Source organism: Arthrobacter sp. CAN_A2, assembly GCF_015752045.1.
Classification (GTDB): Bacteria; Actinomycetota; Actinomycetes; order Actinomycetales; family Micrococcaceae; genus Arthrobacter_D.
The window spans coordinates 225,615-282,590 of the sequence record NZ_JADOUS010000005.1 but is presented as its reverse complement, the minus strand read 5'-3'; the positions used below and the strand labels follow the sequence as shown (position 1 = coordinate 282,590).

General features: G+C 70.8%; 55 protein-coding genes and 1 tRNA gene. 41 read left to right on the top strand and 15 right to left on the bottom strand.

Annotated features, from left to right (window positions below; translation table 11 throughout):
- Positions 1-12: 12 nt before the first annotated feature.
- Positions 13-867, top strand: a complete 855-nt coding sequence (locus IWX63_RS08725; RefSeq protein ID WP_199277754.1) for an SDR family NAD(P)-dependent oxidoreductase — start codon at positions 13-15, stop codon at positions 865-867.
- The gene (locus IWX63_RS08720) at positions 864-2,270 is read left to right on the top strand and encodes an aldehyde dehydrogenase family protein (RefSeq protein ID WP_199277753.1); all 1,407 of its coding nucleotides are present in this window, start codon (positions 864-866) and stop codon (positions 2,268-2,270) included. The genes IWX63_RS08725 and IWX63_RS08720 overlap by 4 nt, the downstream gene beginning before the upstream one ends.
- A gap of 18 nt (positions 2,271-2,288) precedes the next feature.
- Here IWX63_RS08720 and pgm read toward each other — a convergent pair whose 3' ends face one another.
- On the bottom strand, positions 2,289-3,920 hold the full coding sequence (gene pgm, locus IWX63_RS08715; protein WP_199277752.1) for a phosphoglucomutase (alpha-D-glucose-1,6-bisphosphate-dependent): 1,632 nt from the start codon (positions 3,918-3,920) through the stop codon (positions 2,289-2,291).
- A gap of 158 nt (positions 3,921-4,078) precedes the next feature.
- Here pgm and IWX63_RS08710 point away from each other — a divergent pair, with 158 nt between their 5' ends.
- Together IWX63_RS08710 and IWX63_RS08705 are read left to right on the top strand one after the other, a co-directional pair.
- A complete protein-coding gene (locus tag IWX63_RS08710; RefSeq protein WP_199277751.1) occupies positions 4,079-4,246 on the top strand; it encodes a hypothetical protein in 168 nt (55 codons plus the stop codon).
- Between the two features lie 47 nt (positions 4,247-4,293).
- Entirely contained in the window at positions 4,294-5,499 is a 1,206-nt protein-coding gene (locus IWX63_RS08705; RefSeq protein ID WP_199277750.1) for a glycerate kinase, read from the top strand.
- Here the strand turns inward: IWX63_RS08705 and IWX63_RS08700 are convergent.
- The 3 genes from IWX63_RS08700 to IWX63_RS08690 form a co-directional block, all read right to left on the bottom strand.
- Complete coding sequence (locus tag IWX63_RS08700; protein WP_199277749.1) at positions 5,496-7,019, bottom strand: long-chain-fatty-acid--CoA ligase; 1,524 nt, start codon at positions 7,017-7,019, stop codon at positions 5,496-5,498. The two genes, IWX63_RS08705 and IWX63_RS08700, sit on opposite strands and share 4 nt — an antisense overlap.
- 155 nt (positions 7,020-7,174) lie before the next feature.
- Complete coding sequence (locus IWX63_RS08695) at positions 7,175-8,638, bottom strand: peptide MFS transporter (RefSeq protein ID WP_199277748.1); 1,464 nt, start codon at positions 8,636-8,638, stop codon at positions 7,175-7,177.
- Between the two features lie 46 nt (positions 8,639-8,684).
- Entirely contained in the window at positions 8,685-10,079 is a 1,395-nt protein-coding gene (locus IWX63_RS08690) for an amidase (protein WP_199277747.1), read from the bottom strand.
- A gap of 84 nt (positions 10,080-10,163) precedes the next feature.
- Between IWX63_RS08690 and IWX63_RS08685 the strand changes: the two genes are divergently transcribed.
- From IWX63_RS08685 to IWX63_RS08670, 4 genes are all read left to right on the top strand, one after another.
- Positions 10,164-10,490 carry a rhodanese-like domain-containing protein gene (locus IWX63_RS08685; protein ID WP_199277746.1) on the top strand — a complete coding sequence of 109 codons (327 nt, stop codon included), beginning with the start codon at positions 10,164-10,166 and terminating at the stop codon, positions 10,488-10,490.
- Positions 10,487-11,461: a prephenate dehydratase gene (gene pheA / locus IWX63_RS08680; RefSeq protein ID WP_199277745.1), complete on the top strand. Its 975-nt coding sequence runs from the start codon at positions 10,487-10,489 to the stop codon at positions 11,459-11,461. Before IWX63_RS08685 ends, pheA begins: the two co-directional genes overlap by 4 nt.
- A 54-nt stretch (positions 11,462-11,515) precedes the next feature.
- Entirely contained in the window at positions 11,516-12,490 is a 975-nt protein-coding gene (locus tag IWX63_RS08675; RefSeq protein WP_199277744.1) for a DNA topoisomerase IB, read from the top strand.
- Between the two features lie 87 nt (positions 12,491-12,577).
- A complete protein-coding gene (locus IWX63_RS08670) occupies positions 12,578-12,895 on the top strand; it encodes a hypothetical protein (protein WP_199277743.1) in 318 nt (105 codons plus the stop codon).
- Here IWX63_RS08670 and IWX63_RS08665 read toward each other — a convergent pair.
- On the bottom strand, positions 12,892-14,037 hold the full coding sequence (locus IWX63_RS08665) for a diacylglycerol/lipid kinase family protein (RefSeq protein ID WP_199277742.1): 1,146 nt from the start codon (positions 14,035-14,037) through the stop codon (positions 12,892-12,894). The two genes, IWX63_RS08670 and IWX63_RS08665, sit on opposite strands and share 4 nt — an antisense overlap.
- Positions 14,038-14,104: 67 nt before the next feature.
- On the opposite strand from IWX63_RS08665, the gene serS reads away from it, so the two are divergent.
- A complete protein-coding gene (serS, locus tag IWX63_RS08660; protein WP_199277741.1) occupies positions 14,105-15,385 on the top strand; it encodes a serine--tRNA ligase in 1,281 nt (426 codons plus the stop codon).
- A gap of 46 nt (positions 15,386-15,431) precedes the next feature.
- Positions 15,432-16,268 (top strand): HAD family hydrolase, encoded by an 837-nt coding sequence (locus IWX63_RS08655; RefSeq protein ID WP_199277740.1) that lies wholly within the window; start codon positions 15,432-15,434, stop codon positions 16,266-16,268.
- Positions 16,269-16,322: 54 nt separating this feature from the next.
- Here IWX63_RS08655 and IWX63_RS08650 read toward each other — a convergent pair whose 3' ends face one another.
- Positions 16,323-16,952 carry a hypothetical protein gene (locus tag IWX63_RS08650; RefSeq protein ID WP_199277739.1) on the bottom strand — a complete coding sequence of 210 codons (630 nt, stop codon included), beginning with the start codon at positions 16,950-16,952 and terminating at the stop codon, positions 16,323-16,325.
- A 145-nt stretch (positions 16,953-17,097) separates the two neighbouring features.
- Positions 17,098-17,664 carry an inorganic diphosphatase gene (locus tag IWX63_RS08645; protein ID WP_199277738.1) on the bottom strand — a complete coding sequence of 189 codons (567 nt, stop codon included), beginning with the start codon at positions 17,662-17,664 and terminating at the stop codon, positions 17,098-17,100.
- A 172-nt stretch (positions 17,665-17,836) separates the two neighbouring features.
- On the opposite strand from IWX63_RS08645, the gene dacB reads away from it, so the two are divergent.
- The 25 genes from dacB to dhaM all read left to right on the top strand — a co-directional run bounded on the left by dacB (position 17,837) and on the right by dhaM (position 43,174).
- Positions 17,837-19,276, top strand: a complete 1,440-nt coding sequence (gene dacB, locus IWX63_RS08640; protein ID WP_199277737.1) for a D-alanyl-D-alanine carboxypeptidase/D-alanyl-D-alanine endopeptidase — start codon at positions 17,837-17,839, stop codon at positions 19,274-19,276.
- A 66-nt stretch (positions 19,277-19,342) separates the two neighbouring features.
- On the top strand, positions 19,343-20,497 hold the full coding sequence (locus IWX63_RS08635) for a zinc-dependent metalloprotease (RefSeq protein WP_199277736.1): 1,155 nt from the start codon (positions 19,343-19,345) through the stop codon (positions 20,495-20,497).
- Entirely contained in the window at positions 20,490-21,626 is a 1,137-nt protein-coding gene (tilS, locus tag IWX63_RS08630; protein WP_199277735.1) for a tRNA lysidine(34) synthetase TilS, read from the top strand. The genes IWX63_RS08635 and tilS overlap by 8 nt, the downstream gene beginning before the upstream one ends.
- Before the next feature lie 3 nt (positions 21,627-21,629).
- Positions 21,630-22,181, top strand: coding sequence for a hypoxanthine phosphoribosyltransferase (hpt, locus tag IWX63_RS08625; RefSeq protein ID WP_199277734.1), 552 nt, complete (start codon positions 21,630-21,632; stop codon positions 22,179-22,181).
- Between the two features lie 178 nt (positions 22,182-22,359).
- A complete protein-coding gene (gene ftsH / locus IWX63_RS08620; RefSeq protein WP_199277733.1) occupies positions 22,360-24,438 on the top strand; it encodes an ATP-dependent zinc metalloprotease FtsH in 2,079 nt (692 codons plus the stop codon).
- Between the two features lie 75 nt (positions 24,439-24,513).
- Positions 24,514-25,131 carry a GTP cyclohydrolase I FolE gene (gene folE, locus IWX63_RS08615; protein WP_199277732.1) on the top strand — a complete coding sequence of 206 codons (618 nt, stop codon included), beginning with the start codon at positions 24,514-24,516 and terminating at the stop codon, positions 25,129-25,131.
- Positions 25,132-25,141: 10 nt separating this feature from the next.
- Entirely contained in the window at positions 25,142-26,053 is a 912-nt protein-coding gene (gene folP, locus IWX63_RS08610) for a dihydropteroate synthase (protein ID WP_199277731.1), read from the top strand.
- Entirely contained in the window at positions 26,050-26,469 is a 420-nt protein-coding gene (gene folB / locus IWX63_RS08605) for a dihydroneopterin aldolase (protein WP_199277730.1), read from the top strand. Before folP ends, folB begins: the two co-directional genes overlap by 4 nt.
- Positions 26,466-26,960, top strand: a complete 495-nt coding sequence (gene folK / locus IWX63_RS08600) for a 2-amino-4-hydroxy-6-hydroxymethyldihydropteridine diphosphokinase (protein ID WP_199277729.1) — start codon at positions 26,466-26,468, stop codon at positions 26,958-26,960. The genes folB and folK overlap by 4 nt, the downstream gene beginning before the upstream one ends.
- 6 nt (positions 26,961-26,966) lie before the next feature.
- On the top strand, positions 26,967-27,455 hold the full coding sequence (locus tag IWX63_RS08595) for a DUF3180 domain-containing protein (RefSeq protein ID WP_199277728.1): 489 nt from the start codon (positions 26,967-26,969) through the stop codon (positions 27,453-27,455).
- Positions 27,448-27,963 (top strand): PH domain-containing protein, encoded by a 516-nt coding sequence (locus IWX63_RS08590; protein WP_199277727.1) that lies wholly within the window; start codon positions 27,448-27,450, stop codon positions 27,961-27,963. Before IWX63_RS08595 ends, IWX63_RS08590 begins: the two co-directional genes overlap by 8 nt.
- Positions 27,960-29,600 (top strand): PH domain-containing protein, encoded by a 1,641-nt coding sequence (locus IWX63_RS08585; RefSeq protein ID WP_199277726.1) that lies wholly within the window; start codon positions 27,960-27,962, stop codon positions 29,598-29,600. Before IWX63_RS08590 ends, IWX63_RS08585 begins: the two co-directional genes overlap by 4 nt.
- Positions 29,587-30,552: a Rossmann-like and DUF2520 domain-containing protein gene (locus tag IWX63_RS08580; RefSeq protein WP_199277725.1), complete on the top strand. Its 966-nt coding sequence runs from the start codon at positions 29,587-29,589 to the stop codon at positions 30,550-30,552. Before IWX63_RS08585 ends, IWX63_RS08580 begins: the two co-directional genes overlap by 14 nt.
- A gap of 65 nt (positions 30,553-30,617) precedes the next feature.
- Positions 30,618-31,559 carry a pantoate--beta-alanine ligase gene (gene panC / locus IWX63_RS08575; RefSeq protein ID WP_334685744.1) on the top strand — a complete coding sequence of 314 codons (942 nt, stop codon included), beginning with the start codon at positions 30,618-30,620 and terminating at the stop codon, positions 31,557-31,559.
- A 47-nt stretch (positions 31,560-31,606) separates the two neighbouring features.
- Complete coding sequence (gene lysS / locus IWX63_RS08570; protein WP_334685743.1) at positions 31,607-33,109, top strand: lysine--tRNA ligase; 1,503 nt, start codon at positions 31,607-31,609, stop codon at positions 33,107-33,109.
- 38 nt (positions 33,110-33,147) lie between these two features.
- Complete coding sequence (locus tag IWX63_RS08565; RefSeq protein ID WP_334685752.1) at positions 33,148-33,300, top strand: hypothetical protein; 153 nt, start codon at positions 33,148-33,150, stop codon at positions 33,298-33,300.
- Between the two features lie 92 nt (positions 33,301-33,392).
- Positions 33,393-33,728, top strand: coding sequence for a histone-like nucleoid-structuring protein Lsr2 (locus tag IWX63_RS08560; RefSeq protein WP_199277723.1), 336 nt, complete (start codon positions 33,393-33,395; stop codon positions 33,726-33,728).
- Between the two features lie 123 nt (positions 33,729-33,851).
- Positions 33,852-36,359 (top strand): ATP-dependent Clp protease ATP-binding subunit, encoded by a 2,508-nt coding sequence (locus tag IWX63_RS08555; protein WP_199277722.1) that lies wholly within the window; start codon positions 33,852-33,854, stop codon positions 36,357-36,359.
- Between the two features lie 163 nt (positions 36,360-36,522).
- Positions 36,523-38,541 carry a S9 family peptidase gene (locus tag IWX63_RS08550; protein ID WP_199277721.1) on the top strand — a complete coding sequence of 673 codons (2,019 nt, stop codon included), beginning with the start codon at positions 36,523-36,525 and terminating at the stop codon, positions 38,539-38,541.
- 238 nt (positions 38,542-38,779) lie between these two features.
- The gene (locus IWX63_RS08545; protein WP_199277720.1) at positions 38,780-39,667 is read left to right on the top strand and encodes a bacteriorhodopsin-like; all 888 of its coding nucleotides are present in this window, start codon (positions 38,780-38,782) and stop codon (positions 39,665-39,667) included.
- A gap of 84 nt (positions 39,668-39,751) precedes the next feature.
- Positions 39,752-40,261, top strand: a complete 510-nt coding sequence (locus IWX63_RS08540) for an amino-acid N-acetyltransferase (RefSeq protein ID WP_199277719.1) — start codon at positions 39,752-39,754, stop codon at positions 40,259-40,261.
- 129 nt (positions 40,262-40,390) lie between these two features.
- The gene (locus tag IWX63_RS08535; protein WP_199277718.1) at positions 40,391-40,567 is read left to right on the top strand and encodes a CsbD family protein; all 177 of its coding nucleotides are present in this window, start codon (positions 40,391-40,393) and stop codon (positions 40,565-40,567) included.
- Between the two features lie 212 nt (positions 40,568-40,779).
- A complete protein-coding gene (gene dhaK, locus IWX63_RS08530; RefSeq protein ID WP_199277717.1) occupies positions 40,780-41,781 on the top strand; it encodes a dihydroxyacetone kinase subunit DhaK in 1,002 nt (333 codons plus the stop codon).
- Between the two features lie 2 nt (positions 41,782-41,783).
- Positions 41,784-42,434, top strand: coding sequence for a dihydroxyacetone kinase subunit DhaL (dhaL, locus tag IWX63_RS08525; RefSeq protein ID WP_199277716.1), 651 nt, complete (start codon positions 41,784-41,786; stop codon positions 42,432-42,434).
- The gene (gene dhaM / locus IWX63_RS08520; protein WP_199277715.1) at positions 42,431-43,174 is read left to right on the top strand and encodes a dihydroxyacetone kinase phosphoryl donor subunit DhaM; all 744 of its coding nucleotides are present in this window, start codon (positions 42,431-42,433) and stop codon (positions 43,172-43,174) included. Before dhaL ends, dhaM begins: the two co-directional genes overlap by 4 nt.
- Positions 43,175-43,224: 50 nt before the next feature.
- On the opposite strand, the gene IWX63_RS08515 is transcribed toward dhaM, so the two are convergent.
- On the bottom strand, positions 43,225-44,247 hold the full coding sequence (locus IWX63_RS08515) for an A/G-specific adenine glycosylase (RefSeq protein ID WP_199277714.1): 1,023 nt from the start codon (positions 44,245-44,247) through the stop codon (positions 43,225-43,227).
- Positions 44,248-44,329: 82 nt separating this feature from the next.
- On the opposite strand from IWX63_RS08515, the gene IWX63_RS08510 reads away from it, so the two are divergent.
- Positions 44,330-45,052 (top strand): hypothetical protein, encoded by a 723-nt coding sequence (locus IWX63_RS08510; RefSeq protein WP_199277713.1) that lies wholly within the window; start codon positions 44,330-44,332, stop codon positions 45,050-45,052.
- A 33-nt stretch (positions 45,053-45,085) separates the two neighbouring features.
- Here the strand turns inward: IWX63_RS08510 and disA are convergent, their stop codons facing one another.
- The 3 genes from disA to IWX63_RS08495 all read right to left on the bottom strand — a co-directional run bounded on the left by disA (position 45,086) and on the right by IWX63_RS08495 (position 48,928).
- Complete coding sequence (disA, locus tag IWX63_RS08505) at positions 45,086-46,162, bottom strand: DNA integrity scanning diadenylate cyclase DisA (RefSeq protein WP_199277712.1); 1,077 nt, start codon at positions 46,160-46,162, stop codon at positions 45,086-45,088.
- Between the two features lie 202 nt (positions 46,163-46,364).
- Positions 46,365-47,750, bottom strand: a complete 1,386-nt coding sequence (radA, locus tag IWX63_RS08500; protein WP_199277711.1) for a DNA repair protein RadA — start codon at positions 47,748-47,750, stop codon at positions 46,365-46,367.
- A gap of 50 nt (positions 47,751-47,800) precedes the next feature.
- Positions 47,801-48,928 (bottom strand): FUSC family protein, encoded by a 1,128-nt coding sequence (locus tag IWX63_RS08495; protein ID WP_334685742.1) that lies wholly within the window; start codon positions 48,926-48,928, stop codon positions 47,801-47,803.
- Positions 48,929-49,151: 223 nt separating this feature from the next.
- On the opposite strand from IWX63_RS08495, the gene IWX63_RS08490 reads away from it, so the two are divergent.
- The 4 genes from IWX63_RS08490 to pstB all read left to right on the top strand — a co-directional run bounded on the left by IWX63_RS08490 (position 49,152) and on the right by pstB (position 53,264).
- Entirely contained in the window at positions 49,152-50,270 is a 1,119-nt protein-coding gene (locus IWX63_RS08490) for a phosphate ABC transporter substrate-binding protein PstS (RefSeq protein WP_199277710.1), read from the top strand.
- A gap of 144 nt (positions 50,271-50,414) precedes the next feature.
- Positions 50,415-51,347, top strand: a complete 933-nt coding sequence (gene pstC, locus IWX63_RS08485; RefSeq protein ID WP_199277709.1) for a phosphate ABC transporter permease subunit PstC — start codon at positions 50,415-50,417, stop codon at positions 51,345-51,347.
- Positions 51,348-52,454 carry a phosphate ABC transporter permease PstA gene (pstA, locus tag IWX63_RS08480; RefSeq protein WP_199277708.1) on the top strand — a complete coding sequence of 369 codons (1,107 nt, stop codon included), beginning with the start codon at positions 51,348-51,350 and terminating at the stop codon, positions 52,452-52,454.
- A 30-nt stretch (positions 52,455-52,484) separates the two neighbouring features.
- A complete protein-coding gene (gene pstB, locus IWX63_RS08475) occupies positions 52,485-53,264 on the top strand; it encodes a phosphate ABC transporter ATP-binding protein PstB (RefSeq protein ID WP_199277707.1) in 780 nt (259 codons plus the stop codon).
- 89 nt (positions 53,265-53,353) lie between these two features.
- Here pstB and IWX63_RS08470 read toward each other — a convergent pair whose 3' ends face one another.
- The 3 genes from IWX63_RS08470 to IWX63_RS08460 form a co-directional block, all read right to left on the bottom strand.
- Positions 53,354-54,364 (bottom strand): inorganic phosphate transporter, encoded by a 1,011-nt coding sequence (locus tag IWX63_RS08470; RefSeq protein ID WP_199277706.1) that lies wholly within the window; start codon positions 54,362-54,364, stop codon positions 53,354-53,356.
- Entirely contained in the window at positions 54,365-54,982 is a 618-nt protein-coding gene (locus IWX63_RS08465; protein WP_199277705.1) for a DUF47 domain-containing protein, read from the bottom strand.
- A 215-nt stretch (positions 54,983-55,197) separates the two neighbouring features.
- On the bottom strand, positions 55,198-55,845 hold the full coding sequence (locus IWX63_RS08460) for a hypothetical protein (protein ID WP_199277704.1): 648 nt from the start codon (positions 55,843-55,845) through the stop codon (positions 55,198-55,200).
- A gap of 142 nt (positions 55,846-55,987) precedes the next feature.
- On the opposite strand from IWX63_RS08460, the gene IWX63_RS08455 reads away from it, so the two are divergent.
- Positions 55,988-56,064: transfer RNA gene (locus IWX63_RS08455), tRNA-Lys, on the top strand.
- A gap of 68 nt (positions 56,065-56,132) precedes the next feature.
- Here IWX63_RS08455 and IWX63_RS08450 read toward each other — a convergent pair.
- Positions 56,133-56,888, bottom strand: a complete 756-nt coding sequence (locus tag IWX63_RS08450; RefSeq protein WP_199277703.1) for a ZIP family metal transporter — start codon at positions 56,886-56,888, stop codon at positions 56,133-56,135.
- Positions 56,889-56,976: the final 88 nt, after the last annotated feature.

Sequence of the window (56,976 nt, the reverse complement as noted above, 5' to 3'; positions counted from 1 at the left end):
AAGAGGTCACACATGGGATTCACGGTTCAGGGGCGCATCGTCCTCGTCACGGGCGCCGGCATGGGCATGGGCAGGTTGTACGCCGAACGCGCGGCGAGGGAGGGCGCGGCCGCCGTCGTGCTGTGGGACGTGGACGGACGCGCCCTCGAGGACGTGGTCGCGGGCCTCGCCTCGAGCGCTGCCTCCGTGCACAGCTACGTGGTCGACGTGGCGTCCGTGGAGTCCATCCAGGCGGCCGCGGGCGCCGTCCTCGACGAGGTCGGCGTACCGGACGTGCTGGTGAACAACGCCGGGATCGTGCGCGGGAAGTACTTCTGGGAGCACGACCACCACGCGGACATCGACCTCACGCTGCGCATCAACACGGGCGGACCCATGCACGTCACGCGCGCGTTCCTGCCCGCGATGATGGAGCGCGGCACGCCCGCGCGGATCCTCAATGTGGCCTCCGCGTCCGGCACGCTGGCCGTGCCCCGCATGAGCGTCTACGCGGCCTCGAAGTGGGCCGTCATCGGCTGGAGCGACTCGCTGCGCCTCGAACTGGCGTCCACCGGCCACCCGATCGGCGTCACCACGCTCATCCCGAGCTATATCAGGACCGGCATGTTCGAGGGCGCCCGCGGACCGCTCCTGACACCCCTGATGGAGCCGGAGGACGTCATCGACAAGGCATGGCGCGGCATGCTGGCGGGCCGCGCCCGTGTGCAGCTGCCCTGGACGGTGCAGCTCGGCAGCACCCTCCGCAACCTCCTGCCGCAGCCGGTCTGGGACGTCGTCGCCGGGCGGGTCTTCAGGGTGTACAGCTCCATGGACCGTTTCACCGGGCGCCCGAGCGGCGCCCCCACCGATCAGAAGGACGCCCGATGAGCACCGACAGCGACACCGACACCGACAATCAATCGCGGGATGCCGCGGACCTGCTGGCGGACCGGCGACGGTACTTCGACACGGGCGCCACCCGCCCCGCGGCCTGGCGGCGCGGACAGCTGCGCGCGCTGCGCCGCCTGCTCGCCGACCGGTCCGACGAGCTCACCGCGGCGCTGGAGGAGGATCTCGGCAAGAGCCGCACGGAGGCGTTCCTCTCCGAGATCGCCGTCGTGCGCGCCGAGCTCGACTACGCTCTGAAGCACCTCGACCGGTGGATGGCGCCCGAGAAGATCGGCGTGCCCGCCGGGTTGCTCCCCGCGCGGGCGTGGACCCAGGCGCGCCCGCTCGGCGTCGTCCTGATCATCGGACCGTGGAACTACCCGCTGCAGCTGGTCCTGGCACCGCTCGTCGGGGCGCTCGCCGCGGGCAACACCGCCGTCCTTAAGCCCAGCGAGCTCGCCGTCGCGACGTCCCGCACGCTCGCCCGGCTCGTGCCGGAGTACCTGGACCCGGAGGCGGTGTCGGTCGTCGAGGGCGGCGTCGAGGCCAGCACGGCGCTGCTCGGGCAGCCGTTCGACCACGTCTTCTACACGGGGGGTGAACGCGTCGGGAAGATCGTCATGAAGGCGGCGGCCGAACATCTGACCCCGGTGACGCTGGAGCTGGGCGGGAAGTCGCCGGCCGTCGTCATGGGCGGGGACCTCCGCGCCGCGGCCCGCCGGATCGCGCTCGGCAAGTTCATGAACGCGGCGCAGACGTGTGTGGCGCCCGACTACATCCTGACGACGCCGGCCGCCGCGCCGGTGCTCGCGGCAGCCCTGGCGGACGCCGTCCGGGACTTCTACGGCAGCGACCCCAGGACCTCCGGCGACTACGGGCGCATCATCAACGAGCACCACTTCGACCGCCTCGTGGGCCTGCTCGGGGACGGCACCGTCGTCTCGGGTGGACGGCACGAGCGCGCGGAGCGGTACATCGAGCCGACCATCCTGCGGGCCGTCGACCCTTCGTCCGCACTCATGCAGGAGGAGATCTTCGGGCCGCTGCTGCCGATCCTCGAGGTCGAGGACCTGGATGCCGCCATCCGCTTCATCGGTGCCCGCCCCCACCCGCTCGCCGCCTACCTGTTCAGCGACCGCGCGGAGCACCTGGCCGCGTTCACGGAGCGCGTCCAGGCCGGCGGGATAGCCCACAACGTGTGCACCATCCAGCTCGCGGTCCCCGGCCTGCCCTTCGGCGGCGTCGGCGCGAGCGGGACGGGCAGCTACCACGGGCGGCAGTCCTTCCGGACGTTCAGCCACCTGCAGCCGGTGTTCTCCAAGCCCACGGGGCCGGACACGCTGCGGCTCGCCTACCCGCCCTTCGGGCCGATCAAGCGGAAACTGCTGAGCAAGCTCCTGTAGGCGTCCGGGCGGACCGGGTCAGCTGATGACGCCGTCCACCAGGGCCTTCGCCTCGGCCTGCACCTGCTTCAGGTGCTCCTCGCCCTTGAAGGACTCGGCGTAGATCTTGTAGACGTCCTCGGTACCCGACGGCCGTGCCGCGAACCATGCGTTCTCGGTCGTGACCTTCAGGCCGCCCACGGGGGCGCCGTTGCCGGGGGCCTCGGTCAGGCGGGCGGTGATCTCCTCACCCGCGAGGGTCGTCGCGGTGACGTCCGACGGCGAGAGCCTGCCGAGCGCGGCCTTCTGCTCACGCGTGGCCGCGGCGTCGATCCGCGCGTAGACCGGTGCGCCGAAGCGGTCGGTCAGTCCGGCGTAGTGCTGGGAGGGCGTCCTGCCGGTCACGGCGGTGATCTCCGAGGCGAGCAGCGCCAGGAGGATGCCGTCCTTGTCGGTGCTCCACGGCTTCCCGTCGAGGCGCAGGAAGGACGCGCCGGCGGACTCCTCCCCGCCGAAGGCCAGTTCGCCGCTCAGCAGGCCGGGCACGAACCACTTGAAGCCCACCGGGACCTCCTGCAGCACGCGACCGAGGTCCGCGGCGACGCGGTCGATGATCGACGACGAGACGAGGGTCTTGCCGATCACCGCGTCCGGGCGCCAGTGGGGCCGGTTCGCGTACAGGTACTGGATGGCGACGGCGAGGTAGTGGTTCGGGTTCATGAGGCCGCCGTCGGGCGTGACGATCCCGTGCCGGTCGGCGTCGGCGTCGTTGCCCGTGGCGATGTCGAACTCCGTGGCCCGCGTGATCAGGGAGGCCATGGCGAACGGGGAGGAGCAGTCCATCCGGATCTTCTCGTCCCAGTCCAGCGTCATGAACGCCCACTGCGGATCCACGGTCGGGTTCACGACGGTCAGGTTCAGGTTGTGGCGTTCCCCGATCGCACCCCAGTAGTCCACGGCGGCGCCGCCCATGGGGTCCGCGCCGATGTGCACGCCCGCGGTGCGGATGGCGTCGAGGTCGAGCACGGAGGGCAGGTCGTCCACGTAGTGCTGCAGGAAGTCGTAGCTGCCGATCCCGTCCGCCGTCCGGGCCTGGGTGATCGGCATGCGCTTCACCTCGCGCAGCCCGCCCTCGAGCAGGGCGTTGGCGCGGTCGGCGATCCAGTTCGTGGCATCCGAGTCGGCGGGGCCGCCGTGCGGGGGGTTGTACTTGAAGCCGCCGTCGCCCGGAGGGTTGTGCGAGGGCGTGATGACGATGCCGTCGGCCTGCTCGGTGCGCGTCGCGTTGTGGGTGAGGATCGCGTGGGACACGGCGGGGGTGGGGGTGTAGGCACCGCGGGCGTCGACCAGGACGGTCACCCGGTTGGCCGCGAGGACCTCCAGCGCGGTGTTCTGCGCCGGTTCGGAGAGTGCGTGGGTGTCCTTGCCCACGAACAGGGGCCCGGTGATGCCCTGTCCCGCGCGGTACTCGACGATCGCCTGGGTGATCGCGGCGATGTGCACCTCGTTGAAGGAGGACTTCAGGGACGAGCCGCGGTGACCCGACGTCCCGAAGGCCACGCGCTGGGCGGGATCGGAGAGATCGGGTTCGACGTCGAAGTACGCGTCGAGCAGTCTGGTCACGTCGACGAGGTCGCTGGGGAGGGCCACTGTGCCCGCTCGGTTAGCCATGGCCCCAGCATGTCAAAGAACGCGCCCGATTACACCAGCGCAGCGCGGGTTACGCGGGAGTTCCGCTGGTGGGGGGCCGGGTTGCCCGCGGACCGATCATCAGTAAGCTGAGTATCAGCGCCCGACCAGGGAGCAGACGCATCACGGAAGGCAGCACCATGAGCGAGAATCCCGACGACACCCCCACGGCCGATCCCGACGAGCAGGGCGCCGACCAGGCCGGGAAGCCGGAGGAGCAGGACGCCGGCGGCTACGGCGGACCCGGCACCGAGGAAGAGGTGGCCCCCGGCTTCGAGGCGCACAACGGCGGCGAGACCGGAGCCTGACCCGGCCGGACCCCGAAGCGGGCCGGACGCACCGCTAGGGTGGACGCGTGACCACGCCCGCGCAGCAGCGCCCGCTCAGGATCGTCCTCGCCCCCGACTCCCTCAAGGGCAGCCTCCCCGCAGTGGAGGCTGCCCTCGCCATGGCCGCGGGGGTGACGGCGGCCGCCGCCCGCCTCGGCCACCCTGCGCCCGACGTCGTCCTGGCCCCCCTCGCGGACGGTGGCGAGGGGACGCTGGAGGCCCTCCTCGCGGCCTGGCACGTCGAGGCGCGGACCACCACCTGCCATGACGCGGCCGGCCGCGCGCGGACCGCGCGCTACGGCATCTCCGAAGAGCACGGCGCGCCCGGCTCGCCGGTCCGGGGGGTCCTCGAGGCCGCGGAGGCCAACGGGCTGCCCCTCGTCGCCGACCGTCCCCTCGACGCCCTCTCCGCCACCAGCTACGGTGTCGGCGAGATCGCGGGCCGCCTCCTCGACGACGGCGCGGACGAGATCCTGCTGTGCATCGGGGGATCGGCCACGACCGACGGCGGCACCGGCCTCCTGTCAGCGCTCGGAGCCCGCTTCCTCGACGCCGACGGGGAACCCCTCGCACCGGGCGGCGGTACGCTGGGCGCCCTCGCGACGATCGACACGACGCGCCTCCACCCCCGCGCCCGCGACGTCCGCTGGCGCATCGCCGTCGACGTCGACAACCCCGTGTGCGGACCGCGCGGCGCCGCGACGGTCTTCGGTCCGCAGAAGGGTGCGACGCCGGACGACGTCGTCGTCCTCGAGGCCGGGCTCGCCCGGCTGGCGCGGGTGGTCGCCGGGTCCACCGGCGTCGACATGCTGGAGGTGCCGGGGGCGGGCGCGGCCGGCGGACTCCCCGCCGTGCTCGTCCCGTTCCTCGGGGCGGAGATCGTCCAGGGCTCCGCCCTGGTGGCCGACGCCGTCGGACTCGCCGGTGCGCTCGCCGAAGCGGATCTCGTGCTCACCGGGGAGGGCTCCTTCGACTCCCAGTCGCTGGGCGGGAAAGTGGTCCACGCCGTCCTGGCGAACGCGCCCGCCGCGTGCGCCGTCGTCGTGATCGCCGGACGCGTCCAGCTCTCGGCCGCCCAGGTGCAGGACGCCGGACTGGCGGCGGCATTCTCCCTCGCCACCGGACCGATGTCCCTCGACGAGCTGATCGAGGGGGCCGGGGCCCTGATGGAGGATGCCGCCGCGCAGGTCTACGGCGTCTTCGGTGCACGCCCGCGCTGGATGTACAGCTAGACCGTGATCTCGCGCTTGAGGATCTTGCCCGTGGGACCCTTGGGCAGCGCCTCGACCAGCACCACGCGGCGCGGATACTTGTAGGCGGCCACGCGCTCCTTCGCGAAGGCGGTGATCTCCGCCGCGAGGGCCTCGCGGGCGGCGTCGTCGGCCGGTGCGTGCTCCGCCCGGACGCCGATGACCGCGACGATCTCCTCGCCGTGCAGGTCGTCCGGCACGCCGATCACCGCGGCTTCCGCCACCGCGGGGTGCTCGTAGAGGACCTCCTCGACCTCCCGGGGGTACACGTTGTAGCCGCCGCGGAGGATCACGTCCTTCTTGCGGTCCACGATGAAGATGAGGCCGTCCTCGTCCACGCGCGCGAGATCGCCCGTACGGAACCAGCCGTCAGGGATGGCGGCCTCGGTCGCGTCGGCGTTCTCCCAGTAGCCCTTCATCACGCAGTGGCCGCGCACGGCGAGTTCGCCCACCTCGCCCTGCGGCACCTCGGTGCCCTCCGGGTCGAGCATCCGTACCTCGACGCCGTCCACCGGGGTGCCGATGGAGCCGGGCTTGCGGAGTTGTCCCACGCGGTTGAAGCTCACGATCGGCGAGGTCTCGGACAGGCCGTAGCCCTCCAGCAGGTCGGCCTTGAACACGCGCTCGAACTCGTGCAGCACCTCGACCGGCAGTGCGGACCCGCCGGACACGGCCACGCGGACCGAGGAGAGGTCCGTGGTGGAGACGCTGGGGTGGCGCAGCATTGCGACGTACATCGTGGGGACACCCTCGAAGACCGTGACGCGGTCACGCTGGATGATCTCGAGCGCCTTGCCCGGCTCGAAGCGGGGGAGCAGGGTCACGGTGGCACCCGTCAGCACCGCGGCGTTCAGCGCGCAGGTCTGTCCGAAGATGTGGAAGAACGGCAGGCCCCCGAAGAGGACCTCGCCCTCCTTCGTGCCCATGAGGTCGCGGGAGATCTCCGTGTTGCGGGAGAGGTTGGTGTGGGAGAGGGTGGCACCCTTGGGCCGTCCGGTGGTCCCGGAGGTGTACAGCACGACGGCGGTGTCCTCGCCGTCGAGGTCGACGACGCCCGGGGTCGGCTCGGCCGCGGAGACACGCTGCATGAAGGCGCCGCCGTCGACCGTCACCACGGCGACCTCGCTGCCCGTCTCGGCACCGGAGGCCTCGGCGCCGGCCTGCGCCTCGGCGATGATGCCCTCCCAGGCGAACACGAGCTTCGCCCCCGAGTTCGTGAGGTGGTAGGCCACCTCGCGTCCCTTGAGGAGGGGGTTCAGCGGGACGACGACCGCGCCGGCCCGGAGGACCCCGTAGTAGACGAATGCCATCTGTGGAATATTCGGCATGATGAGGGCGACGCGGTCCCCGCGCTGCACCCCGTGCTCCGCGAGGAGGGTGGCGACCTTCTGGCTGAGCACCTCGAGGGCGCCGAAGGTGAGTTCGACGTCGTCGAGCTTGATGGCCACCGCCGAGGGGCTCCTCGTCGCAGTGGCCACGAGGTTGTTGGCGAGGTTCGGCACGCGATCTCCTTTGATCTCTCAATGCTTCGTCGCAGGGATCCTGCAACTGCCGGTACGGATGTTACCGGTGGGTAGAAGTCTGTGGGATCGGGGGCGTCCACGCAACAGGACCCTCCCCGGTGGCCGGAGAGGGTCCTGTCGCGTATGGCCCGGCGCTACTTGACGCCGCTCATGCCCTTGCGGATCGCGGGAGCCGCCGCGAGCAGTGCCGCGCCCAGGATGATCGCCGTGACACCGCTGAACGCGAAGTACGGCACCTCCGTCTCCTCGGAGTAAAGGCCGGCGAGCAGGCCGGACACCGTGGTGCCGAGCGAGATCGACAGGAAGAACAGGGCGAGCATCTGGGTGCGGAACGCCTCGGGCGCCAGCTTGGTGGTCACGGACAGGCCGATGGGGGAGATGAACAGCTCGGCGAAGGTGAACAGCAGCAGGATCGCGGCGAGGCCGACCAGCGGTGTGCTGTTGGGTCCGCCACCGGCGAAGGGGATGAAGGCCAGGAATGCGATACCCATGACGATCAGGCCGAAGGAGAACTTCACGGGCGAGGACGGCTGGCGGCTGCCGAGCCGCGTCCACAGGGTGGCGAAGACCCCGGCGAAGATGATGATGAAGACGGGGTTGATGGACTGCACCATGCCCGGGGGCATCTCCCACCCGAACAGGTTCCTGTCCAGGCGGCTCTCCGAGTACAGCGCCACCACGGTGAACTGCTGCTGGAAGAGGGACCAGAAGGCGGCGCTGGCGACGAAGAGGGGCATGAAGGAGTACACGCGGCGCCGCTCCACGGCGGAGACCTTGCTGCTCGAGAGGATCACCGCGAAGTAGGCGATGGTCGCCGCGATCGCCGTGTACGCCATGACGTCGGCCAGGTTGCCGGCGTTGAGGAGTCCGGTGGCCAGCGCCGCGCCGAGGAGCGCGACGGCTGCGGCCGCGATGCCGATCCAGCGCGGGTACTCGGTCCGGGGCAGGGGATTCTCGACCTCGTGCGCTGCCGCGGGGAGATCCCTGCGGGCGAGGGAGTACTGGATCAGGCCTGCGGCCATGCCGACCGCGGCCAGGCCGAAGCCCACGTGGAAGCCGTAGGCGGCCCAGGCCAGGTTCGTCAGCAGGGGGCCCACGAGGGCACCGATGTTGATGCCCATGTAGAAGATGGAGAATCCGGCGTCACGCCGATCGTCGCCGGACCGGTAGAGCGTGCCGACGAGCGAGGAGGCGTTGGCCTTGAGTCCGCCCGAGCCCACACCCACCAGCACCAGGCCGGCCGCGAGGCCCGTCACGCCGGGCAGCAGGGCCAGGGCCACGTGCCCGCACATGATGACGATGGCCGAGGCGAACAGCACCCGCTCCGAGCCGAACACGCGGTCGGCGAGCCACGCGCCGAGGATCGTCGACAGGTAGACGCCGCCGCCGTACGCGCCCACGAGTCCCGCCGCCAGCCCCGGATCGAAGCCGAGGCCGCCCTCGGCCTGGGAGTACGTCATGTAGTAGAGGAGCAGCGCCTGCATCCCGTAGAACGAGAACCGCTCCCACAGCTCGACGCTGAAGAGGTTCGCCAGCATGCGGGGGTGGCCGAGGAATGTCTTCCCGCCGGTGTCGACGGGGCGCTGCGTAGTACTCATTCTCTCCATGGTGCCGCGCGGCACCAGGCGATGCAAAGTCGCGAAACTACTGCCGATGTGCCTCGATGTGTGCAGTCGCGGCGAGGAGCTGCGCCTCCTCGCCGGGCCGGCCGATGAGCTGCACGCTCATCGACAGGCCGTCGGACAGGCGAAGGGTCGGCACGGTCACGGCGGGCAGGCCGCAGACATTCACCATCGAGGTGTAGGGCGAGTACTGGCACTGCCGCACGTAGTCGGTGTCGCCGTCGGCGTCCGTGTACCAGCCGATCGGCCGCGGCGTCATGGCGAGCGCCGGTGTGAGGATCATGTCGTAGCGCGAGTACTGCTCGATCGTGTCGTGCTCGAACTGCCGCAGGACGTCGATGGCTCCCGCGAGGTCCGCCGCGCTGCGTCCCAGGGCGCGGCGCCGCAGCACCCGCGTGATGTCCGTCAGGCGGTCCTCGCGGTCGTCGGGGATCGGGGCGGTGGCCAGCCCGGCCGTCCAGACGAGCTGGAACGCGTCGTGGTAACGCGGGTCGTAGGTCAGGTCGGCGTCGACGACGTCGTGGCCGGCACGCTGCAGCGTCCGGATACCCGCGTGGAACGCGTCACCGGCGGCGCTGTCGAGGCCAAGGTCCATGGCACCGGCGAAGGGCGACGCCGTGCTGACGCCGATGCGGAAGCGGCCCTCCGCACGCAGGGCCGCGTCGGTGAAGGAGCCCGGGTAGCGGGAGGCCGCGCTCGTGGGCCGGTAGTTCGGTTCCCGCACCAGCGCGTCGAGCAGCAGTCCGGCGTCCACCGCGGAGTGCGCCAGCGGGCCGGCGACGACGAGCTGCCCGAGGTCGGCCTGCCCTGACCCCGACGGCACGCGGCCGCGGTTGGGCTTGAGTCCCACGAGGCCGGTGGCGGCCGCGGGGATGCGGACGGATCCGCCGCCGTCGGTCCCGGGTGCGAAGGGGATCATCCGTGCCGCCACCGCCGCGGCGCTGCCGCCGGAGGAACCGCCCGGGCTGAGCCGGAGGTCGAGGGGGTTGCGGGCCGGCGGGGCGATGCGGTTCTCGCTGTAGCAGCTCAGCCCGAACTCGGGCACCTGGGTCTTGCCGAGGCTGACGGCCCCGGCCCGGCGCAGCACCGCGGCCAGCGGGGCGTCCTGCTCAGCGACCGCGTGGTCGAGGGCGGCCGTGCCCAGGGTGGTCCGCACGCCGGCCACGTCGGTGAGGTCCTTGTGCGCGAGGGGCATGCCGTGCAGGGGCCCGAGGGCCACACCGGAGGCGCGGACGCGATCGGCGTTGTCGGCCGCACGGAGGGCGTCGTCGTGCGTGACCGTGATGAACGCTCCGAGCTCCGGGTCCAGGGCGTCGATCCGACGGAGGAAGTGTTCGGTGACCTCCCGTGCGCTGGCGGCGCCGCGCGCCAGCGCGTCCCGGAGGGTGAGTGCGGAGAGTTCGTGGAGTTCGCTCATCAAGGACCACTATAGGAGCCGCCGGTGGGCCGGGACGGACCGTAGCAATGGCGACGGGGCGCCGGCCCGTGAAAAGGTAGGCGCATGAGCGAAACCCAGAACGTACCGGTGACGGCAGTACCCGACGACGCGCGCATCCTCGACGTCCGCGAGCACGACGAGTGGGAGGCCGGGCACGTGGCCGGCGCCCTGCACGTGCCCCTCGGGGAGCTGCCGGCCCGGCTCGGGGAACTGGATCCCGACGAGGACCTGCATGTGATCTGCCGCAGCGGCGGACGGTCGCAGCGCGCCGCCGACTGGCTGGAGGGGAACGGCTACACGGCCGTCAACGTGAGCGGGGGCATGGGCGCCTGGCTCGAGGCCGGGAAGCCGATGGTCTCCGAGGTGGGCGGCGAGCCCACGGTCCTGTGACCGCCCCCGCCTTCCGGAAGGACAGTCCCTCCTACGCGTATCTGGGCCCCGAGGGGACGTTCACCGAGGCCGCCCTGCTCCAGGTGCCGGGCGCCGGTACCGCGCGACGCGTCCCTGCCGCGACGGTGGGGGCCGCGCTCGACGCCGTCCGTGCGCGTTCCGTCGACGCCGCCATGGTACCCATCGAGAACTCGGTCGAGGGCGGGGTGAGCGCGACCCTGGACGCCATCGCGGTGGGCGAGCCGCTGCGCATCCTGCGCGAGGAGCTCGTGCCCATCACGTTCGTCCTCGCCGCCCGGCCGGGCACCGCCCTGGCCGGGGTCCGGCGCATCGCGACGCACGGGCACGCCTGGGCGCAGTGCCGGGACTGGGTCGACGCGCACGTGCGCGAGGCGGAGTACTTCCCGTCGTCGTCGACCGCGGCGGCCGCCTTCGGACTCACCGGGGACGACCACGCGTACGACGCCGCGATCTGCTCGCCCCTCGTGGCCGAACGCCTCGGCCTCGCCGTCCTCGGCTCGGACATCGGGGACGTCGCCGACGCCGTCACCCGCTTCATCCTGGTGGGCACCCCGGATGCCCTGCCCCCGCGCACGGGAGCGGACAAGACCACCCTCGTGATCCCCCTGCCGGACGACCATCCCGGCGCCCTCATGCAGATCCTGGACCAGTTCGCCGCGCGGGGCGTGAACCTGAGTCGCATCGAGTCGCGGCCCACGGGACAGTTCCTCGGCGACTACTTCTTCAGCGTGGACGCCGACGGCCATGTCGAGGACGCCCGGGTGGCCGACGCCCTCCAGGGCCTGCACCGCATCAGCCCCGGCCTGAGGTTCCTGGGCTCCTACGCCCGCGCCGACCGCCGCTCCCCGGCCGTGGAGCGCCACACCTCCGACGACGCCTTCGCGGCCGCCCACGCCTGGCTCGAGGACATCGTCCGGGGCAGGGAGGGCGGCTCGGCGAGGAGGGCCTGAAACACAGTAGGCTTAGTATCGAAGGTCCTCCACCCACCGAAGGCTGGTTCCACGATGGCTCGATTGCGGCGCAGCAATACGCGCAGGCCCGGTATCACCCGCCGCCGGCACGGCAAGGGCTTCAGCTATCGCGCACCCGACGGTGCCCTGCTCCAGGACCGCGACGAGGTCGAGCGCATCAGGGAGCTGGTGATCCCGCCGGCGTGGAAGGACGTGTGGATCGCGCCCTACCCCAACGGCCACGTCCAGGCCATCGGGACGGACGACGCCGGCCGGCGGCAGTACATGTACCACCCGGCGTGGCGGGAGCAGAAGGACCGCGAGAAGTTCGACCGCGCGCTGGCCTTCGGCGCGAAACTGCCCAGCGCGCGCCGCGCCATCACCCAGCACCTGCGCAGCGACGGGACGCCCAGGGACCGCGCCTTCGCCGCCGCGCTGCGGATCGTCGACGCCGGGGCCCTCAGGATCGGTTCCGCCCAGTACGCGGAGGCCAACGGGTCCTTCGGCGTCACGACGCTGCTGGTGGAGCACTGCACCGTCCAGGGGGACATCATCCTGTTCGACTTCCCGGGCAAGAGCGGCCAGCAGTGGGACACCCGCCTGGAGGACGCGGACCTCGCCGGGGCGCTGCGGCCCATGCTGGAGCGCGAGGACCCCGACACCGTCCTCGCCTATCGGACGGAGGACGGCGCGTGGCACCACGTGGACGGCTCCCAGCTCAACGAGTTCCTGCGGCAGGTCACCGGCGGTCCGTTCACCGCGAAGGACTTCCGGACCTGGCAGGCCACCGTCGTCGCAGCGATGGCCCTCGCCAGGGAGGACCTCGGCGCCACGACCCGCACCGCCCGGCAGAAGGCCGTCAGTGCCACCATGCGCGCCGTCGCCGACCACCTCGGCAACACCCCCGCCGTGGCCAGGAGCTCCTACGTGGACCCGCGGCTCGTGGATCGCTTCATGAGCGGCGAGGTCGTCCCCATCACCTCCTACTCGGCCTCGGAGAAGGCCGTGCAGGAATTGCTGCGCGACTGACGCCGAGCATTTCCAACCATCCCGTTCCTCAGTACGCTGGCAGCGGGCGCCCAACGAGGAGCGCATCCTCCGATGAAAGGCAGCATCATGAGCGAGAACTCCCACGACGGACACATCGTGAACCCCAACAAGGGCGACGGCTCGACGTCGGATCCCAACTGGCACGGCGACGCCGGCGACCAGGGCAACGACCTCCGCTTCGCCGAGGAGCAGGCCCTGATCAACGAGCAGGCCGACCGCCCGTCCGAGGACGAGGGCCACTACACCAGTGCAGCTCCCGCAGGGGAGTCGGGCGGCTACACCTCCGCCGAGCACCCGGCCGAGGAGGGCGAGTACACCGACAAGGACAAGCAGCTCGTGGACGAGCCCGAGGGTGAGGGCGGGTACACCGACCGCGACCGCTAGGAACGGCCGCGGGACCCCTGCCCCGCAGGTCGCACCTGCCGCCAGGTGGGGAGCGACCGCGTCGGGGCGGACCCCGGTGGTCCGGGGACCGGAGGCGGTACCCGGACCACCAGCGCGCCCGGATCGGCGCGGGCGGTCATCGATGTGATCGTCCCGGACGCATCGCCGTCGAGCTGGGTGGCGATCGGCTCGCCGGACCACACCGTGACCTCCCGGGCGCGGTAGTAGCTGATGACCGGGATGACGCCGCGGTGCCGGAGGAGGATCTTCGCGGCCATGAACGTCCAGCCGAGCAGGCTGCGCGGGCTGAGCACCACGACGTCGAGGTAGCCGTCGTCGATCCGCGCGTCGGGCACGAAGTCCACGCCCGCCGGCAGCTTCCCGCAGTTGGCCACCAGCAGGCTGCGTACCTTCCGGGTCTGCGGAGGCTGCCCGTCCAGGCTGATGGAGATCCGCCGCCGCCTGCCGGGCAGGTGCCGTACGCCGGCCTCGCTGTAGGCGAGCCAGCCGTACTTCTCCTTGAGGTCGTCCTTGGTGGCGGCCATGACACTGGCGTCGAAGCCGATCCCGCCCATCACGAGGAAGTGATACTCGGACGCCGTCATCGTGTGCTCGTTGCGGAGCGTGATCCGCGCCATGTCGATCCGCCGCTCGTAGCCGTGCAGGGCGAGGCGCAGGCATCCGGCGACGTCGTTGTACGGCAGGCCGAGGTTGCGCACCAGCAGGTTGCCGGTCCCCAGCGGCAGCAGGCCCAGCGCCGCGGGCTGATGCGCGAGGGCCTGGGCGACGGCGCGCACCGTCCCGTCACCGCCTGCGGCGACCACCAGGTCCGCCCCGGCCGCCAGCGCGCGCTCCGCCTGGCCCGTGCCGGGGTCCCCGAGCGTGGTCTCCAGAATGAGCGGAGGGGTCCAGCCGGCGTCGGAGCACGCCTGCTCCACGAGCGCCCGCGCAGCATCGGCGCGCGGCTTGGTGGGATTCAGGACGAGGGCCACGCGCTGCGGTCCGGTGCCCACGGGTGTGGGTTCATGGACGGACGCGGCGGGCGTCCGGGTCTGCTGGAGGCGCCGCACGGACCAGAACGACTGGAGGGATGCGACGGCGGCGGACGCCGCGGCGGTCCCGGCGAGCAGTTTGCGGCGCATGCTCACCCACAATAGCGGCCCTCCCCGCCGGGCCGGGCGGTCACCGGACGTTGGGTAGTCTTAGCGGGTGATCGACGTCAACGACCTCCGCCTGAATCCCGAGCAGTTCCGAGCATCGCAGCGTGCCCGCCGGGCGGACGAGTCGCTGGTCGACGCCGTCCTCGCCGCCGACACGCGCCGCCGGGAGTCCGTGACGGCCTACGAGACGCTCCGCGCCGAGCAGAACGCCTTCGGCAAGCGGGTCGCCCAGGCCAGGGGCGAGGAGAAGCAGGCGCTGCTCGCCGAGGTCAAGGAGCTCGCAGCCGCCGTGAAGACGGCCGCCGCGACCTCCGAGGAGGCCAAGGCGGAGCAGGAGGCGCTGCTGCGGAAGCTCCCCAACCTCGTGCAGGACGGCGTGCCGGAGGGCGGCGAGGCCGACTACGTGGTCGTCAGGAAGGTCGGGACCCCCCGCGACTTCACGGCCGAGGGCTTCGAGCCCCGCGACCACCTCGAGATCGGCGAGCTCATCGGGGCCATCGACATGGAGCGGGGCGCCAAGGTCTCCGGATCGCGCTTCTACTTCCTGAAGGGTGTCGGCGCGCGCCTCGAGCTCGCCCTGCTGCAGATGGCGCTGGACCAGGCGATCGAGGCGGGCTTCACGCCCATGATCACCCCTACCCTCGTACGCCCCGAGACCATGCAGGGCACCGGGTTCGACATCGCCCACGACGCCGAGATCTACCGGCTCGAGGAGGACAACCTCTACCTCGTGGGCACCTCCGAGGTGGCACTCGCCGGGTACCACTCCGACGAGATCCTGGATCTCGGCGCGGGTCCCCTGCGCTATGCGGGCTGGTCGTCCTGCTACCGCCGGGAGGCGGGCTCGCACGGCAAGGACACCCGCGGGATCATCCGCGTGCACCAGTTCAACAAGGTGGAGATGTTCACCTACACCACGGTGGAGGACGCCCCGGCCGAGCACGCGCGCATGCTGGCCTGGGAGGAGGAGATGCTCGCGAAGGTGGAGCTGCCCTACCGGGTCATCGACACCGCGGCCGGCGACCTCGGGATGTCCGCTTCCCGCAAGTTCGACTGCGAGGCGTGGGTCCCCACGCAGGGCGACTACCGCGAACTGACCTCGACGTCGAACTGCACCACCTTCCAGTCCCGCCGCCTGAACATCCGCGAACGCCAGGAGGGGGAGGGCCAGAAGGGCACGCGCGCCGTCGCGACCCTCAACGGGACCCTCGCCACCACACGCTGGATCGTCGCGATCCTCGAGCACCACCAGAATCCGGACGGCTCGGTGACGGTCCCCGCCGCCCTGCGCCCGTACCTCAAGGGACTGGAAATCCTCCCGGTACTGTGAGCCCTGCCCTACCCTGGGGTCGGCGGCGTCTGCTTCACTGGGACGTATGAGTACCTTGAGCAACGCCGGCATCGATGACCGGCAGGAGAATCGCACACAGCATCTGGTGGCCCTCGACGTCGATGGCACCCTCGTGGACCACGAGGGGAACATGACCGACGAGGTCCGCGACGCCGCACAGGCCGTCATCGAAGCCGGACACGACGTCATCATCGCCACGGGGCGCTCCCTCGGGGCCACGCTGCCCGTGATCGGGCACCTCGGCATCACGCGGGGCTACGCCGTGTGCTCCAACGGGGGCGTCACCCTGAGGGTCGACCCCGCCCTCCCCGCGGGGTTCGAGGTCATCGACCGCGTGACCTTCGACCCGAGGCCGGCCCTCAGCGCCCTGCGGGAACGCCTGCCGTCCGCGAAGTACGCGCTCGAGGACGACCGCGGCAGGTTCCTCTCGACCGAGAGCTTCCAGGATGCGAGCTTCGGCTCGGAGGCGGAGAGCGTCGGGTTCGAGGAGATGCTCGAGTCCCGCGCCGTGCGCGTCGTGGTCTTCAGCACCGACAGCTCGGCCGAGGAGTTCGGTGAGGCCGTCGCCTCGATCGGCCTGCACGGCGTCACCTACTCGGTGGGCTGGACCGCCTGGCTCGATATCGCCGCGGCCGGGGTCACGAAGGCCAGCGCCCTCGAGGTGCTCAGGGACCGCCTCGGCACCGCCCGGGCGCTCACGGTCGCCGTGGGTGACGGCCGCAACGACATCGAGATGCTCCAGTGGGCCGGTCGCGGCGTCGCCATGGGGCAGGCGCCTGACGAGGTCCGTGCCGCCGCCTCGGAGGTCACGGGCAGCGTGTACGACGACGGCGCGGCGAAGGTCCTCCGCTCCCTCGTCTGACCGGCGGAGATCAGCGGCCGCTCCCGTGGATCACCGGGTGGTCCTGCAGGTGGTTCAGTAGGCCAGGGACGCTGCAGGGAGGGATGCGGGTCCGTGCGTGAGGTCCAGCAGCCGGGCTGCGGCGGGCCGGGTGGCCCACTCCTCCGTCCAGTGCGAGCGGACGACGGCGCGGCTGACGGCCTGCGTGGTGATCCCCAGCTCCTGCGCGACGTACTTCTGCTGTCCCCGCGCCCCCGGCGTCATGAGGTCCAGGACGGCCCATTCGGCGTCCGTCCGCGTGGCGACGATCTGGCCCAGCAGTCGCAGCACGGCCTCCGCCTCGGCCGCGACGTCGCCGTCCGGCCCCTCGACCGCGAGCGGGATCCGTTCACCGGTCCTCCGCGCCCTGTCGACCGCGCGGCGCGCGTACACGAGGCCGTAGCCCTCCGCATCCACGAGGCGTTCGGGGACAGGGGGCGTGAGGCCGCCGACGCCGATGCCCACGTGCCAGCGCCGGTGGCGGAGGGCGCGGAGCGCCGCATCCACGGCCGTGGTCGCCGACTCCACCACGCCCTGCACCTCGTCGCCGACCGACCGCTGGAACGGCACCGCAGCGGGCACGTGGCGCAGCGCCTTCAGCAGGTCCGCCGTGAGGTCCCCGACCTCACGCGAGTCACGCTGGTTGATCGTCAGGACGTAGTGCATTGCCTCAGTATGGAGTCCCAGCTGCACGAATCAACGCAAGTACGTTGATTTCGCGCCGGCGGCGGCGTCCGTGGCCCGGACAGGAGAGAGCCCCCGCCGTCCTGCCCCGAGGGGCGGACGGCGGGGGCCCCGTTCCTGCTCCCGGCTAGTGTCCCTCGGGCGTCTCCGTGGCGTTCTTCGCCTCGACGTCGACGGAGCGGCCCTGCGGCTCGTCCTGCGCGCTCGCATCGCCGAGGTCCTTGAAGCGCTGGAGCGAGGCCTCGACCTCCGCCTCGGCCTCCTCGCGGCCCGCCCAGTCCGCGGCCTCCACCCACTTGCCCGGCTCGAGGTCCTTGTACTTCGTGAAGAAGTGCTTGATCTCGTCGAGCAGGAAGTCCGAGACGTCGGACAGCTCCTGGATGTGGTCGAAGCGCGGGTCCACGGGCACGCAGAGCACCTTGGCGTCCCCGCCACCGTCATCGGTCATGTTGAAGACGCCGATGGGGCGCGATTCGACGAGGACGCCCGGGATGAGGTCGAAGTCCTGCAGCATGACCAGCGCGTCCAGCGGGTCGCCGTCCTCGCCGAGGGTGTTCTCGAAGTAGCCGTAGTGCGTGGGGTACTGCATGGCCGTGAACAGGACGCGGTCGAGGCGCAGCCGGTGGGTCTCGTGGTCGATCTCGTACTTGACGCGCGAGCCCTTCGGGATCTCGATGGTGACGTCGAGCTTCATGGCAACTCCTGGGGTAGGTCGATGGGTTCAGCCGGCAGCCGTGCCCTCGGGGAAAGAGGGCTCCGCCGGTCTACTGTTTGATCGTCAGCCCTAACATATCGGTCGGCCGCCGGTACCCGGGCATTTCCCGTACCTGCGATGCTCCTCCCGACACCCCGCGAAAGGACACCCCGTGCGCCCGCTCCGCCTGCTGACCGGTCTCCTGCTGGTCCTGGTCATGGCAGCGCTCGCCGTCCCCGTGGCCACCCAGCTCGGGCCCGGCGTGCTGGCGGTGCTGGCCCCGCAGCCGGTGGTGGCCCCGCCGGTCACGCCGGCAGCCCAGGTCCCGCCGACGGTCGTCACGGTGCCCGACGTCGTCACCCCGCTCTCGCCGTCGGCACCGGTACCGGACCCGGCGGTCCTGGGACCCGAGCTCGACGCGGCCCTCCAGCTCCCGGGAACGGGCACCTTCGCCGGGACCGTCGTCGACTCCACGGACGGGACCGTCCTCTACGCGCGGGACGCCGCACGCCTGCAGGCGCCGGCCTCCAACATCAAGCTCCTCACCGCGGTGGCCGCCATGACGTTCGGGCAGCCGGGGCAGGTCCTGACGACGTCGGTCCTCGCTGCGGAATCGACGCCGGGAGCCCTCTACCTCCACGGCGGCGGCGACGTCCTCCTCGGCTCCGGCCCGTCCGATCCGGATGCCGTCGTGGGGCATGCCGGCCTCGGGACCCTCGCCGCGGAGGCGGCCGCCGCCCTGCCGGGTCCGGGCACCTACACCGTGTACCTCGACGACACCCTGTTCGTCGGCGCGACCCTCAACCCCACCTGGGCGGAGGGGGACGTGGCGGCCGGCGAGATCGCACCGGTCCACTCCCTGGCCGTCAACTCCGCCTGGCTCGAGGAGGGGCGCGGCGGCGGCCCGCGCTCACAGGACGCGGCCCTCGATGCAGCCCGCGGGTTCAGTGCGGCCCTCGTGGCGTCGGCCGCGGACCGCGGGATCACCGTGGTCCCGGACGTGCAGCGCAGGGCGGCCCCCGAGGACGCCGAACGGCTCGCGGCCGTCGACTCGGCACCCCTGGAGGACCAGGTCCGGCACATGCTGGAGACCTCCGACAACTACCTCGCGGAGGCCCTGGCCCGGATCGCGGCGCACGGGAGCGGACGCCCGGCCTCGTCAGGCGGCGGCACGGAGGCGATCGCGGCCGCCGCGGTGAGGACGGGGGTCCCCGGGGAGGGGCTGCTGGTCGGGGACGCCGCCGGCCTGTCCGCCCGGAACGCCGTCTCACCCGCGCAGCTGGCCGCGCTGATGCGCGGGATCACGACGTCGGAGCGGCCGGGCGTCGCCGCCGTCGCCGGGTCGCTGCCCATCGCGGGCCTCACCGGGACGCTCGCCACCCGGTTCACGGCGGCGGACGGACCCGCCGCCGCCGGTGCGGGCACTGTCCGCGCCAAGACGGGGACGCTGAACGCGGTCACCGGGCTCACGGGGCACGTGGTCACCGCCGACGGCCGCCTGCTCGTGTTCTCCTTCCTCGCGGCCGGGCTCGACGGCACCACGGTCGAGGCGAGGGCGGCCGCCGACCGCGCGGCCGCGATCCTCGCCGGCTGCGGCTGCCGCCGGCCGTGACGTCCAGGCCGGGCCCGGCCCCCACCCCTGGGAGTCGCCGCCGGCGGGATGTGATCGAATAGGCGCATGTCCAGGAACGAGTCAGCCACGCCCCGCCCGCAGCTGGTCAACTGGGATGTCGCGGCCTCCACGGCCGCGTCCCTGACCCCCGCAGGGCCCACCATGACACCGGCCGACATCAACCGTGCCGTCGAGAACATGCGCCACCTCGCGGGCGTGTCCGTGAGCCACGTCCACACGATCTCGCGGCTCGACGCGGCCCGCGACCTCAGGGACTCCGAACTGCTGGTCGTGGACCGCGCGTCCTGGTCCCGGGCCAATTCGCAGAGCTTCCGCGCCCTCATGGAACCTGCGCTGGAGCAGCTCGCCGTGACGAGGCCGGAGGTCCTGAAGTCGGCGTCCCTGACGCTCGGCGGGACCGTGACGGGGGCCCAGCTCGGCGCGATCCTTGCGTTCCTCTCCAGCAAGGTGCTCGGGCAGTACGACCCGTTCGTGCCGTCGCGCAACGGGCCGGGCGGCCGGCTCATGCTCGTGGCGCCGAACATCATCTCGGTGGAACGGGAACTGAACGTCGACCCCTCCGACTTCCGGCTCTGGGTCTGCCTCCACGAGCAGACGCACCGGGTGCAGTTCGCGGCAGCGCCGTGGCTGAAGGACCACATGACCAGCCACATCGGGCAGCTGACCTCGGGCCTCATGGATCAGGCGGACACGCTCTCCGAACGGCTCGGCGCCGCCGTCAGGAACATCGCCGCGGCCAAGGCGCGCTCCCGTGGCGGGGCCACCGCGTCGGCGGGCACGGCGGCCGAGGGCGTGCCCGCGCGGCCCGCCGGCGTGCTCTCGATCCTGCAGGCCCCGGAGGACAAGGCACTGCTGTCCCACCTCACCGCCGTCATGAGCCTGCTCGAGGGCCACGCGAACGTCGTGATGGACGGCGTGGACGGCAGCATCGTCCCGTCCGTCAAGACCATCCGCCGGCGCTTCAACGCCCGCGGCAAGTCCCGCGGCCCCCTCGAGAAGGTCATCCGGCAGCTGATGGGGCTGGACGCGAAGATGCGCCAGTACAGCGACGGCTCGAAATTCGTGCGGAGGGTCGTCAGCCAGACCGGGATGGACGGCTTCAACGCGGTGTGGGAAGCGGCGTCGCACCTGCCCACCGAGCGGGAGATCCACGCGCCCGACGAGTGGATCGACAGGATGAGCCTGCGCCGTCATGGCTAGGCGCCCGCGCCTGCTCCCCGCGGTCGGCACCGCACGCAACCTGCTCGCCGCGAGCCTCGAGGGACTCCTCGCAGATCCCGCGCGGCCGGGCGGGCGTGAGGCCGGCCGTCCGCAGCCGGCCCCCGCGGACCTGCCGCTCGTCCTCGTCGCCTGCAGCGGCGGCCCGGATTCGCTGGCCCTCGCGGCGGTCGCGGCGCACTTCGCGCACATCGGCCGCTGCCGCGTGGGCGCCGTCGTCGTCGACCACGGACTGCAGGCCGGCAGCGCCGGGACGGCCGGGCGGGCCGCCGACGCGGCCCGGGCCCTCGGACTCGACCCGGTCGAGGTGTATCGCGTCACCGTGGAGCGCGACGGCGTGGGCCCGGAGGCCGCCGCCCGCGGCGCGCGCTACGCCGCGCTCGACGACGCCGCCTCCCGGCTGGGTGCCGTGGCCGTGCTGCTCGGCCACACGCTCGACGACCAGGCGGAGCAGGTGCTGCTGGGCCTCGCCCGCGGTTCCGGCACGCGGTCCCTGGCCGGCATGCCGGAGCGCCGCGGACCGTACCTCCGGCCGTTCCTCGAGCTGCGGTGGGCCGACACCGAGGCGATCTGCGGGTTCTACGGCCTCGACCCGTGGCACGACCCCACCAACCTCGACCCGGCCTACGCGCGCTCCCGCGTCCGCGGCGAGGTGCTGCCGTTCCTCGAGGACCGGCTGGGACCGGGCATCGCCCGGGCGCTGGCGCGGACGGCGCGCATCCTCGGGCAGGACGCGGACCTCCTCGAGCAGCTGAGCGCCGAGGCGTACGCGTCCCTGCGGACCGACGGCGACGACGGCACGGTGCTGCTGCCGGAGGACGGCCTGCGCTCGCTGCCCGCGGCGCTCCGGCAGCGCGTCCTCGCGCTCGCCGCCCTCGAGCTCGGCGCGTTCCAGCCGAGCTTCGAACGCCTGCGCGCCGCCGAATCGCTGCTGGACCGGAAGGGCTCGGCCGGTCCCGTGCAGCTCGGCGGGAAGGTGAGCGTGCACCGCCAGGTGCGGGGACGATCGGTTCTTCGCGGAGAACCAAGCTATGGCAGTCTTGTTCTACGGAACAATGGCAGCAACAACGGTCCCGGCGGGAAGCACTCGCGTCGGCCAATCCAGGAGTAATCGGTGGATTCGAACGACGTCCAGGCAGACCTCAAGCACGTCCTCTACACCCGGGAGGAGATCCAGCAGCGGATCAACGAGCTCGCGGAGCAGATCGACGCCGACTACCAGGGCCGCGACATCCTCCTCGTGGGGGTCCTCAAGGGCGCGGTGATGGTCATGGCCGACCTCGCGCGGGCCCTGAACTCCCACATCACGATGGACTGGATGGCCGTCTCCTCCTACGGGTCGGGTACGCAGTCCTCCGGCGTCGTGCGGATCCTCAAGGACCTCGAGACGGACCTCATGGGCAAGCACGTCCTGATCGCCGAGGACATCATCGACTCCGGCCTGACGCTCTCCTGGCTCAAGGCGAACCTCCTGTCCCGCGGCCCCGCCTCGGTCGAGATCTGCACCCTCCTGCGGAAGCCCGACGCCGCGAAGGTCGAGATCGACGTCAAGTACGTCGGCTACGACATCCCGAACGAGTTCGTGGTCGGCTACGGCCTCGACTTCGCGGAGAAGTACCGCAACCTCGATTTCATCGGCACGCTGGCGCCGCACGTCTACGAGTAGGACCCCGGCCCCGCGGCCCGCCGCCGCTACGCCATGAGGGAACTATTGGCCGGATCCGCGCGTGGTCAATCTCAGACGGTGTATATGTTGAGGTGCTCAGGGGGCACCCGTACGGCAGTGCGCCCGCACATTTTTACTTGCATCAGCAGGAGGGACAGGGCTTGCCGCCCTGAGACGAATGAAATTCAAGAACATCTTCAAGGGGCCCATCTTCTGGATCGTCCTGGCCGTCGTGGCGCTCCTGCTGGTCCTGCCCAGCCTGTTCGGCACGGGCAGCTCGCGCGTCGACACCAACGTCGGGCTCCAGCTCCTCGAAGATGACCAGGTCTCGCAGGCCAAGATCTACGACGGCGAGCAGCGCGTGGACCTCACCCTGCGCGAGGACTACGAGGACATGGGCAAGAGCGTCCAGTTCTTCTACAGCACCGCGCGTGCGGAGGGCGTGGTCGACGCGATCGACGCCTCGGACACGGACGGTTTCACCGACCAGCCGGCCGAGAGCAACTGGCTCCTCAGCCTCGCCGGCCTGATCGTCCCGATCCTCATCCTCGGCGTCATCTTCTGGTTCCTCCTCAGCCGCATGCAGGGCGGCGGCTCCAAGGTCATGCAGTTCGGCAAGTCCAAGGCCAAGCTCATCACCAAGGACATGCCCCAGGTCACGTTCAACGACGTCGCCGGGGCGGACGAGGCGGTCGAGGAACTGCTCGAGATCAAGGAGTTCCTCCAGGAGCCGGCGAAGTTCCAGGCCCTCGGAGCCAAGATCCCCAAGGGCGTGCTCCTCTACGGACCCCCCGGCACCGGCAAGACCCTCCTCGCCCGGGCGGTCGCCGGCGAGGCCGGCGTGCCGTTCTACTCCATCTCGGGGTCCGACTTCGTGGAGATGTTCGTCGGCGTCGGCGCCTCCCGTGTCAGGGACCTGTTCGAGCAGGCCAAGAACAACGCACCGGCCATCATCTTCGTCGACGAGATCGACGCCGTCGGACGCCACCGCGGTGCGGGCGTGGGCGGCGGCAACGACGAGCGGGAGCAGACCCTCAACCAGCTGCTCGTCGAGATGGACGGCTTCGACGCCAACACCAACGTGATCCTGATCGCGGCGACCAACCGCCCCGACGTCCTCGACCCCGCGCTCCTGCGCCCGGGCCGCTTCGACCGCCAGATCGGCGTCGAGGCACCGGACATGAGGGGACGCGAGCACATCCTCACCGTGCACTCCAAGGGCAAGCCGATGGCGGCCGGCGTCGACCTCAGGGGCGTCGCCAAGAAGACCCCGGGCTTCACGGGTGCCGACCTCGCGAACGTCCTCAACGAAGCCGCGCTCCTCACGGCCCGCTCCAACGCGCAGCTGATCGACGACCGCGCCCTGGACGAGGCGATCGACCGCGTCATCGCCGGGCCGCAGAAGCGCAGCCGCGTGATGAAGGAACTCGAGCGGAAGATCACGGCGTACCACGAGGGAGGCCACGCCCTCGTGGCCGCGGCCCTCCGCAACACCGATCCGGTCACCAAGGTGACCATCCTGCCGCGCGGACGCGCCCTGGGATACACCATGGTGATGCCGAGTGACGACAAGTACTCCGTGACGCGGAACGAACTCCTCGACCAGCTCGCCTACGCGATGGGAGGCCGGGTCGCCGAGGAGATCGTGTTCCACGACCCCTCCACGGGGGCCTCGAACGACATCGAGAAGGCCACGGGGACCGCGCGCAAGATGATCACCCAGTACGGGATGAGCGAACGCATCGGTGCGGTGAAGCTGGGCCAGGGCGCCGGGGAGCCGTTCCTCGGACGCGACATGGGCAGCGACCGCGACTACTCCGACCAGCTCGCCCTCGTCGTCGACGAGGAGGTGCGCCGGCTGATCGACAACGCGCACGACGAGGCCTACCAGATCCTCACCGAGAACCGTGACGTCCTCGACCGTCTCGCCCTGGAGCTGCTCGAGCGCGAGACCCTCAACCAGGCCGAGATCGCCGAGGTCTTCACCAACGTCCGCAAGCGTGAGCTGCGGGAGGTCTGGCTGTCCAAGCAGACCCGCCCCGTGCACTCGCTGCCGCCGGTCACCTCGCGCAAGGAACGCGCTGAAGCCCTCGAGGGGGGCCAGCCCGCCCCGGAGACCGTGGCGCCGCAGGACCAGATCGCCCACGCCAACCTCCCGAACGACTTCGACGTGCACGCATCGGAGCTGCCGTCGCCCGAGTCGTCGGAGAGCGGGCCGAGGAACGCCGCGGGCGGCACGGAGAGCACGGACGGCTAGCACGACGGTCCTGGAGAGGAACGCCCTCGGCCATGGGGCCGGCGGCGAAGAGTGCCACACCGAAGGGGAGAACCCGTGACAGATTTCGACGACGAAGTGGTGGATGCCGCGCTGGCCGCTACCGGATCACCCGTGGACCAGCTCCGTATCCAGCGGGCGGTCCGGGAGATTCTGGCGGCCATCGGCGAGGACCCCGACCGCGACGGGCTGCTCGACACCCCGAAACGCGTGGCGAAGGCCTACGCGGAGATGTTCTCGGGGCTGCACCAGGATGCGGGAGAGGTCCTCTCGACCTCCTTCGACATCGACCACCAGGAACTCGTGCTGGTGAAGGACATCCCGTTCTACTCCACCTGCGAGCACCACCTGGTGCCGTTCCACGGGACGGCGCACATCGGCTACATCCCCTCGGCGGACGGCCGGGTCACGGGACTGAGCAAACTCGCCCGGCTCGTCGAGGTGTATGCGCGGCGCCCGCAGATCCAGGAGAGGCTGACCAGCCAGATCGTTGATGCGATGATGGAACACCTGAAGCCCAAGGGCGCGATCGTCGTCATCGAGTGCGAGCACATGTGCATGTCGATGCGCGGGGTGCGGAAGCCCGGCGCCAAGACCGTCACGTCGGCTGTCCGCGGCCAGCTCCGTGAGACGGCGACGCGCGCCGAGGCCATGAGCCTCATACTCGGAAGGTAGGACCGCCCCGATGGATTCACTCGCCGCAACGCCCGGAACCGGACCGGCGACCTCGCCGCTGCCCGTGATCCGGCCGGTCCGGGTCGCCAGGACGGTTCGCGACCTCCCCTCGGACCGCGCGGTTGTCCTCGGCATCCTGAACGTCACCCCCGACTCCTTCAGCGACGGGGGACGGTATGCCACGACGGACGACGCCATCGGCCACGGGCTGCGGATGCACTACGGCGGGGCGGACATCATCGACGTCGGCGGCGAGTCCACGCGCCCCAACGCCCGGGAGGTGCCGGTCGAGGAGGAGCTGACGCGGGTCCTGCCCGTCGTCGCGGCGCTCGTGAAGGCGGGAGCCCTCGTGAGCATCGACACCATGCACGCGGAGACCGCCCGGCAGGCCCTCGACGCCGGCGCAGCGATCGTGAACGACATCTCCGGCGCCGGGTACGAGGACGCGATGCCGGCGCTGGTCGCCGAGCGGGAGGTCCCCTACATCCTCACGCACCGCCGGGGGACCGCCGCGACGATGGGCGGCCTGGCGGAGTACGACGACGTCGTCGCCGACGTGGTGCGCGAACTCACCGCGCTGCGGGACCGCTTCGTCGCGGCGGGGGTCGCCGCCGAACAGATCATCCTCGACCCGGGGCTGGGCTTCGCGAAGACCGACGAGCAGAACTGGGCGATCCTCCGCAATCTCGACGCCTTCACCGGGCTCGGGCACCGCGTCCTCGTGGGCGCCTCCCGGAAACGGTTCCTCGGGACCCTGCTCACCGCGGCCGGGAAGACGGCCGCACCCGTGGAGCGCGACCACGCCTCGCTCGCCGTCGCGACCCTGGCCGCCGCGGCCGGCGCCTGGGGCGTGCGCGTCCATGATCCTGCCGCGACGCTCGACGCCGTCAAGGCCGCGGCTGCCGTCAGCCCGCGACCGTGACGGGGGACGCGAGGGTCGCGCCGCGCCCGGGCCGGCCCGGCTCGCCCTCCGGAGACCTCGACACCGTGCTGCTCACGGGCATCACGGCCAAGGGCTACCACGGCGTGTTCGACCACGAGCGCCGTGACGGCCAGCCCTTCGGCGTGGACCTCACGCTCCACCTCGACCTGCAGCCCGCCGGCACCAGCGACGACCTCTCCCGCACCGCGCACTACGGGGAGGTCGCCGAACTGGTGCACGGGATCATCCAGGGCGATCCCTTCGACCTCATCGAGGCCCTCGCCGAGACGATCGCCGCCGCCATCCTCGCGGCGTTCCCCGTCGCGGCGGTCGACGTCACCGTCCACAAGCCGAAGGCCCCCATCGCGGTGCCGTTCGGCGACGTGGCCGTGACGCTCCGCAGGAGCCGGGCGTGAGCGGCACGGTGCGCTCCGTGCTGGCCCTCGGCAGCAACCTGGGAGCCAGCAACGACACCCTGGTGCTCGCCGTCGCCGACCTCGTCGGATCGGACGACGTCCGCCTGCGCGCGGTGTCGCCCGTGGTGCGCACCAAGCCCGTCGGCGGTCCCGAGCAGCCCGACTACCTCAACATGGTGATCGAGATCGAGACGGACCTGGGCCCGCACGAGCTGCTCGCCCACTGCCAGGCCGTCGAGGAACGGCATCACCGCAAGCGCACCGTCCGCTGGGGCCCGCGGACGCTCGACGTCGACATCATCACCTACGGGACCTGGGTCTCCGACGACGAGACCCTGACCGTCCCGCACCCCCGTGCGGCGACCCGCGCCTTCGTCCTCCAGCCCTGGGCATGGATGGATGCCGGGGCCGAACTCGGGGGACGGCCCGTGGCCGAACTCGCCGCGGAAGCCGAGGACCTTGCGGGCCTGGTGCCCTTCGAGGGAGTCTAGGACGCTGTGAGCACCCTTCGGTTCCGCTGGCTGGCCCTCGTGGGGCTGGTGGCCGGACTCGCCGGCTGGCTGGTCAACTGGTTCGCCACCCGCAACGGCTACGGCACGCCGACCCTCCCGCTGACGTCCCTCGTGACCACGGCGGTGATCATCGCGATCACCCTCGTATTCGGCCGGCGCGTGCTGCGCTGGCGCAACGGCAAGCGCGACCGCCCGCTCGATCCGATCCTCGCCACGCGCACCCTCGTCCTCGCCCAGGCCTGCGCCTACGCCGGCGCGGTGAGCCTCGGCTGGCACGCCGGGATCTTCGTCGACCAGGTGGCGCTCCTGTCGGTCCGTTCCACCCTGGCGCCCCTCTGGGGATCGGTGGCCCTCATGGTGGGTGGAATCGTCATGATCATGGTGGGATTGGTGGTCGAGGACTTCTGCAGGCTCCCATCCGACGACGACGGCACGGGCGCACCGGGCGGGGAGAGCGAGGGGGAGTATGCGTAGGGAACCGATCGACCCGTCGGGGCTCGAGTGGTCCAGGGTGTCACCGAAGTACCTGCGGGTCAGGGTGCTCGGCTGGCTCATCGGATCGCTGGTGTGGCTCGTCCTGGCCTGCATACCGCTCGTCCTGCGCCTCACCGGCGTCTGGGAGTCCTTCCCTCCCCTCTGGCTCGCGTGGGGGCTGCCCGTCGTCGTGCTCATCGGTGCGGTGTGGCGGGGCCTGCTCCTCCCGCGCCAGGTGGCGGCCATCGGCTACGCCGAGCGCGACGACGACCTCCTCGTCCGCCAGGGCGTCATCTTCCAGCGCACCATGGTGGTGCCCTACGGCCGGATGCAGTACGTCGACGTCGCCGTCGGCCCCCTGGAGCGGGCCTTCGGGATCTGCACCCTCAAGCTCCACACGGCATCGCCCGCCACGAACGCCGAGATCCCGGGGCTGCCGACCGACGAAGGAGCCAGGCTGCGCGAGCAGCTGTCCGCGCGCGGACAAGCCCGGCTGGCAGGGCTGTGACTGACCCGCAGCAACCGCCGCCCGCTGTGCCGCAGCCGGCGGCCGGCGACGCCGCCGAGCAGGCCGGCCCCGTCGAGCGGTGGCAGCGCGTCCACGTCATCTCGCCTCTCGTGCGCGGGTGGATCGCCCTCGTCGCCGTCCTCTACTTCGTGGGCCGCGACTGGTTCGAGGGACTGTTCGGCCCGGGGCCGCGCGAGCGCTCCCCCCTGCCCGAGGGGTTCGGCGTCCTCGCCGCCGTCGGGATCCTGCTGGGCATCGTCACGATCGTCGCGGGCGCGTTCCTCCTCTCCTGGTACTGCACCCGCTACCAGATCACCCGTGACCACGTCCGCGTCCACTCCGGCGTCGTGTTCCGTCAGCAGCGGCAGGCGAGGCTCGACAGGGTCCAGGCCATCGACATCGTTCAGCCGTTCCTCGCCCGCATCTTCGGACTCGCCGAACTCAAGTTCGAGGTGGCGGACGCCGGGGAGTCGGCGGTCCGGCTCGCCTTCCTGCGGCTCGACGATGCCCGCCGGCTGCGTGCCACCATCCTCGCCCGGGCCGCGGGGGTGGATCCGGATCCTGAGCATCCGGAGGAGATCGTCGAAGCGCCCGAGCGCGAGGTGGTGGTGGTCCCGCCGGGACGGGTCATCGGATCCGCGGTCCTGTCAGGGACGAGCATGGCCCTCGTGGTGGCCACCATCGTCATCATCACCCTCGGAGTGGTGTTCGAGACCCCGATCGTCGCGACGTCCTTCATCCCGATCCTGATCGGCGTGGCGGGGTCCTACTGGTCCGCCCTGAGCACGGGGTACAACTTCCGCGCCGCGACCTCCCCCGACGGCCTCCGGATCCGGTACGGACTCCTGGACACGCGCGCGCAGACCGTGCCTCCCGGGCGGGTGCAGGCGCTGGGGATCGTCCAGTCGCCGCTCTGGCGGCTCAAGGGGTGGTACCGCGTGACGGCGAACGTGGCCGGGTACGGCGCATCGGCGTCGAACGAGGGGCAGGCCCGCGCCACCCTCCTGCCCGTTGGCACGCGCGACGAGGTGCTGCAGATCCTCGCCCTCGTCCTGCCCGACCCCGGCACCGGGCGGCCCGTCGAGGTCTTCGCCGCCGGGATGGACGGCCGCGACGGCGGGGAAGGATTCGTCACCAGCCCCCGCCGCGCACTGTGGCTCGCGCCGCTGGCGTGGCGGCGCACCGGCTTCGCGGTGACCGGGACGGCCCTGCTCGTCCGCTCCGGCGTGCTGTGGCGGCGGCTCGCCGTCGTCCCGCACGAGCGGACCCAGTCGCTGGCGATCGAACAGGGGCCCGTGGACCGCCGCTTCCGCGTGGCACATCTGGTCCTGCACACGACACCCGGTCCCGTGAGCCCGCGCGTGACGCTCGCCGACGCCCCGACGGCGTGGGAGCTGTTCCACGGCCAGGCCGCGCGTGCCGCGGAGGCGCGGCGCCGCAGCGGTCCCGAACAGTGGATGCGACCGGCCGTCGCGCAGCCCTCCGCGGCGCTCCCCGCGGAGGGCGGGTCTCCCGTCGACGACGCCACGCCGCACGCCGGGCAGGCATCGCCGGCTCCCCACCAGGTGATGCCCGTCGCGCCGCGCTACACGCCGTCACCCCGGAACGCCGAGGAGGTCGCCGATGGCCGGCACTGACGCATCCCGACGGCCCGGTCGCCTCGGCGTCGGCATCGTGGGCGCGGGCAAGGTGGGCTCCGTGCTGGGTGCCGCCCTGCGGTCGGCCGGGCACGCCGTCGTGGGGGTCTCCGCGGTCTCCGAGGCCAGCCGTGAGCGGGCCGAGAACCTCCTGCCCGGGGTGCCGGTGCTCGAGATCCCCGACATCATCGAGCGGGCCGAACTCGTGCTGCTCGCGGTGCCCGACGACGCCCTGCCGGACCTGGTCGAGGGGCTCGCCCGGCTCGGCGCGTGGCAGGCCGGGCAGCTCGTGGTCCATACGTCCGGGCGCTACGGCACCTCCGTGCTGGCTCCGGCCCGCGCGGCCGGTGCCATCCCGCTGGCGATCCACCCGGCAATGACCTTCACCGGGCTGTCGCTGGATCTCGGGCGCCTCCCGGACAGCATGTTCGGGGTCACCGCGCCGTCCGCCGTACTGCCCATCGCCCAGGCGCTCGTCGTCGAGATGGGCGCAGAGCCGGTGGTCATCGAGGAGGAGTCGCGTGCCCTGTACCACGCGGCCCTCGCCCACGCGTCGAACCACCTCGTCACCATCGCCGCCCAGTCCGCACAGCTCCTCGTGGACCTCGGCGTCCAGCAGCCCGACCGCATGCTCGGCCCGCTCATGAAGGCCTCCCTCGAGAACGCGCTGTCCTCGGGCGAAGGCGCCCTGACGGGCCCGGTGGCGCGGGGGGACGCCGGGACGGTCCGGGCCCACCGTGCGGCGCTCGAGGCGCACGACGCCGCGGACACGCGCCAGGCCTACCTGGGCATGGCCCGTGCCACGGCCCTGCGCGCCCTCGAGCGGGGCGTCCTCTCGCCCGCCCAGGGGGACGCGATCCTCGCGATCCTCGCGGATGCACCGGGTGAGGCCGGAGCGCCCGCACCCGGGGCTCCCGGCGGTCCGGACGCCCCCGGCGGGCTGCCGTCCTGACTCCTCCTGCCCCGGCAGGCCCCGACCGCGGGTCCGCCATCCATCCACTTCCCGAAGGACCATCCGTGATCCCGACCGGCCCAGACCGCCCGGCCATCCCGCTCCTCGTCTCCACCCCCGCGGAACTCCGCGCGGCCACGGCCACCCTGCTGGACGCCGCCCGGTCACGGGCCGACGCCGCGGACGCCGGGGACGCCCGGCTCTCGCTCGGTCTCGTCCCCACCATGGGCGGCCTGCACGCGGGCCACGCCGCGCTGGCCCGTGCCGCGCGCACGGCCGACGACGTCGTCGTCGCGTCGATCTTCGTGAATCCCCTGCAGTTCGGCGACCAGGCCGACCTCGACCGCTACCCGCGCACCCTCGACGAGGACCTGCGGCTGCTCGGGGCCCAGGGCGTGGACCTCGTGTTCGCCCCGGCCGTCGAGGACATGTACCCGGGCGGGGAGCCGCTGGTCCGCGTGAGTGCCGGCCCTGCGGGCGGAGTATTCGAGGGGGCCTCCCGCCCGGGCCATTTCGACGGCATGCTGACCGTCGTCGCCAAGCTCCTCAACCTGGCACAGCCCGCCACCCGGGCCTCCTACCGCGCATACTTCGGCGAGAAGGACGCCCAGCAGCTGTCCCTCATCCGCCGGATGGTGCTGGACCTCGACCTGCGGGTGCGCATCGAGGGCGTGCCGATCGTGCGCGACCACGACGGCCTGGCGCTGTCGAGCCGCAACCGGTTCCTGTCCGACGACGAGCGCTCCGCCGCCCTGGTCCTGTCGCGGACGCTGGCCGCACTCCGCGATCGGGCCGCGCGCGGGGAACCGCTCGACCTCGCTGCCGCCCGTGCGCGGATCACCGCCGCGGAGGGCGTGGACCTCGACTACCTCGACGTCGTCGATCCGGCCTCCTTCGCTCCCACCGCGGCTTCCGGCCCCGCGCCGCACGCTGCCCTCGCCGTCGTCGCGGCCCGGGTGGGCGCCGTCCGGCTGATCGACAACACCACCCTGCCGGCCCCGCACTGACCCGCACCGGCCCGGACGCCCGGACGGGAGCCGTAAACTTGTCTACCGTGACCCACGACGACACCCTCCCCGCGGACGACCTCAACGAGCAGATGCGCTTTCGGCTGCAGAAGCGCGCAGCCCTGCTCGACGCCGGAATGCAGCCCTACCCGGTCCGGCCGGAGCGCACGCATTCGCTGGGGGAGATCCGGAAGCAGTTCGCCGGTCTCGACACCGGGGAATCGAGCGGGCAGCACGCCGCCGTCGTCGGCCGCGTGGTCTTCATCCGCAACTCGGGCAAGCTGTGCTTCGCGACCCTGCAGGAGGGCGACGGCACGCGGCTCCAGGTCATGCTGAGCCTCGCCGAGATCGGCGCCGACAGCCTCGCCGAGTGGAAGGCCCTCGTGGACCTCGGCGACCACGTCCAGGTGCGCGGCGAGGTCATCAGCTCCCGCCGCGGCGAACTGTCCGTCATGGCCGCTTCCTGGACCATGGCGTCCAAGGCCCTCCGCCCGCTGCCCACGCTGCACGCGGGCGTGAACGAGGAGACACGCGTGCGCCAGCGCTACGTTGACCTCATGGTGCGCGAGGAGGCCCGCCAGATGGTGCGCACGCGCGCGGCCATCACGCGGACCGTCCGGGAGACGCTCAACCGCCACGACTACATCGAGGTGGAGACGCCCGTCCTCCAGCTCGTCCACGGCGGCGCGACGGCGCGCCCGTTCGCCACGCACCTCAACGCGTTCGACCAGAAGATGACCCTGCGGATCGCCCTCGAGCTGTACCTGAAGCGCGCGGTCGTCGGCGGGATCGACCGCGTCTACGAGATCGGGCGCATCTTCCGCAACGAGGGCGTGGATTCCACGCACAGCCCGGAATTCACCATGCTCGAGTGCTACGAGGCCTACGCGGACCAGTTCGTCATGGCGGACCGCATGAAGGAGATGATCCTCGCCTGCGCCGACCTGCTCGGATCGCGCACCATCGAGACGGCGAAGGGCACGATCGAGCTCGACGGCGAGTGGGCGTGGCTCGGCGTCTACCCCGGCCTGTCCACGGCCGTGGGCCAGGAGGTCACGCCCGACACTCCGGTGGAGGAGCTGCGGTCCATCGCCGAGCGGCACGAGGTCTCCCTCGACCCGGCGTGGGGCGCCGAGAAGGTGGTGCTGGAGCTGTTCTCGGAGATCGTGGAGCCCACGCTCATCCAGCCGACCTTCGTCTACGACTACCCGCCGTCCGCCCAGCCGCTCGCCCGCCCGCACCGCGAGGACCCACGGCTGATCGAGGCCTGGGACCTGATCATCGGGGGCATGGAGCGCGGAACGGCCTTCTCCGAGCTCATCGACCCGGTCATCCAGCGCGAGCGGCTCACGGAGCAGTCCCGCCAGGCCGCGGCCGGCGATCACGAAGCCATGCAGCTGGACGAGGACTTCCTCCGGGCACTCGAATACGGTGCCCCTCCCATGGGCGGCATCGGACTCGGAATCGACCGCCTCGTGATGCTTTTCACGAACGTCGGAATTCGCGAGTCGATCCTCTTCCCCATTCTCAAGCCCGAAGGCGGCCAGTAGTCGTGGAATATGTGGCGGTCCTCCTACCCTCAGCCTGCTTGGCAGTGCTTTTCTACTTCGTGATCAAGGCCATATTCAACGCCGACCGGGCCGAACGCGAGGCCATGGCGCGCGCGGAGGAATTGCAGGACGCCGAGGATGCGCGCGACCGCGGGACGGCGGCGGAGGAAAAGGGCGAACAGGAAAGCTAGTGCACATAGAAATGCCCTTCTTTGACCTCGATTGGACGGTGCCGCATAATCATTTATGGGGCATTCAAATCGAAGATTATTAGGAGAGCACCGTGGCACAGAAGGTAAAGATTATTCTCATCGATGACATCGACGGCGGAGAAGCCGACGAAACCGTGCGGTTCGGACTGGATGGCGTGCAGTACGAGATCGACCTCTCGGAGACGCATGCCTCGGAGTTGCGGTCGGCATTGTCCGACTACGTCGGCGCGGCCCGTCGTGGCAGCCAGTCGAAGCAGCGGTCGAACACCTCGAGCGCGGCGTCGTCGTCGCGCAACCAGGAAGCCGCCCAGATCCGTGAGTGGGCGAAGGAGAACGGCTACAACGTCTCCTCCCGCGGACGCGTGAACGGCGAGATCGTCGAGGCGTACCGGGCAGCCCAGCGCTGACCACCCCGAGGAGGCGCCGGGGCGGAAGCCCTCCGGCGTTATCTCGCCTGTGGCGAACACGCGCCCAAAGCACACCCCGTGCCCGTAGCATCGAATTACGCGTTAGCTAGGAGTGTGTGTCTGATGTTTGAAAGATTTACAGATCGTGCCCGTCGAGTTGTTGTGCTGGCCCAGGAAGAGGCCCGCATGCTCAACCACAATTACATCGGCACCGAGCACATCCTGCTTGGCCTGATCCATGAGGGTGAGGGTGTCGCCGCCAAGGCGCTGGAGTCGCTCAGCATCTCGCTGGGTGCCGTGCGGGAGCAGGTCCAGGAGATCATCGGCCAAGGCCAGCAGGCCCCGTCCGGTCACATCCCCTTCACCCCCCGGGCCAAGAAGGTCCTGGAGCTCTCCCTGCGGGAGGCGCTCCAGCTCGGCCACAACTACATCGGCACCGAGCACATCCTGCTCGGTCTCATCCGCGAGGGTGAGGGCGTCGCCGCGCAGGTCCTCGTCAAGCTCGGGGCCGACCTTAACCGTGTCCGCCAGCAGGTCATCCAGCTGCTGTCCGGGTACCAGGGCAAGGAGCCCGCTGCCGCGGGCGGTCCCCAGCAGGAGGGAACCCCTGCCGGATCGGTGGTGCTGGACCAGTTCGGCCGCAACCTGACCCAGGCTGCCCGCGAATCCAAACTCGATCCCGTGATCGGGCGCGAGCAGGAGATGGAACGCGTCATGCAGGTCCTCTCCCGCCGCACCAAGAACAACCCCGTCCTGATCGGTGAGCCGGGCGTCGGCAAGACCGCTGTCGTCGAGGGCCTCGCCCAGGCGATCGTGCGCGGTGACGTCCCCGAGACCATCAAGGACAAGCAGCTCTACACGCTGGACCTCGGGTCCCTCGTGGCCGGCTCCCGGTACCGCGGTGACTTCGAGGAGCGCCTGAAGAAGGTCCTCAAGGAGATCCGCACCCGCGGCGACATCATCCTGTTCATCGACGAGATCCACACCCTCGTCGGAGCGGGAGCCGCCGAAGGTGCGATCGACGCCGCGTCGATCCTGAAGCCCATGCTCGCGCGTGGAGAGCTGCAGACGATCGGCGCGACCACCCTGGACGAGTACCGCAAGCACATCGAGAAGGACGCCGCCCTCGAGCGCCGCTTTCAGCCCATCCAGGTCGCCGAGCCCTCCGTGGCGCACGCGATCGAGATCCTCAAGGGCCTGCGCGACCGCTACGAGGCGCACCACCGCGTCTCCATCACCGACGGCGCGCTGACCAGCGCGGCGACGCTGGCCGAGCGCTACATCTCGGACCGTTTCCTTCCGGACAAGGCGATCGACCTCATCGACGAGGCGGGCGCGCGGCTGCGCATCCGCCGGATGACCGCGCCGCCCGAGCTCAAGGAGATCGACGAGCGCATCGCGGACGTCAAGCGGGAGAAGGAATCGGCCATCGATTCCCAGGACTTCGAGGGTGCCGCGGCGCTGCGCGACAAGGAGCAGAAGCTCCACGACGAGCGCAGCGAGAAGGAGCGTCGCTGGAAGTCCGGGGGACTGGACGACATCGCCGAGGTGGATGAGGAACTCATCGCCGAGGTGCTCGCGAACTCCACCGGTATCCCCGTGTTCAAGCTGACCGAGGCCGAGTCCTCGCGACTGCTCAACATGGAGGCCGAGCTGCACAAGCGGGTCATCGGGCAGAACGAGGCCATCAAGGCCATCTCCCAGGCCATCCGCCGCACGCGGGCCGGCCTCAAGGACCCGAAGCGTCCGGGCGGCTCCTTCATCTTCGCCGGTCCCACCGGTGTGGGTAAGACCGAGCTCGCCAAGGCGCTCGCCGAGTTCCTGTTCGGTGAGGAGGACGCCCTCATCACGCTGGACATGTCCGAGTACTCCGAGAAGCACACCGTCTCGCGGCTCTTCGGTGCCCCCCCGGGCTACGTGGGCTACGAGGAGGGCGGGCAGCTGACCGAGAAGGTCCGCCGCAAGCCGTTCTCGGTGGTGCTCTTCGACGAGGTGGAGAAGGCGCACGCCGATCTCTTCAACTCGCTCCTGCAGATCCTCGAGGACGGTCGGCTGACGGACAGTCAGGGCCGCATGGTGGACTTCAAGAACACGGTGATCATCATGACCACCAACCTCGGTACGCGGGACATCTCGAAGGGCGTCATGACGGGCTTCCAGTCCGGCACCGACACGAGCACGAGCTACAACCGGATGAAGGCCAAGGTGCAGGAGGAGCTCAAGCAGCACTTCCGCCCCGAGTTCCTCAACCGTGTGGACGACACCGTGGTGTTCCCGCAGCTCACGCAGGACGAGATCGTCCAGATCGTGGACCTGTTCCTCGAGCGCCTGAGCGGTCGCATGGCCGACAAGGGCATGTCGATCGAGCTCACGCCCGCAGCCAAGGTGCTCCTCGCGACCCGCGGCTACGACCCGGCGATGGGCGCGCGGCCGCTGCGCCGCACCATCCAGCGCGAGATCGAGGACCAGCTCTCGGAGAAGATCCTGTTCGGCGAGATCAAGTCCGGCGAGCGGATCGACATCGACGTGGAGGGCGAGGGTGCGGAAGCACGCTTCACCTTCATCGGGCACGGCGCTCCCAAGGAGATCGAGGACGCACCGGCAGCACTCGAGGCGACCGTCCCCGAGTAGTTCCGCGCTCCGCTGCGTCAGCATCCGAACCCGCCCTGGTCCGCCAGGGCGGGTTCGCTGTCTCCCGGGGGTGCCCCGGAGCCGAATGAGTGCCCACGGCAACGAGATTCGTCCCTGAGTGAACGCGTGTGACGGCTGCCACAGGCGGTGATAGAGATGGGGGATGACCACCCCCTTCTCATCCCTCGACGACTTCGTCGCCCTGCCCCGCCTGAGCGGGCTCGTCCTCAACCCGGAGGGCTCGCGGCTCGTGACCTCCGTGGCCACCCTCAACCCCAAGAAGACCGCCTACCAGACGGCGCTCTGGGAGGTCGATCCCGCCGGTGAGCACCCGGCCCGGCGGCTCACGCGCAGCTCCGCCGGCGAATCCGGGGCGGCGTTCCTCGCGAGCGGGGACCTGCTCTTCACCTCGTCGCGGCCCGACCCGGACGACGCCGACACCGAGAAGCGTCCGGCACTCTGGCGCCTCCCGGCCGCCGGCGGAGAGGCCTCGCTGGTGCTGACCCGCGAGGGAGGGGTCGCAGGGGTGGCGACGGCCGAGACGGCCGACGTCGTCGTCGTGACCGGCAGTGTGCTCGCGGGGTCGGCGGACGAGGGGGACGACGCCGAACGCCGCACGTCCCGCAAGGAGGCGGGTGTCGCCGCCATCCTGCATTCCGGGTACCCCGTCCGCTACTGGGACGCCGATCTCGGCCCCGACGAGCCGCGCTACTTCGGCATGAAGGACCTCGACGGCGAACGATCCCTCGACGATCTGGTCCCGTCCGCGCGCGGCGGCCTCCGTGACGCCCATCCGATCCTGGACCCCACGGGGACCGCCCTGTTCTCCTCCCTCGCCCTGCCGGAGGAACGCGGATCCCAGCGCTCGGTGCTCGTCCGCGTCGACATCGCCACGAAGGGACTGAGCGTCCTGCTCGACGACCGCGAGAACGACTACACCCCGGGGCCCGTCAGCCCCGACGGACGCTTCCTCGTGGTGATCAGGGACCGGCGCACCACGGTGGATCTCGCACCGCACACCAGCCTGCTCCTGCTCCCGCTGGACGGCGGGGAGCCTTCGGCGCTGGCGGAGGACTGGGATCGCTGGCCGGCGCCCGCGGCCTGGCTGCCCGACGGCTCGGCCGTCGTCGTCACGGCCGACGACGACGGCGCCGCGCCCGTCTTCACCATCGACGTCGCCTCCGGTGCGGTACGCCGGGTGACGGAGGACGCCGCCGCCTACACGGATGTCCGTGTGTCCCCCGACGGGTCGACCGCCTACGCCCTGCGCAGTTCGTATCTCTTCCCGGCCGAAGCGGTCCGCATCGACCTCGCGACGGGCCGGACGGAGCGGCTGCACAACCCGGCGGAGCGCCCCGAGGTCCCCGGCTCGCTCGAGCGGATCGAGTCCGTCGGCGAGGACGGCCAGCCGGTCAGGTCCTGGCTCGTGCTCCCGGAAGGAGCCTCCGCCGACGCCCCCGCACCGGCCCTGCTGTGGATCCACGGCGGGCCGATCGGCTCCTGGAACGCCTGGACGTGGCGCTGGTCGCCGTGGATCATGGCGGCCCGCGGCTACGCCGTCCTGCTCCCCGATCCGGCGCTCTCCACGGGGTACGGCCAGCACATGGTGGACCGCGGGTGGGGGCAGTGGGGCCGCGCTCCCTACACGGACCTGATGGCCGCCACGGACACCCTCGTGGCGCGTGAGGACATCGACAGCACGCGGGTCGCCGCGATGGGTGGCAGCTTCGGCGGCTACATGGCGAACTGGGTGGCCGGGCACACCGACCGGTTCTCGGCGATCGTGACCCACGCGAGCCTCTGGGCGCTCGACCAGTTCGGCCCCACCACTGATGCCGCCTTCTACTGGGAGCGGGAGATGACGCCCGAGGCCAGGGAGGAGAACTCCCCGCACCACCACGTGGGCTCCATCGACACCCCGATGCTCGTCATCCACGGGGACAAGGACTACCGCGTCCCCATCGGGGAGGGCCTCCGGCTCTGGTACGAACTGCTGTCGAAGTCGAAGCTGCCCGCGGGCGAGGGCGGCGAGACGCCGCACCGGTTCCTCTATTTCCCCGACGAGAACCACTGGATCCTGAAACCCCAGCACGCCAGGATCTGGTACGGAGTCGTCGAGGCCTTCCTCGCCACCCATGTCCTGGGCGAGGAGCGGGAACTGCCGCCCGAGCTCGGCCTGTAGGTCCCGCGCGGCCGGGAAGACCCCGGGGAGACCCCGGGGAGATCCCGGGGAGATCCCGGGGAGATCCACGGGGTCTCCCCGGCCCATGGGCCGGGCCGGCAAATCGGCGGTCGCTACCTCTGGACAAGTCTTCTACGCGGCGTAGAATCTGTTCACGTCCGGACTGGACAGATCGGCTTCCTGGGTCCACCGGCGTGCAGGGTTCGACACCACTGATTCCCTCCGAAGGAGCACGTCCATGATTCCAGACTCCCTCACCCAAGGCCAGTTCGATACGGTCTACAACTTCCTCTCGCTCGTCATCGCGGCCCAGCTGTTCACCGCGCTCTTCCTGGTTCTCGCGCTCCAGCGGGTGCTGCCCCGTTACCGGCAGGCGCTGATCATCGCAGCGGTGGTCTGCGGTATCGCGGCCTACCACTACTTCCGCATCTTCGACTCGTTCAGAGAGGCGTTCGTCACCGAAGCCGTCGGTGGCCGGGGGACCTACTCGCAGGCGGCCGGGTCCTCGTTCAACGAGGGATACCGCTACGTCGACTGGCTGCTGACGGTCCCGCTCCTGCTCGTTGAACTCATCGCCGTACTCGCGCTGGCCCGCGCCGTGCAGTCACGGTTGCTGCGGCAGCTCATCCCTGCGGCGGCCCTCATGATCCTCCTCGGGTACCCCGGGGAGATCAGTTCGACGGACGGCGCCCGCGTGCTGTGGGGCGTGCTCTCGACCATCCCGTTCCTCTACATCCTGTACGTGCTGTTCATCGAGCTGACGAAGTCCCTCGACCGCCAGCCTCCGGGCGTCAAGACGCTGATCAGCCGGCTGCGGGTCCTGCTGCTGGTCAGCTGGCTCGTCTACCCCGTGGCCTATGCCCTGCCGCTGCTGGGGATCTCCGGCGCTGACGCCTGGGTGCTCAAGCAGGGCGGCTACTCCCTCGCCGACATCGCGGCGAAGGCGGTCTACGGGCTCATCATCTACCGCCTCGCGAAGCTGAAGTCGTACGAGGACGACCCCGCCTTCGCTGCGATCGAGGGGGGGCACGAGGACGAGGAGGACGACGCACGTCCCGGGCGCCGCAGTGCGGCGGCGGAGTCGCCACGGGGCATCGGTCGCCGGGAGGCGGACGAGGTGGCCTGACCGGGAGATCCATCGGCTCGACGGCCCGGCCGGGAGTTCCCGGTCGGGCCTGCTGCTGTGGCGGGGCTCAGTAGAGTGGGGTGGATGACTGCGTCCTTCACCATCCGCCCCGCCCGCACCTCGGACGTCCCCGCCATCAAGGCGCTCGTCGAGCCCCTCGCCGAGGAACGCATCCTGATGGCGAAGGAGACCGTGGCATACTACGAGGGCCTGCCGGAATTCCGGATCGCGGAATCCGCCGACGGCGAGGTGTTCGGGTGCGGGGCGCTGCACATCATGTGGGAGGACCTCGCGGAGGTGCGCACGCTGGTGACCTCGCCCGCCGCCCGCGGTCGCGGCGTGGGGCACGCCCTGGTGGAGCGGCTGCTGGAGGAGGCGCGCGCCTTCGGTGTCAGCCGGGTCTTCTGCCTGACGTTCGAGGTCGGTTTCTTCCGCCGTCACGGGTTCGAGGTCATGGCCGACCAGTCCGCCGTGGACCCGCGCGTCTACTCCGAGCTCCTCAGGTCGCACGACGAGGGCGTCGCCGAGTTCCTCGACCTCGCCCGGGTCAAACCGAACACCCTCGGCAACACGCGCATGATCCGGGAACTGTGACCCGCCGGACCGCGGCACTGGCCTTTCCGCCGCGGGCAGGGATAAGGTAAGACTGCTTAGCATTCCTCAGGGATGCTGGCAGGCCACCGGAACCGGTGGCCGTACACCGAGCTGAAGGAGGTCCGAATCATGGGACTGGATGACAAGATCGGGAACAAGGGCGAAGACCTGGGCGGCAAGGTCAAGGAAGGCCTCGGCAAGGCCACCGGGAACGAGAACATGGAAGCCGAGGGCCACAAGGACCAGGCCAGTTCGAGCCTCAAGGATGCCGGCGAGAACGTCAAGGACGCCTTCAAGCGCAACTGACGCATCACGGGCCGCCCCATCGGGCGGTCCGGCCACCTGAGGGAGGTGCCCGTTCGGGGCACCTCCCTCAGGCGTTCCATGGCCGCGAACAGGCCTCGGCGCCCTATAGGCAGGGGCAGGAACGGGAGGTAACGTTCACTGTGGCCGGCGTGGTCCATGTGAGGCGGGCTGCAGGCTGTCAAAATGTCCGTTCGCAGTCAAGGAGCAGCGTCATGAAGAAGCTCATCAATGACCCCAAGGCCGTGGTCAACGAGTCGGTCGAAGGATTCGGCATCGCCCACGCCGACCTCGTGACCGTCCACCCCGAGCCCCTGTTCATCACCCGCAAGGACGCACCCGTCCGGGGCAAGGTCGGCCTCGTCTCCGGCGGCGGCAGCGGCCACGAACCGCTCCACGCGGGATTCGTGGGCCGCGGGATGCTGGACGCCGCAGTCCCGGGGGCCGTCTTCACCTCCCCCACCCCGGACCAGATCATCCCGGCGACCACCGCGGTCGACGGCGGGGCGGGCGTCCTGCACATCGTGAAGAACTACACCGGAGACGTGCTCAACTTCGAGACCGCGGCCGAGATGGCCGAAGCGGAGGGTGTCACCGTGCGGTCGGTCCTCGTGAACGACGACGTCGCCGTCGAGGACTCGCTGTACACCGCGGGACGCCGCGGCGTCGGGGGGACGGTCTTCGTGGAGCGCATCGCCGGTGCGGCCGCGGAGCGCGGGGACGATCTCGACGGCGTGACCGCGGTGGCGCAGCGCGTCATCGACAACGTCCGTTCCATGGGTGTGGCGCTCGCGGCGTGCACCGTTCCGCACGCCGGCGTGCCGAGCTTCGACCTCTCAGAGGATGAGATCGAGATCGGGATCGGCATCCACGGGGAGCCCGGACGGCACAAGATCGCGATGGAGAACGCAGACGGCATCACGCAGCGGCTCCTGGATCCCATCGTCGCCGATCTGAAGCTCGCGTCCGGCGACCGGACGATCGTCATGGTGAACGGCATGGGCGGGACGCCCGCCAGTGAGCTGTACATCATGTTCCGCAAGGTCGCCCAGCTGCTCGAGGGGCTCGGCGTGACCATCGACCGCTCCCTGGTCGGCAACTACATCACGGCGCTCGAGATGCAGGGGGCGTCGCTGACCATCCTCCGGGCCGACGACGAGATGCTCGAACTCTGGGACTCGCCCGTGCATACCGCAGCACTGCGCTGGGGGGCGTGAGGATGGCGAAACCCCTGGACACCCGGTGGGCCGTCCTGTGGATCCATGAGGCGGCCCGCGTCATCGCCGAGAACCGAACGCTCCTGATCGAACTCGACAGGGCCATCGGCGACGCGGACCACGGCGAGAACATGGACCGGGGCTTCAGCGCCGTCATCGCCAAGCTCGAGGCCGGGGAGGTCCCGGGTACGCCGGCGGCGGTCCTCAAGCAGGTCGCCATGACGCTGATGTCCACCGTCGGGGGAGCCGCCGGCCCCCTGTACGGGACGGCGTTCCTGCGCGCAGCGAGTTCCCTGGGGGACGCGGAGGAGATCGACGCCGGGGCGGTCGCCGGGATGATCGGGGCCGCGCGTGACGGCATCGTCGCGCGCGGGAAGGCGGAGGTCGGGGACAAGACCATGGTCGATGCCTGGACGCCCGCCACCGACTCGGCCGAGACCGCGGCCCAGGCGGGGGCGAGCGCCGCCGACGTCCTGGCGGCGGCAGCCGCCGCGGCCCACGCCGGAGCCCTCGCGACGGAACCGCTGATCGCCCGGAAGGGCAGGGCGAGCTACCTCGGCGAACGCAGTGCCGGGCATCGGGATCCGGGCGCGGTGTCCACGGCCCTCATCCTGCAGGTCGCCGCGGACACCGCCGGAGGACAGGCCGCATGAGCGTAGGCCTCGTCATCGTGTCGCACAGCGAGAAGATCGCGGAGGGGGTCGTCGACCTCGCGGCGCAGATGGCGCCCGACGTCGTCCTGGCAGCCGCCGGGGGGACGGGCGACGGCGTCGGCCCTGCGCGGATCGGCACGAGCTTCGACCGGGTGCAGGCTGCGATCGAGCGGGCGGACGGCGGTGACGGCGTCGTCATCCTCACCGACCTCGGGTCGGCCGTGATGACCGCCGAGATGGTGCTCGAGTTCCTCGAACCCGAGGTGCGGGAGCAGGTCCGCCTCGCGCAGGCGGCGCTCGTGGAGGGGGCCGTCGCCGCCGCGGTGCAGGCACAGGGCGGATCCTCGGTGGACGACGTCGTGCGGGCGGCCGAAGGTGCCGTCGTCTCGATCCGGCCCGAGGAGCTCGAGCCCTTCGTGACCCATGCCGCTGCCGCGCCGGGGTCCGGCCCGGAGACGACCCCGGAGGGGGAATCGGGGCCGACCGCCCGCGGCTCGTGGACGCTGCCGAACCAGATGGGCCTGCATGCCCGCCCGGCGGCCACGCTCGCCACCGGGCTCGCGGACCTCGACGCGGAGGTCACCGTGAACGGCGTCGACGGCAAGTCGGTCATGCTCCTGATGAGCCTCGGCCTCGGCCAGGGCCGGACGGTCACGGTCGAGGCCGTCGGCCCCGACGCGCAGGCAGCCGTGGACCTCGTCGGCCGGGAGGTCGAGGCAGGGTTCGGCGAACCGGCCTGAGGACGTCCCGGCCGGGATCCATCCGGTCCCGCGCTCGCAGCGGGCCCCGCCTACCCCGGCAGGCGGACCCCGTCGGCCAGTTCCTCGGCGAGCCCGTCGGCCAGGAGTCCGGTGAGGGCCCGTTCGAGCTGCTCGGCCGGTGCCCGCAGTCCGTGCAGGGTCGCCAGGGGGCCCGCCAGGACCGCGGAGGGGCCGGTGGCGGCGTCCGGGGCGCCCATGCCGAGGTCCACGGGCGCTTCCAGGAGGAGGGACCGCGGGATCGGCGCGTCGGTGTGCCGCAGCACCGCGACGATTGCTCCGCGTACCTGCCGGTCGGTCCCGGCCCAGGCCTGGCCCTTCGGGACGTAGTCAGGAGCAGGCCGTCCCGCGGCCACCCAGGCGCAGGCGTCCAGGACGGGACACGCGTCGCACTGCGGGGCCCGGGCCGTGCAGATGACGGCCCCGAGTTCCATCACGGCGGCGTTCCACCGGACGGAGAGCTCCTCGTCGTGGGGCAGGAGTGCCACGGCGCGCCTGGTCTCGGCAGCCGTGAGCGCCGGGGCGGGCAGCGCGCTGCCACCGAAGAGGCGCGCGTGGACCCGGCGGATGTTCGTGTCGACGACGGTCTCCCGCCGGCCGAAGGCGAACGCGGCCACGGCGGCGGCCGTGTAGGTGCCCACCCCGGGCAGGGACAGGAGTTCGTCGTAGCTCGCGGGCACGGCGCCGTCGTGCCGCCCGACGACGGCGGTGGCCGCCGCGTGGAGGCGCAGCGCGCGCCGGGGGTAGCCGAGGCGCCCCCAGTGCCGGACGGCGCTGCCGGGGGGTTCCGCGGCGAGGTCGGCGGGGGAGGGCCAGCGGTCGAGCCACTCGTGCCAGACCGGGAGGACCCGGACCACGGGGGTCTGCTGCAGCATCACCTCGCTGACGAGGATGCCCCAGGCGGAGCAGCCGGGATCCCGCCACGGGAGATCACGTGCCGAGTCGGTGAACCAGTCGGTCACCCGGCCGTGCAGTGCGGACAGGGTCGGTGGTGCCGCGTCGATCGCGTCCGTGGGTCGCGCGGGACCGGTGGGCGTCGCGGTGCCGGTGTTCATGGGTGCTCCTGGGTTCTCGTCGTGAATACTCTATCCACCGGCATGGCGCCCGGAAGAACGAAGGACCCCCTAGCCTTGATGGATGGCATCGACGGATCACGGTACGGACGGACCGACAGGCGGTGGCGGGCGGCGGCCCGGCCCCGGCGTGTACCGACGCCGCCGACTGGCAGTGGCCATCCTGGTGCTCTTCGTCGTGGCCGCGCTCGCCGTCGGGGGTGCCGCGATGGCAGGGCTCTTCGGACGGGAGGACAGCGCCGGCGACCCGTCCTCGGGCGGATCGGCGTCCTCGGCGACAGGCCCCCCCTATTCCGCGAGCCGGACGCCGCCGAGCCCGGCTCCGTCCACGACGCCGGCATCCCCCAGCCCCGACTCCACGCCCGGCCCCACCGCCACCCGCAGCCCGTCGCCGTCGTCGGGCACGTGCGATCCCGCCGACGTGGTGGTCGCTGCAGGGACGGACCAGGGCGCCTACGCGCCGGAGGTGGACCCGGTCCTGTCCCTGATCATCCGCAACGGGGGGAGGACGGCGTGCACGGTGAACGTGGGGACCTCGCAGATGGAGTTCGTGCTCACCCGAGGTGCCGAACGCGTGTTCTCGTCGATCGACTGCCAGGAGTCCTCGGAGGACCTCGACCGCGTCATCGAACCGGGCGGCGAGGAGCGCGCGATCCTCGAGTGGGCGCGCAACCGTACGGTACCCGGGTGCACCGTCGTGGAGGAGGAGCCGGTGAAGGGGACCTACACCCTGGTCACGCGGCTGGGCGCCAGGAGCAGCGCACCGGTGACGTTCACGCTGCAGTAGGCGGCCGGCGCGTCGGGGGTCTGCGGCGGGTACCTACATGAAGCGGTCGAGCAGGCTCGTCTCCGCGATGCGCGACAGCCCCTCGCGGACCGTGCGTGCGCGCTGCTCGCCGATGCCGTCGACCGCCATGAGGTCCTCGATATTGGCGGCCATGAGGTTCTGCAGCCCGTCGAAGTGCTCCACCAGCCGGTTCGCGACGGCGGGCGGCATGGCCTTGATACCGGAGAGCAGGCGGTAGCCCTTCGGCTGGATGACCGCCTCCAGGGAGTCGAGCGAGGGGTTGAAGCCCAGCACGCTGGCGATGGTGCCCAGGTCGATGAGGTCGGTCGAGCTGAAGCCCTGCAGCGTCGCCACGCGCTCGTCGACCGGCGCCGTACTGCTGCCGAGGTCCATGTAGTCGCGCAGCACCATCTCACTGCCGGGGCCGAGGCCCGTGGTGAGCTCCTCGACCTGCAGCGAGAGCAGGCGGCCGTCGACGCCGAGTTCCAGCACGTACTGCGAGATCTCCTCGGAGATCCTGCGCACCATCTCCTGGCGCTGCAGGGTGACGGCGACGTCGCGTACCGTGACCATCGCCTCGATCTCGAGGGCGGACAGCGAATTGGTGACCTGGTCGAGCCGCGCGCGGTACCGCTCGAGGGTTGCCAGCGCCTGGTTGGCTCGGGCGAGCACCGGCTCGGAGCCCTCGAGGACATGGCGGAGGCCGTCGATGTACAGGGCGATGATCTGCATCGACTGGCTGACGCTGATCACCGGGAGCCCGGTCTGCTTCGCGACCCGCTCCGCGGTGCGGTGCCGTGTCCCGGATTCCTGCGTCTCGATGGTGTGGTCGGGTACCAGTTGCACCGCGGCGCGGAGGATCTTGCTCGCGTCCTTGTCGCAGACGATCGCACCGTCCATCTTCGCGAGTTCGCGCAGGCGCGTAGGGGAGAACTCGATCCCGATGTCGAACCCGCCGGAACAGATGGAATCCACGGTGCGGTCGAAGCCGAGGACGATCAGCGCACCTGTCCGTCCCCGCAAGATTCGCTCAAGACCGTCGCGTAGGTGCGTGCCCGGGGCTACTCTGGCGAGGGTGGCTTTGAGCGAGTCCTCCGGACTACGAACCATGGCCCCATCCTTTCACCGCCCGCGCTACTGAAGGCCCGGCGCAGTCGGGCGGCCGCCGTCGAGCCTGGACGGCGTGCATCGGCTCCTGGCGTAGCGCCAGGGCCGAAGCCAATACTACTGGGGCGCACAAAATCCTCCGTATCGGCCGGAGTCGCAGATTCGTAACACCCTCCGTCCCGTGTCCGGGTCCGGGGCGGTGCCGTCAGAACAGCAGTGCCAGCGCCTCCGCGAGCGTCGAGACCTCCCGCACGGAGAAGCCCTTCGGAACGGGCCCCGTGCCGGCAGGCGAGGCGGGGACGATCGCGTGCGTGAAGCCGAGGCGCTGCGCCTCCTGGATGCGCCGGCCGATGCCCGGGACCGGGCGCACCTCGCCCGCGAGACCTACCTCCCCGAATGCGACCAGCCGTGCGGCCAGCGGCTGGTCCGTCTTCGCGCTGGCGATCGCCAGCGCCACGGCGAGGTCGGTGGCGGGCTCGCTCAGCCGGACCCCGCCGACCGTCGCGACGTAGCTGTCGTCCTTGTGCAGGTTGACCGATGCGCGGCTCTGCAGCACGGCCAGCAGCATTGCGACACGGGAGCTGTCGAGCCCGCTGGTGGCGCGCCGCGGCTGGGAGTTGGGCGATTCGGCGAGCAGGGCCTGCACTTCCGCCAGAAGGGGGCGCCGGCCTTCCAGCGTCACCGTGATGCACGTCCCGGACACCGGATCCTTGGTGCGGGACACGAAGAGGCCGCTGGGGTCGGCCAATCCCTCGATACCGCCGTCCGTGAGGTCGAAGCATCCCACCTCGTCCGTGGGCCCGTACCGGTTCTTCACCGCACGCAGGAGGCGCAGGCGCGAGTGGCGCTCGCCCTCGAACTGGCACACGACGTCGACGAGGTGTTCGAGGAGCCTCGGCCCGGCGATGGAACCGTCCTTGGTGACGTGCCCCACGAGCAGCGTGGTCATGCCCCGGGCCTTCGCCTCCCTGATGAGGGACGCCGCGACCTCCCGCACCTGCGTCACCCCGCCGGCGCTGCCGTCCACCGCGGCGCTGCTGAGCGTCTGCACGGAGTCGACGATGAGCAGTGCGGGGTCCACCTTCTCGACCTGGCCGAGAGCCTGACCCAGATCCGTCTCCGCGCTCAGGTACAGGGAGTCGGCGACGGCGTCGATCCGGTCCGCGCGCAGCTTCACCTGGGCGGCCGATTCCTCGCCGGTCACGTAGAGGACGTTCTTGCCGAGCCGCGCGACCCGCGCGGCGACGTCGAGCAGGAGGGTCGACTTGCCGACGCCGGGTTCCCCGGCGAGGAGGATCACGGCGCCGGGCACCAGCCCGCCGCCGAGGACGCGGTCGAGCTCGTCGATCCGGGTGGGCTGGAATCCGGACAGTGTCGCGTCGACGTCGGCGATCCGCCGGGCCGGCGTGGTGACCGCCGTGGCGGCGGTGGTGCGCGCGACCACCTGGCCGGTCTCCTCGACGGTGCCCCACGCCTGGCACTCGCCGCAGCGACCCACCCACTTCGCGGTGGTCCACCCGCATTCGGCGCAGCGGTAGCTCGGGGTGTTGCTGCGGCCCGCGCGAGCGGCAGGGGAGGTCTTCGTGGCCATTGCTTCAGGCTACCGGCGGCCACCGACAGGACAGGCCACGCCGGCGGTCCTCAGAGCCGCGGCAGGTAGTCGGCGGCGTCCTCGTGCGGGAGGCCCGTGGCGCTGAGCAGGTCCACGATGAGCGGCCGGAGGAGGAGGACGAGGCCCTCACCCTCGAGCCGGCTGATGTGGAGCGTCGTCGGATGGAGGTCCGTCGCGACGGCCGCCAGTTCGTTGCGTGCCTGCCGTCTGTTGAGGCGCCGCTCGGCGGAGTCGCTGGCCGACAGCGCGCGGCTCAGCACGTCGACGGCGTCGGCCGTGTCCTCGAGGGACTGGCTCAGGGCCTCGATCGCCTCGTCGGTGAGCGCCGCGTGGTTGATGACGGACGTCAGGCGGCGCGAGAACACGCGGCTGTTGCGGATGGCGAGGTCGATCGAGTCGATCGCGTCCCCCAGGGAGCCGAGTTCCTCGCGGTGGCGCCGGTATGCGGGGGAGATGCGGGCCACCTCCCGGGCGGACTTCATGCTGCCGGTCAGGCCGTCCAGCTGGGACTGGCAGTTCCGCGCGCGGATCAGTGCGTGCCAGGCCAGGGTGGAGTCGCTCTTCCGGAGGGCCGAGGCGCCGTCACGGAGCACGCCGGAGAGCTCGTCGAGGAGCCCGCGCACGTTCGTCTTCGGCTCGCGGCGCGGGTCGCGGGGCAGGAACACGGTGATCGCGAGCGCGAACAGGCCACCCACGATGGCGTCGGCGCTGCGTGTGAACGGTCCGCCCTCCGGCGCCGGGAGCAGCACCACCAGCAGGGACTGCAGCCCGAGCTGCGTCGTGAAGATCGTGCCGCTGTCCAGGAACCGGGCCAGCAGGATCGAGATGAACAGCACGACGGCGGCCTGCCACAGGCCGGTGCCGAACAGGGTGAGCAGGAGGTCGCCCACGGCGATGCCGAGGGTGCAGCCGATCGCCACCTCCAGGACGCGCCGCAGGCGGGGATCCCGTGAGAAGCCCAGCGCGATCATCGAGGACGTCGCCGCGAACAGCGGGCCGTTATGGCCGAGGACCTGCTCCGCGAACGCATAGGCGCCCACCGCGCAGACGGTCATCTGCAGGGCGGTGACCACGGAGTTCCCGCTGCGCTTGAGGCCGATCCGGGTGCGCTTGCGCAGGAAGGCCAGCGTGGTGGACATTCCCTGGCGCGGCGGCATGGACCCAGTCTAGGAGGTGGGCCACCCACCGGGATGTCGCGGCTTCGACGGTGGCGAAGGGGCGTGACCGGGGAATGGACCGGCGCTGTTCACCTTCCGTTAACGTTCCTTCGTCAGTCTCTTCACCTGCACTGCCTAGCTTCGATGATGTACAGGAACGCGTACATCTCCCGAGTGCCTCCCGTGCACCGATGAATTACATCCCTGGAAGGGGCAAAATCTAGTGAAGGCTCTTCGCTTTGGCCGCGCTGCGGCAGTTATCTCCGTAGCCGCGCTGGCGCTGACCGCATGTGGTTCCGACAACGCCACGGGCGAGCCCGCCGCCGAGGGACCCGCATCCTCCGCCGCAGGCACGGCCGTGACCGGCACCCTGACCGGCATCGGATCGTCCGCGCAGAACTCGGCGATGGAGGCCTGGAAGACCGGGTTCGAGTCCGCCAACGAGGGCGCGATGGTGCAGTACTCCCCGGATGGTTCCGGCGCGGGCCGCAAGGCCTTCCTGAGCGGCGGCGCCCAGTTCGCCGGCTCGGATGCCTTCCTCAAGGACGACGAGATGACCCAGGCGCAGGAGGTCTGCGGCCCGGACGGCGCGATCAACGTCCCCGTCTACATCTCCCCGATCGCGGTCGCCTTCAACCTCGAGGGCGTCACCGACCTGAACCTCGACGCGCCCACCATCGCGAAGATCTTCAAGAAGGAGATCACCACCTGGAGCGACCCGGCGATCGCCTCCCAGAACGAGGGCGTCGAACTCCCCGACACCCCCATCACCGTCGTCCACCGTTCGGATGACTCCGGCACCACCGAGAACTTCACCGAGTACCTCGCCGCTGCCGCTCCCGAGGACTGGACGTACGAGGCCGACGGCGCCTGGCCCGCCGATCTGCAGTCCGAGAACGCCAAGGGCACCTCCGGTGTCGTCCAGACGGTCACCTCGACCGACGGTGCCGTCACCTACGCCGATGCCTCCGCCGTCGGAGACCTCGGCAAGGCCAAGGTGAAGGTCGGCGAGGAGTACACCGAGATCAGCTCCGACGCTGCGGCCAAGGCCGTCGAGGTGGCGACCCCCGTCGAGGGCCGTTCCGAATTCGACATGTCCCTCGAGCTCGAGCGTGACACCACCGAGTCCGGCGCCTACCCCGTCGTCCTCGTCAGCTACCACGTGTACTGCACCTCCTACGACAGCCAGGAGACCGTCGACCTCGTGAAGGCGTTCGGGACCTACGTCGTCAGCGAGGAAGGCCAGGCGGAAGCCGAGGCGTCCGCGGGCAACGCTCCGCTGTCGTCGACCCTGAGCGAGCAGGCCACGGCGGCCATCGAGTCCATCAAGGTCGCCTCCTAGCGAAGGCCCCCGGTCCCGTCTGGTCTAATGGAGACCGGGCGGGACCGTCCGCCGTTCACGGCTGGAATCAGCAGTGACCTTCCCTCCTCGGCCCGGCCCCCGGGCTGTCACTGCATTCGAATCGACCGCCTGGAAGGCAAAGACGTGTCAACCAATTCGCTGAAAGCCTCGACAGATCGGGGCCGTGCAGGCGACAGGATCTTCTCCGGGATATCCCTCACCGCCGGCATCCTGATCCTGGCAGTGCTCTTCAGCGTCGCAGTGTTCCTGCTCGTACAGGCCGCACCGACCTTCACCGCCGATCCCGCGGAGATCACGGGCGGCAACGGCTTCGCCGCCTACATCTTCCCGATCGTCATCGGCACGATCATCGCCGCGATCATCGCGCTGATCATCGCGACGCCCATCGGCATCGCCGTCGCCCTGTTCATCTCGCACTACGCGCCGCGACGGCTCGCGCGGGCCTTCGGGTACGTCATCGACCTGCTCGCGGCCATCCCGTCTGTGATCTACGGCGCCTGGGGCTACATCGTCCTCGCCCCGCAGCTCGCCAAGGTCTACGCCTGGCTCGCCGAGAACCTCGGCTGGATCCCCATCTTCACGGGGCCCGCGAGCCAGACCGGCAAGACCATGCTCACCGCGGGGATCGTGCTCGCGGTGATGGTCATCCCGATCATCACCTCCCTCAGCCGGGAGATCTTCCTGCAGACCCCCAGCCTCCACGAGGAGGCGGCCCTCGCGATGGGCGCCACCCGGTGGGAGATGGTCCGCATGGCGGTCCTGCCCTTCGCACGCCCCGGCATCATCAGCGCGACCATGCTCGGCCTCGGCCGCGCACTCGGGGAGACCATGGCCGTGGCGCTGGTCCTCTCACCCGGCGCACTCGTTGCCAGCCTCGTGAAGACGGGCAACCAGACCATCGCCGCCGAGATCGCCCTGAACTTCCCGGAAGCCTTCGGCCTGCGGCTCAACGAACTGATCGCGGCGGGCCTCGTGCTCTTCGTGATCACGCTGATCGTCAACATGATCGCCCGGTTCATCATCACCCGGCACAAAGAATTCTCGGGAGCTAACTAAATGGCAGCGAACCAGACGCTCCAGCGTCGTCAGTCCCAGCTGACGCGCGGACACCTCCCGTCGTACGCCGTGTGGGTCGTGCTCGCAGCCTCCGTCGTCCTCGGTGCGGCGCTGTCCGCCCTGATCGGGTTCAGCGTCGTCGGCTGGGCCGTCATCTCCGCCGTCGTCTTCGTCATCGCGGCCACCATCGTCACCGCGGTGGGCGAGGGCGAGCGCAAGGCCAAGGACCGGCTCGTCACGTTCCTCGTCTACGGTGCCTTCCTGATCGCGCTGCTCCCCCTCGTGTCGGTCCTGTGGACCGTCCTCGAGCGCGGCGTGCCGGGCCTGAGCTACAACTTCCTGTTCACCTCGATGAACGGCGTGACCGGCGCCGTGGACAACCAGTCGGTCGAGAACGGCACTCCGGTGCTGGGCGGCGCCTACCACGCCGTGCTCGGCACGCTGCAGATCACTTTCTGGGCCACCCTGATCTCCGTGCCCATCGGCCTGCTCACCGCCGTCTACCTCGTCGAATACGGAGAGGGCAAGAGCCTCACGAAGGCCATCACGTTCTTCGTCGACGTCATGACCGGCATCCCCTCGATCGTCGCGGGCCTGTTCGCGGCGGCCCTGTTCACGCTCCTGTTCGGGCCCGGTACCCGTACGGGATTCGTGGCCGCCGTCGCCCTGTCCGTCCTCATGATCCCGGTGGTGGTCCGCTCCACCGAGGAGATGCTGAAGATCGTGCCGAACGAGCTCCGGGAAGCCGCCTATGCGCTGGGCGTCCGCAAGTGGCGCACCATCACCAAGGTGGTCATCCCCACGGCGATCTCCGGTATCGCCTCCGGCGTAACCCTGTCGATCGCCCGTGTCATCGGTGAGACCGCGCCTATCCTTGTAACGGCGGGATTCGCGAGCTCCATCAACTGGAACGTCTTCAGTGGCTGGATGAGCACGCTGCCCACCTTCATCTACTACCAGATCCTCACGCCGACGTCTCCGACGGCGCCCGATCCGAGCACCCAGCGCGCCTGGGCTGCGGCGCTCCTGCTGATCCTGATGGTGATGCTGCTGAACCTGGTCGCCCGCCTCGTCGCCCGCATGTTCGCCCCCAAGACCAGCCGCTGACCGCCCGCGGACACCGACCCGAAGGAACCAATGTCCAATCGCATCGACGTCAAGGACCTGAACGTCTACTACAGCAAGTTCCTTGCCGTGGAGGACGTCAACATCGTCATCGAAGCCCGTTCAGTGACGGCGTTCATCGGTCCCTCGGGCTGCGGCAAGTCCACCTTCCTCCGCACCCTCAACCGCATGCACGAGGTCATCCCGGGCGCCCGCGTCGAAGGTGAGGTGCTGCTGGACGGCGACAACCTGTACGACTCGGACGTCGACCCGGTGACCGTGCGCGGACGGATCGGCATGGTGTTCCAGCGGCCCAACCCGTTCCCCACGATGTCCATCCGGGACAACGTGCTGGCCGGCGTGAAGCTCAACAACAAGCGCATCAGCAAGTCGGATGCGGATGCCCTCGTCGAGAAGTCACTGCGTGGCGCGAACCTGTGGAACGAGGTGAAGGACCGTCTCGCCCGTCCGGGCTCGGGCCTCTCCGGCGGCCAGCAGCAGCGCCTCTGCATCGCCCGCGCCATCGCGGTCTCGCCCCAGGTGATCCTGATGGACGAGCCCTGCTCGGCGCTGGACCCCATCTCCACCCTGGCCATCGAGGATCTCATCAACGAGCTCAAGGCCGAGTACACCGTGGTGATCGTCACCCACAACATGCAGCAGGCGGCTCGCGTGTCCGACAAGACGGCGTTCTTCAACATCGCCGGAACGGGCAAGCCGGGCAAGCTCATCGAGTACGGCGAGACCACCACGATCTTCAACAACCCTGCCGTCCAGGCCACCGAGGACTACGTCTCCGGCCGCTTCGGATAGGGGCATGCCGCGACGGCGGCAGGACGACGGCGGCTCCCGAGGGGGCCGCCGTCGTCGTCTCCGGCGGCTCCGGTGCGGTCGGCGCCGGCCTACAGGAGCGGGCTGAGCGCCAGGAAGAAGACGGCCCCCAGGAGAGCGGTGGCCGGGGCCGTCGCCAGCCATACGGCGAGGATCCGGACCACCCGGGGTCGCTGGACGGAGGCGAACCGCTGGTTCGCACCGGCGCCGACGATCGCCGCGGCCATCGTATGCGTGCTCGACAGCGGCATGTGCAGGGAGATGGCGCCGATGAACAGCATCGCCGAGCTCACGCCCTGCGCCGTCATGCCGCGCAGCGGATCGATGTGCACCAGGCGGTTGCCGAGCGTGTGGGTGATGCGCCACCCGCCGAAGAGGGAGCCCGCGGCCAGGAGCACGGCGGCGAACAGCTGGACCCACAGGGGCATCTCGGAGCCTGCCGCGTACCCCGAGCCGACCAGGGCCAGCAGGATGACCGCCATGGTCCGTTGCCCGTCCTGGAGACCGTGCCCCAGCGCGAACGTCCCGGCCAGGACGGACTGCGCCATGCGGTTCCCACGGTTCACCTTCGCCGGAGATCCGTGGCGCAGCAGCCACATGGCCGGGAAGACCGCCGCGTAGGCGAGGAGGTACGCGACGATCGGCGAGAGCACGAGCGGCACGGCGATCTGCAGCAGGAGTGCCTCACCGGCGCCGCTCATCGCGGGCCCGCTCGTCAGCTGTGACGCGATGCCCGCGCCGAGGATTCCTCCGAGGAGCGCCTGGGTCGACGACGACGGCATGCCGCGGTACCAGGTGACCACGCCCCAGAGGCAGGCGGCGAGCAGCGCCGCCATGAGGATCGCGAGCCCGGTGGCGCCGGCGGGGAGGCCGATGGCGGCTTCCGCGAAGAACAGCGCCAGCGCCGTGCCGAGCAGGGCCCCGATGAAGTTGAAGAGGGCCGCGACCAGGACGGCGACGGTGGGCGTGAGCGCCCGGGTGCGCACCGCGGCGGCCACCGAGTTGGACACGTCATGGAAGCCGTTGAGGAAAGCGAACCCGCCTGCGGCGATGACGACCGCGCCGAGGAGGAGCTGCTCCACCTACGATTCCTTGACGAGGATGCTGCCCACCTGGGTTGCCACCCGCCGGATGTCCCGCGTGACGTCGACGAGCTGGTTGGCGACGTCGCGGTGCCGCGCGTAGACGAGCGGCTTGTGGTCGTCGAGGAGTTCGGCGCACCAGCTGCGGTGCGTCCGTTCGGCGCGCCGGGCCAGTCGCAGGATCTCGATCCAGTACTCCTCGAGGTCGTCCATCGAGTTCAGGCGCTGCATGGCCACGGCCGTCAGCTCGGCCTGCCGGTTGATCACCTCGAGCTGGTCGGCGGCCCGATGGCTGAGCTTGCTCAGCTTGTAGAGGGCGATCAGCTCGCCGGCGCCGTCGAGCTTCTCGATGGCCTCGTTGAGCAGGCGGGACAGGGCGTACAGGTCCTCGCGGGGCAGCGGATTGATGAAGGAGGTCCGCATGGAGGTCAGGAGGGCGAAGTGCAGGTCCATCGACGCCGACTCGTGCTGGTGGAGCTCCTCCGACAGGCGGTCGTACTCCTGGGTCGAGGCGCCGAGGATGGCGGACATGGTCCCGACCCCGAGCACGAGCTGCCGGGCCATGCGCGAGAGGAGTTCCAGCCCAGTGTTCTCCTGCGGGAAGAGGCGTAGTTTCACGGAGTCTTCCTCGGAGGACAAGGGGCTGTCAGCGTGCCGACGGTGGCCGCGCTGGATGCTGGAGGGCAGAGTAGTGGCGTCGAACCGGGAGCGCCTCTCGGCGGAAGGCCGCTCAAAGCGGCTGAGTGTTGAAGCCCGGGGGTTCCACGGTCCGACGCCGACTTAAGTCTTGCCGTCCCCGGAGCCGCTGTCAACATCGGCTGCAGCCGAGCGCTTCAGTCGAGCTCCCCGCGCCGCCAGGACGCCGCGGCGTGCTCCAGATCCTCGGCCGTCTTGATGAGCTGGTGCGAGTTGCGGGTGAGTTTCGAGGCGTGGGTGCCGTTGTCGGCCTCGGCGTCGTCGGCGTGGTTCGCCTGTCCGAGCGCGACGACCCGGCAGAACGCGGCGAAGCGCTCGAGGGCGACGTCGAACTCCCCCTCGAAGGCTCCGGACAGGATGGTGTCGGCCATCGCGGCCATCTCCGCGGCACCCGGAGGCTCGGCGACACCGGCCACGACCTGCGAGACCTGCGCGGCCTCCTTGCCCGAGGCGAAGTACGAGGCCATGCGCTCGGGGTTCTGCTGGGTGGCCGCACGGAGGGCGTAGAGGCGCCACAGCGCGCCGGGCAGTGATCGCGGCGGGCTCGCGGCCCACATCTCCGCGATCGCGTCCAGGCCCTGCTGGTCGGCCAGTTCGACGAGCCGGCGCGTCACGTCCGGGTCCTCGGAGTCGCGCCCGTGATGGACCAGGGCATGGGCGGCCATGTGGGCTGCTTCGGAGACCCTCGACGGATCGATCCCCCCCGCGAAGACCTCGAAGTCCGCGGGCGCGAAGGGCTTCGGCTTGTGGGGCCGCGGGCTGTTGTTCTTATATTCGCCGTCCATGGAATGAGGATACTCCTGGGCGATTTCAGGCTGGAAGGCGGTGCCCCTGGGGCAGTCCTCGGGCCGGTGGCGATTGCGATAAAGTAAGCTCGTCGGCGCCCGACGGCGGCATCCACGGATGCGATGTCCGGGTGCGCGGCGTGGGCCCTTAGCTCAGTTGGCTAGAGCAACGGACTTTTAATCCGTGGGTCGTGGGTTCGAGCCCCACAGGGCCCACCAGCAGGTGGGAGGGGTCCCGGCCCGGCCGGGGCCCCTTCCGCTGCCCGGGGTCTTCTCCTGGACCGGCGCTAGCCGGACATGTCGTGGACCACGAAGGCGGCGAGGAAACCGAGCGCCGTGATGAGTCCCGTCAGCATGTGCTGGCGCTCGAAGGCTTCCGGGATCATCGTGTCGGCGATCATCGCGAGGATCGCGCCGGCAGCGATGGCCGTGATGAAGGCGATCGTGACCCCGGAGGCGCCGGCCAGCAGGGAATAGCCCACCAACGACGCGATACCGGACACGACCGCGATGCCGCCCCACAGTCCGAACACGTAGCGCGCGCTTCGCCCGGAACCCTTCATGCCGGCCGTGCTCGAAAGCCCCTCGGGGACGTTCGAGATGAAGATCGCGACCAGGACGGCGGGGTTCACGGAGCCGCCCGCGACGAGTCCGAGCCCGAGGACGACCGATTCCGGGATGCCGTCGAGCAGCGCCCCGAGCGCGATCGCGTTGCCGCTGCCCGCCACCTCGTCCTCCGAGGGCTGCTGGCCGCCTGATCTCTTGCGGTGCTGGGCTCCCAACCGGGCCAGCGCTCCATTGGCGCCCACGTAGGTCACCGCGCCGACGAGGAAGCCCGTGGTCGTCGGCACGATCCCGCCCACATCCTGCGCCTCGCCGACGAGTTCGAAGGCCAGCGCCGAGATGAGGACGCCGGCACCGAAGGCCATCACGAAGGCCACGGCCTGCGGAGGTACCGTCCATCTCCAGGCGATGCCCGCTCCGATGAGCAGCGCCCCTCCGGCGATCGCGCCCCAGGCGAACGCCTGCATCCATACGGGCACGGGGCCCCCTTTCCGATCTCTTCGAGCACGACTTGCCGGGCGTCCCGATGAGCTGCCCGGCCGATCCTGTCCCAGCCTGTCACAGCCC

Bases quoted from the DNA above. Each gene is read 5' to 3' on its own strand.
- IWX63_RS08725 (WP_199277754.1), top strand. From the start codon at position 13: ATGGGATTCACGGTTCAGGGGCGCATCGTCCTCGTCACGGGCGCCGGC.
- IWX63_RS08720 (WP_199277753.1), top strand. From the start codon at position 864: ATGAGCACCGACAGCGACACCGACACCGACAATCAATCGCGGGATGCC.
- pgm (WP_199277752.1), bottom strand. From the start codon at position 3,920: ATGGCTAACCGAGCGGGCACAGTGGCCCTCCCCAGCGACCTCGTCGAC.
- IWX63_RS08710 (WP_199277751.1), top strand. From the start codon at position 4,079: ATGAGCGAGAATCCCGACGACACCCCCACGGCCGATCCCGACGAGCAG.
- IWX63_RS08695 (WP_199277748.1), bottom strand. From the start codon at position 8,638: ATGAGTACTACGCAGCGCCCCGTCGACACCGGCGGGAAGACATTCCTC.
- IWX63_RS08690 (WP_199277747.1), bottom strand. From the start codon at position 10,079: ATGAGCGAACTCCACGAACTCTCCGCACTCACCCTCCGGGACGCGCTG.
- IWX63_RS08685 (WP_199277746.1), top strand. From the start codon at position 10,164: ATGAGCGAAACCCAGAACGTACCGGTGACGGCAGTACCCGACGACGCG.
- IWX63_RS08675 (WP_199277744.1), top strand. From the start codon at position 11,516: ATGGCTCGATTGCGGCGCAGCAATACGCGCAGGCCCGGTATCACCCGC.
- IWX63_RS08670 (WP_199277743.1), top strand. From the start codon at position 12,578: ATGAGCGAGAACTCCCACGACGGACACATCGTGAACCCCAACAAGGGC.
- IWX63_RS08665 (WP_199277742.1), bottom strand. From the start codon at position 14,037: ATGCGCCGCAAACTGCTCGCCGGGACCGCCGCGGCGTCCGCCGCCGTC.
- IWX63_RS08655 (WP_199277740.1), top strand. From the start codon at position 15,432: ATGAGTACCTTGAGCAACGCCGGCATCGATGACCGGCAGGAGAATCGC.
- IWX63_RS08650 (WP_199277739.1), bottom strand. From the start codon at position 16,952: ATGCACTACGTCCTGACGATCAACCAGCGTGACTCGCGTGAGGTCGGG.
- IWX63_RS08645 (WP_199277738.1), bottom strand. From the start codon at position 17,664: ATGAAGCTCGACGTCACCATCGAGATCCCGAAGGGCTCGCGCGTCAAG.
- IWX63_RS08635 (WP_199277736.1), top strand. From the start codon at position 19,343: ATGTCCAGGAACGAGTCAGCCACGCCCCGCCCGCAGCTGGTCAACTGG.
- tilS (WP_199277735.1), top strand. From the start codon at position 20,490: ATGGCTAGGCGCCCGCGCCTGCTCCCCGCGGTCGGCACCGCACGCAAC.
- ftsH (WP_199277733.1), top strand. From the start codon at position 22,360: ATGAAATTCAAGAACATCTTCAAGGGGCCCATCTTCTGGATCGTCCTG.
- folP (WP_199277731.1), top strand. From the start codon at position 25,142: ATGGATTCACTCGCCGCAACGCCCGGAACCGGACCGGCGACCTCGCCG.
- IWX63_RS08590 (WP_199277727.1), top strand. From the start codon at position 27,448: ATGCGTAGGGAACCGATCGACCCGTCGGGGCTCGAGTGGTCCAGGGTG.
- IWX63_RS08580 (WP_199277725.1), top strand. From the start codon at position 29,587: ATGGCCGGCACTGACGCATCCCGACGGCCCGGTCGCCTCGGCGTCGGC.
- IWX63_RS08555 (WP_199277722.1), top strand. From the start codon at position 33,852: ATGTTTGAAAGATTTACAGATCGTGCCCGTCGAGTTGTTGTGCTGGCC.
- IWX63_RS08550 (WP_199277721.1), top strand. From the start codon at position 36,523: ATGACCACCCCCTTCTCATCCCTCGACGACTTCGTCGCCCTGCCCCGC.
- IWX63_RS08545 (WP_199277720.1), top strand. From the start codon at position 38,780: ATGATTCCAGACTCCCTCACCCAAGGCCAGTTCGATACGGTCTACAAC.
- IWX63_RS08540 (WP_199277719.1), top strand. From the start codon at position 39,752: ATGACTGCGTCCTTCACCATCCGCCCCGCCCGCACCTCGGACGTCCCC.
- IWX63_RS08535 (WP_199277718.1), top strand. From the start codon at position 40,391: ATGGGACTGGATGACAAGATCGGGAACAAGGGCGAAGACCTGGGCGGC.
- dhaK (WP_199277717.1), top strand. From the start codon at position 40,780: ATGAAGAAGCTCATCAATGACCCCAAGGCCGTGGTCAACGAGTCGGTC.
- dhaL (WP_199277716.1), top strand. From the start codon at position 41,784: ATGGCGAAACCCCTGGACACCCGGTGGGCCGTCCTGTGGATCCATGAG.
- dhaM (WP_199277715.1), top strand. From the start codon at position 42,431: ATGAGCGTAGGCCTCGTCATCGTGTCGCACAGCGAGAAGATCGCGGAG.
- IWX63_RS08515 (WP_199277714.1), bottom strand. From the start codon at position 44,247: ATGAACACCGGCACCGCGACGCCCACCGGTCCCGCGCGACCCACGGAC.
- IWX63_RS08510 (WP_199277713.1), top strand. From the start codon at position 44,330: ATGGCATCGACGGATCACGGTACGGACGGACCGACAGGCGGTGGCGGG.
- disA (WP_199277712.1), bottom strand. From the start codon at position 46,162: ATGGTTCGTAGTCCGGAGGACTCGCTCAAAGCCACCCTCGCCAGAGTA.
- radA (WP_199277711.1), bottom strand. From the start codon at position 47,750: ATGGCCACGAAGACCTCCCCTGCCGCTCGCGCGGGCCGCAGCAACACC.
- IWX63_RS08495 (WP_334685742.1), bottom strand. From the start codon at position 48,928: ATGCCGCCGCGCCAGGGAATGTCCACCACGCTGGCCTTCCTGCGCAAG.
- pstA (WP_199277708.1), top strand. From the start codon at position 51,348: ATGGCAGCGAACCAGACGCTCCAGCGTCGTCAGTCCCAGCTGACGCGC.
- pstB (WP_199277707.1), top strand. From the start codon at position 52,485: ATGTCCAATCGCATCGACGTCAAGGACCTGAACGTCTACTACAGCAAG.
- IWX63_RS08460 (WP_199277704.1), bottom strand. From the start codon at position 55,845: ATGGACGGCGAATATAAGAACAACAGCCCGCGGCCCCACAAGCCGAAG.